At 61.6% G+C, this 54,743-nt stretch carries 59 protein-coding genes and 1 pseudogene (1 of these 60 running past the window's edge); 21 read left to right on the top strand and 39 right to left on the bottom strand.

The genetic code is table 11. From position 1 onward, the window contains the following. The 4 genes from AC1D05_RS00300 to AC1D05_RS00285 all read right to left on the bottom strand — a co-directional run. Positions 1–103, bottom strand: partial view of a Ros/MucR family transcriptional regulator gene (locus tag AC1D05_RS00300; RefSeq protein ID WP_477438106.1) — the 5' end (the start) only. It extends 344 nt beyond the left edge of the window; 103 of the gene's 447 nt are visible here — the first part of the coding sequence; the start codon lies at positions 101–103; its stop codon lies beyond the left edge, outside the window. A 161-nt stretch (positions 104–264) separates the two neighbouring features. Next, positions 265–468: a hypothetical protein gene (locus tag AC1D05_RS00295; RefSeq protein ID WP_475451485.1), complete on the bottom strand. Its 204-nt coding sequence runs from the start codon at positions 466–468 to the stop codon at positions 265–267. Beyond that, positions 461–1,339: a DMT family transporter gene (locus AC1D05_RS00290; RefSeq protein WP_477437168.1), complete on the bottom strand. Its 879-nt coding sequence runs from the start codon at positions 1,337–1,339 to the stop codon at positions 461–463. The genes AC1D05_RS00295 and AC1D05_RS00290 overlap by 8 nt, the downstream gene beginning before the upstream one ends. Next, on the bottom strand, positions 1,333–2,166 hold the full coding sequence (locus tag AC1D05_RS00285) for a hypothetical protein (RefSeq protein ID WP_477437166.1): 834 nt from the start codon (positions 2,164–2,166) through the stop codon (positions 1,333–1,335). The genes AC1D05_RS00290 and AC1D05_RS00285 overlap by 7 nt, the downstream gene beginning before the upstream one ends. Before the next feature lie 112 nt (positions 2,167–2,278). Here AC1D05_RS00285 and AC1D05_RS00280 point away from each other — a divergent pair, with 112 nt between their 5' ends. Further along, positions 2,279–3,238 (top strand): LysR substrate-binding domain-containing protein, encoded by a 960-nt coding sequence (locus AC1D05_RS00280; RefSeq protein ID WP_477437164.1) that lies wholly within the window; start codon positions 2,279–2,281, stop codon positions 3,236–3,238. Positions 3,239–3,321: 83 nt separating this feature from the next. On the opposite strand, the gene AC1D05_RS00275 is transcribed toward AC1D05_RS00280, so the two are convergent. Further along, on the bottom strand, positions 3,322–3,834 hold the full coding sequence (locus tag AC1D05_RS00275) for a DinB family protein (protein ID WP_477437162.1): 513 nt from the start codon (positions 3,832–3,834) through the stop codon (positions 3,322–3,324). A gap of 67 nt (positions 3,835–3,901) precedes the next feature. Between AC1D05_RS00275 and AC1D05_RS00270 the strand changes: the two genes are divergently transcribed. After that, positions 3,902–4,594, top strand: a complete 693-nt coding sequence (locus AC1D05_RS00270; RefSeq protein ID WP_477437160.1) for a glutathione S-transferase family protein — start codon at positions 3,902–3,904, stop codon at positions 4,592–4,594. Between the two features lie 84 nt (positions 4,595–4,678). Here AC1D05_RS00270 and AC1D05_RS00265 read toward each other — a convergent pair whose 3' ends face one another. Further along, on the bottom strand, positions 4,679–4,948 hold the full coding sequence (locus tag AC1D05_RS00265) for a DUF2934 domain-containing protein (protein ID WP_477437158.1): 270 nt from the start codon (positions 4,946–4,948) through the stop codon (positions 4,679–4,681). Positions 4,949–5,241: 293 nt separating this feature from the next. On the opposite strand from AC1D05_RS00265, the gene ndk reads away from it, so the two are divergent. Beyond that, positions 5,242–5,664 carry a nucleoside-diphosphate kinase gene (gene ndk, locus AC1D05_RS00260; RefSeq protein ID WP_010915217.1) on the top strand — a complete coding sequence of 141 codons (423 nt, stop codon included), beginning with the start codon at positions 5,242–5,244 and terminating at the stop codon, positions 5,662–5,664. A 59-nt stretch (positions 5,665–5,723) separates the two neighbouring features. On the opposite strand, the gene AC1D05_RS00255 is transcribed toward ndk, so the two are convergent. The 6 genes from AC1D05_RS00255 to AC1D05_RS00230 all read right to left on the bottom strand — a co-directional run bounded on the left by AC1D05_RS00255 (position 5,724) and on the right by AC1D05_RS00230 (position 10,854). After that, positions 5,724–6,488: a YbaY family lipoprotein gene (locus AC1D05_RS00255; protein WP_477437156.1), complete on the bottom strand. Its 765-nt coding sequence runs from the start codon at positions 6,486–6,488 to the stop codon at positions 5,724–5,726. 96 nt (positions 6,489–6,584) lie between these two features. Further along, complete coding sequence (locus AC1D05_RS00250; RefSeq protein WP_477437154.1) at positions 6,585–7,064, bottom strand: molybdenum cofactor biosynthesis protein MoaE; 480 nt, start codon at positions 7,062–7,064, stop codon at positions 6,585–6,587. 5 nt (positions 7,065–7,069) lie between these two features. Then, the gene (moaD, locus tag AC1D05_RS00245; protein ID WP_477437152.1) at positions 7,070–7,327 is read right to left on the bottom strand and encodes a molybdopterin converting factor subunit 1; all 258 of its coding nucleotides are present in this window, start codon (positions 7,325–7,327) and stop codon (positions 7,070–7,072) included. Position 7,328: 1 nt separating this feature from the next. Continuing rightward, positions 7,329–7,925 carry a CDP-diacylglycerol--glycerol-3-phosphate 3-phosphatidyltransferase gene (gene pgsA / locus AC1D05_RS00240; protein WP_023673449.1) on the bottom strand — a complete coding sequence of 199 codons (597 nt, stop codon included), beginning with the start codon at positions 7,923–7,925 and terminating at the stop codon, positions 7,329–7,331. A 98-nt stretch (positions 7,926–8,023) separates the two neighbouring features. Further along, on the bottom strand, positions 8,024–10,093 hold the full coding sequence (gene uvrC / locus AC1D05_RS00235; protein ID WP_477437150.1) for an excinuclease ABC subunit UvrC: 2,070 nt from the start codon (positions 10,091–10,093) through the stop codon (positions 8,024–8,026). Continuing rightward, positions 10,090–10,854, bottom strand: a complete 765-nt coding sequence (locus AC1D05_RS00230; protein ID WP_477437148.1) for an SDR family oxidoreductase — start codon at positions 10,852–10,854, stop codon at positions 10,090–10,092. Before AC1D05_RS00230 ends, uvrC begins: the two co-directional genes overlap by 4 nt. A gap of 413 nt (positions 10,855–11,267) precedes the next feature. On the opposite strand from AC1D05_RS00230, the gene AC1D05_RS00225 reads away from it, so the two are divergent. Next, the gene (locus AC1D05_RS00225) at positions 11,268–11,924 is read left to right on the top strand and encodes an outer membrane protein (RefSeq protein WP_477437146.1); all 657 of its coding nucleotides are present in this window, start codon (positions 11,268–11,270) and stop codon (positions 11,922–11,924) included. A gap of 63 nt (positions 11,925–11,987) precedes the next feature. Here AC1D05_RS00225 and AC1D05_RS00220 read toward each other — a convergent pair whose 3' ends face one another. Further along, a complete protein-coding gene (locus AC1D05_RS00220; RefSeq protein ID WP_477437144.1) occupies positions 11,988–12,584 on the bottom strand; it encodes a glutathione S-transferase family protein in 597 nt (198 codons plus the stop codon). Positions 12,585–13,005: 421 nt separating this feature from the next. After that, on the bottom strand, positions 13,006–13,470 hold the full coding sequence (locus tag AC1D05_RS00215) for a hypothetical protein (RefSeq protein ID WP_477437142.1): 465 nt from the start codon (positions 13,468–13,470) through the stop codon (positions 13,006–13,008). A gap of 510 nt (positions 13,471–13,980) precedes the next feature. Here AC1D05_RS00215 and AC1D05_RS00210 point away from each other — a divergent pair. After that, positions 13,981–14,292 (top strand): transcriptional regulator, encoded by a 312-nt coding sequence (locus AC1D05_RS00210; protein ID WP_477437140.1) that lies wholly within the window; start codon positions 13,981–13,983, stop codon positions 14,290–14,292. Between the two features lie 15 nt (positions 14,293–14,307). Here AC1D05_RS00210 and AC1D05_RS00205 read toward each other — a convergent pair whose 3' ends face one another. From AC1D05_RS00205 to AC1D05_RS00180, 6 genes are all read right to left on the bottom strand, one after another. Beyond that, complete coding sequence (locus AC1D05_RS00205; protein ID WP_477437138.1) at positions 14,308–14,922, bottom strand: LysE family translocator; 615 nt, start codon at positions 14,920–14,922, stop codon at positions 14,308–14,310. Positions 14,923–14,999: 77 nt separating this feature from the next. Further along, a complete protein-coding gene (locus AC1D05_RS00200) occupies positions 15,000–16,172 on the bottom strand; it encodes an MFS transporter (protein ID WP_477438104.1) in 1,173 nt (390 codons plus the stop codon). Positions 16,173–16,177: 5 nt separating this feature from the next. Next, entirely contained in the window at positions 16,178–17,014 is an 837-nt protein-coding gene (locus AC1D05_RS00195) for an EamA family transporter (RefSeq protein ID WP_477437137.1), read from the bottom strand. Continuing rightward, positions 17,011–17,592 carry a TetR/AcrR family transcriptional regulator gene (locus AC1D05_RS00190; protein ID WP_477437135.1) on the bottom strand — a complete coding sequence of 194 codons (582 nt, stop codon included), beginning with the start codon at positions 17,590–17,592 and terminating at the stop codon, positions 17,011–17,013. Before AC1D05_RS00190 ends, AC1D05_RS00195 begins: the two co-directional genes overlap by 4 nt. A 133-nt stretch (positions 17,593–17,725) precedes the next feature. Further along, on the bottom strand, positions 17,726–18,178 hold the full coding sequence (locus tag AC1D05_RS00185) for a hypothetical protein (protein ID WP_477437133.1): 453 nt from the start codon (positions 18,176–18,178) through the stop codon (positions 17,726–17,728). A 138-nt stretch (positions 18,179–18,316) separates the two neighbouring features. Further along, positions 18,317–18,739, bottom strand: a complete 423-nt coding sequence (locus AC1D05_RS00180) for a VOC family protein (protein ID WP_477437131.1) — start codon at positions 18,737–18,739, stop codon at positions 18,317–18,319. A 185-nt stretch (positions 18,740–18,924) separates the two neighbouring features. On the opposite strand from AC1D05_RS00180, the gene AC1D05_RS00175 reads away from it, so the two are divergent. Continuing rightward, the gene (locus tag AC1D05_RS00175) at positions 18,925–19,692 is read left to right on the top strand and encodes a helix-turn-helix domain-containing protein (RefSeq protein ID WP_477437129.1); all 768 of its coding nucleotides are present in this window, start codon (positions 18,925–18,927) and stop codon (positions 19,690–19,692) included. A gap of 31 nt (positions 19,693–19,723) precedes the next feature. On the opposite strand, the gene AC1D05_RS00170 is transcribed toward AC1D05_RS00175, so the two are convergent. Genes AC1D05_RS00170 through AC1D05_RS00160 form a run of 3 tightly spaced genes read right to left on the bottom strand, consistent with a single transcriptional unit; the run spans position 19,724 to position 21,877 of the window. Further along, complete coding sequence (locus tag AC1D05_RS00170; protein WP_477437127.1) at positions 19,724–20,572, bottom strand: 23S rRNA (adenine(2030)-N(6))-methyltransferase RlmJ; 849 nt, start codon at positions 20,570–20,572, stop codon at positions 19,724–19,726. Beyond that, the gene (locus AC1D05_RS00165) at positions 20,569–21,180 is read right to left on the bottom strand and encodes a hypothetical protein (RefSeq protein WP_477437125.1); all 612 of its coding nucleotides are present in this window, start codon (positions 21,178–21,180) and stop codon (positions 20,569–20,571) included. Before AC1D05_RS00165 ends, AC1D05_RS00170 begins: the two co-directional genes overlap by 4 nt. Before the next feature lie 37 nt (positions 21,181–21,217). After that, entirely contained in the window at positions 21,218–21,877 is a 660-nt protein-coding gene (locus AC1D05_RS00160; protein WP_477437123.1) for a TetR/AcrR family transcriptional regulator, read from the bottom strand. Positions 21,878–21,962: 85 nt separating this feature from the next. On the opposite strand from AC1D05_RS00160, the gene AC1D05_RS00155 reads away from it, so the two are divergent. From AC1D05_RS00155 to galE, 3 genes are all read left to right on the top strand, one after another. Beyond that, positions 21,963–22,433, top strand: a complete 471-nt coding sequence (locus AC1D05_RS00155; protein ID WP_475451532.1) for a carboxymuconolactone decarboxylase family protein — start codon at positions 21,963–21,965, stop codon at positions 22,431–22,433. Positions 22,434–23,515: 1,082 nt separating this feature from the next. Next, positions 23,516–24,556: a UDP-glucuronic acid decarboxylase family protein gene (locus AC1D05_RS00150; protein WP_477437121.1), complete on the top strand. Its 1,041-nt coding sequence runs from the start codon at positions 23,516–23,518 to the stop codon at positions 24,554–24,556. Beyond that, a complete protein-coding gene (gene galE / locus AC1D05_RS00145; RefSeq protein WP_477437119.1) occupies positions 24,553–25,584 on the top strand; it encodes a UDP-glucose 4-epimerase GalE in 1,032 nt (343 codons plus the stop codon). Before AC1D05_RS00150 ends, galE begins: the two co-directional genes overlap by 4 nt. Before the next feature lies 1 nt (position 25,585). On the opposite strand, the gene AC1D05_RS00140 is transcribed toward galE, so the two are convergent. The 3 genes from AC1D05_RS00140 to AC1D05_RS00130 all read right to left on the bottom strand — a co-directional run bounded on the left by AC1D05_RS00140 (position 25,586) and on the right by AC1D05_RS00130 (position 27,722). Continuing rightward, complete coding sequence (locus tag AC1D05_RS00140; protein WP_477437117.1) at positions 25,586–26,011, bottom strand: hypothetical protein; 426 nt, start codon at positions 26,009–26,011, stop codon at positions 25,586–25,588. Positions 26,012–26,427: 416 nt separating this feature from the next. Continuing rightward, on the bottom strand, positions 26,428–27,021 hold the full coding sequence (locus tag AC1D05_RS00135; protein WP_477437115.1) for a DUF995 domain-containing protein: 594 nt from the start codon (positions 27,019–27,021) through the stop codon (positions 26,428–26,430). A gap of 386 nt (positions 27,022–27,407) precedes the next feature. Beyond that, positions 27,408–27,722 carry a hypothetical protein gene (locus tag AC1D05_RS00130; protein WP_477437113.1) on the bottom strand — a complete coding sequence of 105 codons (315 nt, stop codon included), beginning with the start codon at positions 27,720–27,722 and terminating at the stop codon, positions 27,408–27,410. Between AC1D05_RS00130 and AC1D05_RS00125 the strand changes: the two genes are divergently transcribed. Then, on the top strand, positions 27,721–27,897 hold the full coding sequence (locus AC1D05_RS00125; protein ID WP_477437111.1) for a hypothetical protein: 177 nt from the start codon (positions 27,721–27,723) through the stop codon (positions 27,895–27,897). The genes AC1D05_RS00130 and AC1D05_RS00125 overlap by 2 nt on opposite strands. A gap of 257 nt (positions 27,898–28,154) precedes the next feature. On the opposite strand, the gene AC1D05_RS00120 is transcribed toward AC1D05_RS00125, so the two are convergent. Further along, positions 28,155–29,222: an acyltransferase family protein gene (locus AC1D05_RS00120; RefSeq protein ID WP_477437109.1), complete on the bottom strand. Its 1,068-nt coding sequence runs from the start codon at positions 29,220–29,222 to the stop codon at positions 28,155–28,157. Positions 29,223–29,428: 206 nt separating this feature from the next. After that, complete coding sequence (locus AC1D05_RS00115) at positions 29,429–31,315, bottom strand: glycosyltransferase family 2 protein (RefSeq protein WP_477437107.1); 1,887 nt, start codon at positions 31,313–31,315, stop codon at positions 29,429–29,431. 621 nt (positions 31,316–31,936) lie between these two features. Between AC1D05_RS00115 and AC1D05_RS00110 the strand changes: the two genes are divergently transcribed. Continuing rightward, positions 31,937–32,860: a glycoside hydrolase family 26 protein gene (locus AC1D05_RS00110; RefSeq protein ID WP_477437105.1), complete on the top strand. Its 924-nt coding sequence runs from the start codon at positions 31,937–31,939 to the stop codon at positions 32,858–32,860. A gap of 86 nt (positions 32,861–32,946) precedes the next feature. Continuing rightward, positions 32,947–33,465 carry a DUF995 domain-containing protein gene (locus AC1D05_RS00105; protein ID WP_477437103.1) on the top strand — a complete coding sequence of 173 codons (519 nt, stop codon included), beginning with the start codon at positions 32,947–32,949 and terminating at the stop codon, positions 33,463–33,465. Positions 33,466–33,493: 28 nt separating this feature from the next. Here the strand turns inward: AC1D05_RS00105 and AC1D05_RS00100 are convergent, their stop codons facing one another. Both AC1D05_RS00100 and AC1D05_RS00095 read right to left on the bottom strand, forming a co-directional pair. After that, complete coding sequence (locus AC1D05_RS00100) at positions 33,494–33,943, bottom strand: DNA polymerase III subunit chi (protein WP_477219373.1); 450 nt, start codon at positions 33,941–33,943, stop codon at positions 33,494–33,496. A gap of 9 nt (positions 33,944–33,952) precedes the next feature. Next, entirely contained in the window at positions 33,953–35,464 is a 1,512-nt protein-coding gene (locus AC1D05_RS00095; protein WP_477438102.1) for a leucyl aminopeptidase, read from the bottom strand. A 364-nt stretch (positions 35,465–35,828) separates the two neighbouring features. Here AC1D05_RS00095 and lptF point away from each other — a divergent pair, with 364 nt between their 5' ends. From lptF to AC1D05_RS00060, 7 genes are all read left to right on the top strand, one after another. Further along, positions 35,829–37,031: an LPS export ABC transporter permease LptF gene (gene lptF / locus AC1D05_RS00090; protein WP_477437102.1), complete on the top strand. Its 1,203-nt coding sequence runs from the start codon at positions 35,829–35,831 to the stop codon at positions 37,029–37,031. Continuing rightward, positions 37,028–38,113 (top strand): LPS export ABC transporter permease LptG, encoded by a 1,086-nt coding sequence (gene lptG, locus AC1D05_RS00085; RefSeq protein ID WP_477438100.1) that lies wholly within the window; start codon positions 37,028–37,030, stop codon positions 38,111–38,113. The genes lptF and lptG overlap by 4 nt, the downstream gene beginning before the upstream one ends. After that, positions 38,113–40,533 (top strand): LPS-assembly protein LptD, encoded by a 2,421-nt coding sequence (locus AC1D05_RS00080; protein WP_477437101.1) that lies wholly within the window; start codon positions 38,113–38,115, stop codon positions 40,531–40,533. Before lptG ends, AC1D05_RS00080 begins: the two co-directional genes overlap by 1 nt. A gap of 90 nt (positions 40,534–40,623) precedes the next feature. After that, positions 40,624–41,556 (top strand): peptidylprolyl isomerase, encoded by a 933-nt coding sequence (locus tag AC1D05_RS00075; RefSeq protein WP_477437100.1) that lies wholly within the window; start codon positions 40,624–40,626, stop codon positions 41,554–41,556. A gap of 1 nt (position 41,557) precedes the next feature. Then, on the top strand, positions 41,558–42,586 hold the full coding sequence (gene pdxA, locus AC1D05_RS00070) for a 4-hydroxythreonine-4-phosphate dehydrogenase PdxA (RefSeq protein WP_477437098.1): 1,029 nt from the start codon (positions 41,558–41,560) through the stop codon (positions 42,584–42,586). A gap of 25 nt (positions 42,587–42,611) precedes the next feature. Beyond that, the gene (rsmA, locus tag AC1D05_RS00065; RefSeq protein WP_477437097.1) at positions 42,612–43,451 is read left to right on the top strand and encodes a 16S rRNA (adenine(1518)-N(6)/adenine(1519)-N(6))-dimethyltransferase RsmA; all 840 of its coding nucleotides are present in this window, start codon (positions 42,612–42,614) and stop codon (positions 43,449–43,451) included. Positions 43,452–43,518: 67 nt separating this feature from the next. Continuing rightward, a complete protein-coding gene (locus tag AC1D05_RS00060; RefSeq protein WP_477437096.1) occupies positions 43,519–43,812 on the top strand; it encodes a DUF1330 domain-containing protein in 294 nt (97 codons plus the stop codon). A 6-nt stretch (positions 43,813–43,818) separates the two neighbouring features. On the opposite strand, the gene gmk is transcribed toward AC1D05_RS00060, so the two are convergent. From gmk to mltG, 3 genes are all read right to left on the bottom strand, one after another. Then, complete coding sequence (gene gmk / locus AC1D05_RS00055) at positions 43,819–44,475, bottom strand: guanylate kinase (RefSeq protein WP_477438098.1); 657 nt, start codon at positions 44,473–44,475, stop codon at positions 43,819–43,821. Between the two features lie 21 nt (positions 44,476–44,496). After that, positions 44,497–45,387 (bottom strand): YicC/YloC family endoribonuclease, encoded by an 891-nt coding sequence (locus AC1D05_RS00050; protein ID WP_477437095.1) that lies wholly within the window; start codon positions 45,385–45,387, stop codon positions 44,497–44,499. A 158-nt stretch (positions 45,388–45,545) separates the two neighbouring features. Further along, positions 45,546–46,670 (bottom strand): endolytic transglycosylase MltG, encoded by a 1,125-nt coding sequence (gene mltG, locus AC1D05_RS00045; protein ID WP_477437094.1) that lies wholly within the window; start codon positions 46,668–46,670, stop codon positions 45,546–45,548. Here mltG and AC1D05_RS00040 point away from each other — a divergent pair. Then, on the top strand, positions 46,669–46,941 hold the full coding sequence (locus tag AC1D05_RS00040) for a hypothetical protein (RefSeq protein ID WP_477437092.1): 273 nt from the start codon (positions 46,669–46,671) through the stop codon (positions 46,939–46,941). The genes mltG and AC1D05_RS00040 overlap by 2 nt on opposite strands. On the opposite strand, the gene fabF is transcribed toward AC1D05_RS00040, so the two are convergent. The 4 genes from fabF to fabD all read right to left on the bottom strand — a co-directional run bounded on the left by fabF (position 46,929) and on the right by fabD (position 50,406). Then, the gene (gene fabF, locus AC1D05_RS00035) at positions 46,929–48,191 is read right to left on the bottom strand and encodes a beta-ketoacyl-ACP synthase II (RefSeq protein WP_172230506.1); all 1,263 of its coding nucleotides are present in this window, start codon (positions 48,189–48,191) and stop codon (positions 46,929–46,931) included. The genes AC1D05_RS00040 and fabF overlap by 13 nt on opposite strands. 34 nt (positions 48,192–48,225) lie before the next feature. Beyond that, positions 48,226–48,462 carry an acyl carrier protein gene (locus tag AC1D05_RS00030; protein ID WP_006203723.1) on the bottom strand — a complete coding sequence of 79 codons (237 nt, stop codon included), beginning with the start codon at positions 48,460–48,462 and terminating at the stop codon, positions 48,226–48,228. 199 nt (positions 48,463–48,661) lie between these two features. Then, positions 48,662–49,399, bottom strand: a complete 738-nt coding sequence (gene fabG, locus AC1D05_RS00025) for a 3-oxoacyl-[acyl-carrier-protein] reductase (RefSeq protein ID WP_477234942.1) — start codon at positions 49,397–49,399, stop codon at positions 48,662–48,664. 59 nt (positions 49,400–49,458) lie between these two features. Then, positions 49,459–50,406 (bottom strand): ACP S-malonyltransferase, encoded by a 948-nt coding sequence (gene fabD, locus AC1D05_RS00020; protein WP_477437091.1) that lies wholly within the window; start codon positions 50,404–50,406, stop codon positions 49,459–49,461. 278 nt (positions 50,407–50,684) lie between these two features. On the opposite strand from fabD, the gene AC1D05_RS00015 reads away from it, so the two are divergent. Next, positions 50,685–52,613 carry an LTA synthase family protein gene (locus tag AC1D05_RS00015; RefSeq protein ID WP_477437089.1) on the top strand — a complete coding sequence of 643 codons (1,929 nt, stop codon included), beginning with the start codon at positions 50,685–50,687 and terminating at the stop codon, positions 52,611–52,613. A gap of 46 nt (positions 52,614–52,659) precedes the next feature. Here AC1D05_RS00015 and AC1D05_RS00010 read toward each other — a convergent pair whose 3' ends face one another. Beyond that, positions 52,660–54,297: a pilus assembly protein gene (locus AC1D05_RS00010; RefSeq protein ID WP_477437087.1), complete on the bottom strand. Its 1,638-nt coding sequence runs from the start codon at positions 54,295–54,297 to the stop codon at positions 52,660–52,662. Positions 54,298–54,515: 218 nt separating this feature from the next. Further along, a pseudogene (locus tag AC1D05_RS00005) lies at positions 54,516–54,743 on the bottom strand (ISAs1 family transposase); the annotation flags it as partial.

Here is a 54,743-nt window from a genome sequence, read left to right as displayed (position 1 = left end):
TCAGGTCAGGCAGGCCGGAAGCCGGAAGCGGATTGTTGCCTACATAGGCCGAGACAATATCGGCTGTTAGCTCGATAACGGTCTTATCATCGATATTTGACAATTCTTTCACCCTATTTGCGACAAAGTCATCCACCCCGGCGAAGACTTTTGTCGATGTATCTCTTTAACCGCGTCCCCCAGCCGGCCGCCAAGCGCCAAAACGAATCAAGACTTGGCGTCAACTATTTTTATTGGAAAGCGACGACGTGCAAATTAGAAAATCTAATACTTGGACACAGCAGACTTGGTTGTCCGGGCGTCGGCCAATATCTCAAGAATACGCCGCCAGCGGGCACATCGCCCGAAATCCTTCTGTTCAATCGCCTTCTCGGCCTTCATCGCCGCGTAAAGCGGTGCCTCGGCGCCAAATTCCTTGATCAGCCAATCTGCTTCCTGCCTGGCGAGACGTTCATTTTCGTCAAACATAGTCTTGCGCCTCCGAACGTTCCAGGCCGACCGCGATACAACTGCCGATGACGAGGACAGCGCCGGCAATGGCGGTGGCCGTCAGCCGTTCGCCAGACAAGGTCAGCAGCAACGTCGAAGCAATCGGCGTGAGATAGGCGACGACAGCGACCTTGCCGCTGCCTTCGAGCTTCAGGGCGCGCGACCAGAAGTAATAACCGAGCCCCATCGGGCCGGCGCCGAGATAGAGCCCAAGCGCCAGATCCACGCCGGCCGGCCAGGCGACGCCTTGGCCAGCGGACCACAAAAACGTCAAGGCGACGCCGACCAGCGACGAGGGCAACAAGAGCCGCTCCGGCGAAGTTGCAAGCCGTCCCACCATCACCGAATAGAAAGCCATGCACAGCGCGGACCCGAACGCGGCGAAATAGCCGACGAGATCCCCCTGGAACCAGTTGCTCTCACGCCCTCCCGAAATCACCAGCGCGACGCCGATGAACCCAAGGGCCGCGGCAAGGCCGAACAGGGCCGGACGCCGCGGATTTTCGAAGGCGATCACTGCCGCGGCAACAATCAAGGGCCAAGTGTAGGCCACGAGATTGGCTTCGATCACCGGCATCGAGGCGAAGGCGATGTATTGCAGCACCATGGTGCCAACCAGACCGATGAAGCCGACTGCGAGCGATGCCAGTGCCGCTCCGGCCATGACCGGCGCGGCCTTTTCCCGGCTCATCAGCCGGATGGCGGCGAAGACCAGTGCAGCCCCCGCAAATTGCAGGAACTGCACCTGCGACACCGGATGGTTCGCCAAGAGGGATTTGCCGACCAACGCATTGGTCGACCACAAAGCCACCGCGCCGGTGGCAAAGACCAGCGCGGATCTGACTACCATGTGTCCCTCGCTCCGCCTGCAACCGGTGCTTCAACGGCGGCCGGCGTGGGATGCTCCGCCTCGAACCGGCGATAGGCCGGCAACTGGTTGGTCCAAACGTCTTCGGCCAATTCGTTGACCCACTCGCGGTCGTGATCATTGTCGGCGGCGAGGTAGAACATGCGGTTGTCGTCGACATAGGGCTTGGCCACCGAGCGCTGGTTGAGCACCAGGGTGACGCGCTCGCCATAGTGGATCGGCGCCGTGCGATGCAGGACGCCAAGGAACTGTCCGAGCGTCGCGTATTTCATCTTGTGATCGATGCGCATGATGCGATTGCGCGGGATTTCGCGTCCGGATTCGAGGATGGCGCGGCCGGTCTCGGAATCGTCGCAATAAATTTCGAGATGGCCGCCGACCAGCGGATCGCTGATCGACAGCGGAATGAGCTCGGTGACCGGAACGCCGTCGCAATGCCATTCGACGGCGCCGTCCCTGGGATTCATGAAGGTGACGGTCGAGCCGACGATCGACAGCGGATAGGGCTCCAGCTTCGTGCCCATCATGTCGGACAGCCGCTCCAGGCGCAGCTTGTCGTGCAGCAACTCCTTGATTTCGGGGATGAAACGGTCGGCGCCGGTGATGAAGGTCAGGTCGAGGTGCTTGTGCACGGCATGGCTGGCCTTGAGCTTCAGGGCGGCTTCCTCGATTGCGGCAAGCAGTGCCGGGTCATAGCCATGCAGAAACTGCGCAACGCCGAAACTCGACACTTTCCAGGCGGTTTCGTGTCCGATAATGGCCTCGCGGCTCATCGCATAGCGCAGTTCGGGTATGGTATGTGCGTTCATTGTACTTCTCCAAGTGGGGGGCAAACACTTGGTTAACAGTCGATTAAATTAGCCCCCCCTGTAAAATTAGGAATGCTAGTGCTACCGTAAGCCAAGCTTAAGGTCGAACCCAGTGCGTCTGCTCAGTCAGGTCAACCTCAATTCGCTGAAAATCGTGGAGAGTGCTGCGAGGCACGGGAATTTCACGCGTGCCGGCGAAGAGCAGTTCATCACCGCTTCAGCGGTCAGCCAGCGCGTCAAAAGCCTGGAGGACCAGCTGCGCTTCAAGATCTTCCAGCGCGGCGGCAATGCGGTGTCGCTGACGCCGGAGGGCGAGACCTATGTCTCGCGTGTTCGCGAGGCGCTGGAACGGATCGTCGCCGCCAGCATGGAAGCGACCGGGCAATCGCAGGAACATGTGCTGAAGATATCCGTGCTGCCGACCTTTGCCGCGCGCTGGCTGTTTCCGCGCCTGCCGCTGTTCCAACGGCAACATCCCGATATCGTGATGCGGGTTTCGACCTCCTACGCGACGCACGAGTTCGCGACCTCCGATTTCGATCTCGAAATCCGCTATGGCGACGGTCACTTTAACGGGCTGCTATCCGATCTGCTGTTTCGAGAAGACCTGACGCCAGTGTGCAGCCGCAAATTGTTACACGAGGTTCTCGGCGACAGGCCGCTGTCAAAGGTGACACCGGACGACCTCAAGTACTTCACGCTGCTGCATTCCGATACCTGCACCCAGAACTGGCAATCCTGGCTTGGTTTCGCTGGCGCCAGCTTCGTGCTCACCGAGACCAAAAGCATCTATTTCGATTCGTGCATGATGTCCTACGAGGCGGCCAATGCCGGAATGGGCTTTGCAGTGGCCAACCGTGCCTATATGGCCAGTGACATCCGCGCCAAGAGGCTGGTCGCGCCCTTTGCCGTCCATCACCCAAACACGGCCGGTTGGTATTTCGTCTCCCCCCACAAGAGCCTTGCCGCACGCAAGGTGCAGATATTCAAACAATGGGTGATGGCGGAAGCGGCCCAGACACAACACGAATTGGATAGCGACATCAGCTACCTGGCTTCCGAGGCTGTCTGAAATTCCGAGTGGCCTGATGCCGCAGCAAAAAAGCGGCGATAGCCGGCGCGCTCGCCCCCGGATTTAGAACGAAACAATCTCAATCAGGCGAAGGCCCTGCCCTCTTCGGTGCGCTGGAAATGCGCCAGATCGAGCGGCACGGAGGGGCGGCCGAGAACCGTCAGGATCATATGCGCCTGGCCACGATGATGGGTCTGGTGGTTGAAGACATGAGCCAGGGCCGGTGCCAGGCGCTGCGAGACGGTGCGCATGTCCGATACGGTCATATAGGTGAAGCGGCCGGAGAGCGCCTTGTCGTTCATGCCGGCGAGCCAGTCGATGATCCGCCGGTCTTCCGCCTCGCGCGCCGTCCTCAAATTGGGCAAGGCCCGGTGCAGGATGGCATCCAGCGCTGTCGGCGCGTCGCCTTCGCCGGTGAAGCGCTTCATCCAGATGCGATCGGCGGCGAGCAGATGGTTGAGCGTGCCCATCAGCGAGCGGAAGAAGGCGCCGACATCGCGATTGAATTCCTCATCGTCGAGATCGGTGGCGGCATCATAGATGCGGCCATTGGCCCATTGATTGTACGCCGCAAACATCATGAAATGTTGTTTCATCTTTTCTCCCGCCGCGCCTGTTTCGGGGTGTCGGGGCGATACCTAGACCGCAAAGGGACCCGCGCCAATGACCATTCTGCTTTATGATCTCGTCGGGCGCGACGAGAGCCGTCCGTTCAGCCCGCATTGCTGGAAGGCAACGATGGCGCTGGCCCATAAGGGGCTCGACATCTCGACCGCGCCGACGCGTTTTCTCGAGGTCCCCAGCATCGAAGGCGGCGCTTCTAAAACCGTTCCGGTGATCCGCGACGGCGACAAGGTTGTCATCGATTCCTTCGCCATCGCGCTCTATCTCGACGAAGCCTATCCGGATCGGCCGACGCTGTTTGGCGGCGAAGGCGGCAAGGCGACGGCGCGTTTCATCGAGCGCTGGTCGCAATTGACCATCCACCCCTACATCACCACCGCCGCGATCGTCGATCTCCACACCATGCAGGACGAGGAGAACGCCACCTATTTCCGCCGGAGCCGTGAGCAACGCCTGGGCAAGCGGCTGGAAGATGTCGTCGCTGCCCGCGACGCCGGCTTGGCCGCTTTTCGAGCTTCGCTGGAGCCGCTGCGCTCGATGCTGGGCTACCAGCCCTTCATCGGCGGCGCCTCGCCACTGTTTGCGGACTATATCGTCTTCGGCGCGCTGCAATGGGCGCGCATCGCCACGCCCTATCAGCTGCTCGAAAACAGCGACGTCGTGGCGCAATGGTTCGCCCGCTGCCTCGACCTGCATGGCGGGCTGGGACGAAAGGTTCCCGCGGCAGCCTGACGGCCGCGAGCGCCTGCCCTGCCCGCAAGGCAGCTTGGACGCACCGTCATTCCGTGGCGAAAATCAGCGGCGGGATGGCAGGCCTTACTTGGCCGCCTTCTTTGGCTTGCTGGTCTTCGGCTTGCTGGCTTTCGCGGCAGCCTTTTCTTCCTTGGGCTCGGCCTTTGCCTTGTCGGCGCCGGCTGCCTTCTTGGATGGCTTCTTGGCTGACTTGCCAGTGGCATCCTCCCGATCTATGTCGGCTGCCGCCTGGTGCCAATGGCGTTCGTGGTGACCGGCCGGTTGCCCTTCCTCCTGCCAGATCTGATGTGCGCGGTTGCGAATGCGCTCCTGACGATCGTCTGCCATGGTCATGTTGTCTCCATTCGGGCCGACTTCAGCGCGGCGCCGACACGTGACTATAGCAAGCAAAGCGTTGCTGTGCAGCCATCTGATCTCGCCCGCGGGCTCACCTCGTCGACACCAGCTTTGCATAGAAACACGCACCGTTCCGGCCTTTCGCTGCCGCTTCGGGCGTTCGTCGCTCGGAAAGCCAAGCAATTGGCTTCCCGTCCGCTTTGCGGACCGCTCCTCACCCCTTGGCAATGGGCCGGGCGGCTTGTATAGAGCCCGCCACTCTCAATTCCATTCTCAGACAAGGACGACCCATGGCGCTCGAACGCACCTTTTCCATGATCAAGCCGGACGCAACCCGGCGTAACCTCACCGGCGCCATCACCAAGATGCTCGAAGACGCTGGCCTGCGCGTCATCGCTTCGCGCCGCGTCTGGATGAGCCGTCGTGAGGCCGAAGGCTTCTACGCCGTCCACAAGGATCGTCCGTTCTTCGGTGAGCTGGTCGAGTTCATGTCGTCGGCGCCGACGATCGTCCAGGTGCTGGAAGGCGAGAATGCCATTGCCAGGAACCGCGAAGTGATGGGCGCCACCAACCCGGCCAACGCCGCCGAAGGCACCATCCGCAAGGTGCATGCGCTGTCGATCGGCGAGAATTCGGTGCACGGCTCCGACGCGCCGGAAACCGCTGCGCAGGAGATCAAGTACTGGTTCTCGGACACCGAGATCGTCGGCTGAGCCGACACTGCCAAATCTGATGCAAAAGGCCGGCGTTTCGCCGGCCTTTTTCATATCAATCAGCTCGCGGCGCTGAAGCGCAGGATTTCGCGGCCGTCCTTGTCTGATATGGCGAGCTTGCCGGCATCGACCTTGTATGACGCCGCCTTGGCCAACGCATCGAACAAGGCCTTTTCCTCTGCCATCACTTCCGGTGCGCAGGCCTTGTAGGTCGAGCCGATATCGCTGATCGCGATCGCCTGGTCATCGACCTTCGCTGTGGCGAAATAGGTGTTGCAGGGGCCGCTGCCGCCGGCCTTGCCGGCCTCGCTGACCCGGAACGTTGCCTGCGGCGCGGTGATGGCGCCGATGCCGTCGACATAGTCGACCACCCAGAGCTGACCAAAGACGGAAGCCGTCGGCTCGGTGCCTGGCGTGACCATCTTCAGCATGATGGTCTGCGGCGCGTCGGTCAGCGGATCCACTGGATGGCGCACGTCGGAGATGAACATCAGCCTGCCATCGACAGTGATGCGGGCCTGCAGCGCATAGGTCATCTGCGACCGGATCACCGATGGATCGAATTTGATCTCGAAGCTGATCGGCACCTGGCCAGCCGGCTTGACAGTCTGCTCGGCAATGATCTTGGCCGGCGCGTCGGCCAGCGACACATCGGCAAGCTGGACGGAAAGCACGGCGCTGGGCGGCAAGGCGATGCGCTCGCGATAGATCACCTCGCCCGTCACCGTCTTTTCGGCGGCCACGGACAGTTCCGGCACCGCCAGGATGCCGATGACCAGAGGCACGAAACCGAAGACGAAGAACTCCGCGAGCCTGTCCAGCATGACCGCCTCCCTTGCCCCGGACTGCCAATGCCCGGGCTGATCAACCGCGCACAATTGGCCAAAGGATTGCGGTCAATGCATGGCTGCGACGGGGATTTATTCGGACGGCGACTTCCAGCGTCCGGCCGCCCGGGCGTCGGTTTCCTTGGCCTCGACCCAGCCACCCTCGGAACCATCGACGCGATGCTCCTTCTTCCAGAAGGGTGCGCGCGATTTGAGATAATCCATGAGAAAGTTCGCCGCTTCGAACGCCGCCTGGCGATGCGCCGAGGCAGCCACGACCAGCACGATGTTCTCGCCCGGTCGAATCTTGCCATGGCGGTGGATGACGGTAAGGCCTTGCAGCGGCCAGCGCTGAACCGCCTCAGCGGCGATGCGGCCAATCTCGGCCTCCGCCATGCCGGGATAATGCTCGAGTTCGAGTGCCGAGAGTGAACCCTGCTCGTCCCGGCAGAGGCCAGAGAAAGTGACCACCGCGCCAATGTCGGCGCGGCCTTGCGTCAGCCGGGCAATCTCGGCGGCGACGTCGAAATCCTGGCGCTGAATGCGCACGGTCGGCACCAGGATGGCCGACATGAGTGTCAGCCTCCGGTCATCGGCGGGAACAGCGCGATCTCGCGTGCGCCCGCTATCTTCTCGCCGTGATCGACATGCTCCTGGTTGATGGCAACGCGGATCACGTCGGGGTATTGCAGCGCGTGCTCGTAGCCTTCGCCGCGCGATTGCAGCCAGCGCAAGAGGTCGGCGACCGTCTCGATGCCGGCAGGCAATTCGACGTCCTCTTCAGGCATGCCGATCCGTTCACGCACCCAGGCAAAGTAGATGAGGCGGGTTGTCATCTCACTCGTCCATGATGTGCTTGAGGCCGGCGCGGAAATAGTCGTAGCCGGTGTAGAGCGTAACGAGTGCCGCGATCCACAGCAGCACCAGGCCGGTCTGCGTGGTCAGCGGGAAGATCTTGTCGCCGGCCGGCCCCGCCAGCAGGAAGGCGATGGCGACCATCTGGATGGCGGTCTTCCATTTGGCGAGCTGCGTCACCGGCACCGAAACCTTGAGTGCGGCCAGATATTCGCGCAGGCCCGAGACCAGGATTTCGCGGCACAGGATGATGATCGCTGCCCATAGCGACCAGCCGGCGATGCCGGCATGGCGATCGGTGTCGGCGGCCAACAGCAGCAGACAGGTGGCGACCAACAGTTTGTCGGCAATCGGATCGAGCATCTTGCCGATGTTGGAGGTCTGCTGCCAGGCGCGCGCCAGATAGCCGTCCAGGTAATCGGTGATCGAGGCGAGCAGGAAGATGATCAACGCCGACCAGCGGGCGAAGTCGCTCGATTTCAGATGGCCTTCGAGAAAAAAGCACAGCACGACCAGCGGCACCGCGACGATGCGGGCGTAGGTGAGCATGTTGGGCAGGTTGAACGCGCGCTTGGCCATGTCTGGGAGACTCTTTCTGCCTGCGTACTCAAATCAGAAGCTGTTGTAGGGGGTCAACAGGCCAAAATCGATTGGCCAGCCGAAATATCCGGAATCGGTCAGCTCTCGTGGAAATGATTGTAGACCAGTTTGGCGACCTGTTCGGAAATGCCCTCGACCTTCCTCAGATCCTCGATCGCCGCACGGCTGACCGCCTTGGCGGTGCCGAATGCCAGCAGCAGCGCGCGCTTGCGTCCGGGGCCGATGCCGGCGATCTCGTCGAGCGGGCTTTTGACCATTTCCTTTTTGCGGCGGGCCCGGTGCGAGCCGATCGCGAAGCGGTGGACCTCGTCGCGCAGGCGCTGGACGAAATAGAGCACGGGGTCGCGCACCGGCAGCGAAAACGAGTCCTTGCCCCTGACGAAAAAGCGCTCGCGGCCGGCATCGCGGTCCTGGCCCTTGGCGATGCCGATCGCCACGACGCGATCCTCGATGCCGAGATCCGAAAGAATCTTGCGCACCGCTGTCATCTGGCCCTGGCCGCCATCGATCAGGATGACGTCGGGCCAGGCCGGGAAGTTGCCGGAAATATCGTCCTCGATGGCATCGGCGGCCTCGCCTGCTGGCGCGGCGTCGGCCACGGCGACATCGCCATGTTCCTTGAGCAGCCGCGAAAAGCGCCGCTCCATGACCTCGCGCATCATACCGAAATCGTCGCCCGGCGTGATCTCGGTCGAGCGGATGTTGAATTTCCGGTACTGGTTTTTCACGAAACCTTCCGGTCCCGCGACGACCATGGCGCCGACGGCATTGGTGCCCATAATGTGCGAGTTGTCGTACACCTCGATGCGTACCGGCGGTTTGGGCAGACCGAACGTCTCGGCGAAACCGGCAAGCAATCGCCCTTGCGTCGAGGTTTCGGCCAGCCTGCGGCCCAACGCCTCACGGGCGTTCTGCAGGGCGTTGTCGGTCAGGTCTTTCTTCTCGCCACGCTGCGGCATCGAGATCGCCACCTTGCGGCCGGCGCGGGTCGAGAGCGCCTCGGCCAGCAGTTCCTGATCCTCGACGCCGTGCGACAGGAGGATGTTCCGCGGCGTCGGCTTGTCGTCATAAAACTGCGCCAGGAACGAGCCCAATACCTCGGCCGCCTCCAAGGCAGGATCGGCTTTCGGGAAATAGGCGCGGTTGCCCCAGTTCTGGCCGGTGCGGAAGAAGAACACCTGGATGCAGACCTGGCCGCCCTCCTGATGGATGGCGAAGACATCGGCCTCGTCGACGGTCGCCGGGTTGATGCCCTGATGACTCTGCACATGCGACAGGGCCGCCAGCCGGTCGCGATAGATGGCGGCGCGCTCAAAATCGAGGTCTTGCGAGGCCTGCTGCATGGCCGCCGAAATCTCGGTCTTCACCTTCTGGCTGCGGCCGGACAAAAAATCCTTCGCCTCGGCGACCAGCTCGGCATAGCCATCATGTGAGATTTCACCGGTGCAAGGGCCGGCGCAACGCTTGATCTGGTACAGCAGACACGGCCGCGTACGGTTTTCGTAGAACGAGTTGGTGCAGCTCCTGAGCAGGAAGGCGCGCTGCAGCGAATTGATGGTGCGGCCGACGGCACCGGCGGAAGCAAAGGGGCCAAAATAGTCGCCCTTGCGCGACCGCGCGCCGCGATGCTTGTAGATGCCCGGCGAGAGATGGTCGCCGGTCAAAAGGATATAAGGAAACGACTTGTCGTCGCGCATCAGCACATTGAATCGCGGCCGCAAGCGCTTGATAAGATTGGCTTCGAGCAGCAGTGCCTCGATCTCGGTACGGGTGACGACGAACTCCATCGTCGACGTCTCGCGCACCATGCGGCCGATGCGATTGGTGTGGAACCGGCCTTGCGCGTAGCTGGTGACGCGCTTCTTCAGACTGCGCGCCTTGCCGACATAGAGCACGTCGCCGGCGGCGTTCATCATGCGGTAGACGCCGGGCGCGTTGGGCAGCCGCTTGACCAGCGTCTGGATCACCTCGGCGCCGACCATGCCTTCGGCGTCGCCGGCATGCGGCGTCCAATCGATGGCCGTGAAGGCGACATCCGGGCCGGCCGGTTCGACGATCTCTTCCAGCGCCTCGTCCTCGAGGTCGATTTCGGGAGGCAAATCGTCAGCGCCGCCGCGCGCCTTGTTCTTGTGATCCAAAGGACTCATTCCGTCATGCCTGTCACATCGGGCGTCTGCCATGCAAGATGCTGGCCGCCATCGAGCGCGATCATCTGGCCGGTGATCGAGCGCGCCTCCCAGAGATAGCGGATGGTGGCGCCGAATTCCGACAATTCCGGGCCACGCTTCAGAATCAGGCCAGCGAGCTGTGCATCAAAATCGGAATCGTCCTGGCGCGCATTCTTCAGCGTCGGACCCGGTCCTATTGCATTGACACGAATGCGCGGGCCGAGCGCCTGCGCCAACATCTCCGTCTGGGTCCACAAAGCCGACTTCGACAGCGCATAGGAAAAGTAGCGCGGCGTCGGCCGCCAGACGCGCTGGTCGATGATGTTGACGATCAATCCCTCCTGCCCTTCCGGCAAGGAGCGAGCGAAATTCTGCGCCAGCAGCGCCGGCGTTTTGACATGGATGGCAAAGTGGCGGTCCCAGGCCTGCCAGTCGAAATCCTCAATGGAATCATCGACGAAGAGCGAAGCGTTGTTGACCAGCAGCGAGACAGGGCCCAGCGCGGCTTCCGCCTGGCCAATGAGGTCACTGACGGCATCCATGTCGGTCAGGTCGGCGCTTACCACAGCCGCGCGGCCGCCAGACTGGTTGATCCCTGCGGCCAAGGCATCCGCCTTTTCGCGCGAGCGATTGGCGTGGATGGCGACGGCAAATCCATGACCGGCGAGGTCTTCGACAATTGCCTTGCCGATCCGTTTCGCCCCGCCGGTCACCAGCGCCGCGGCAGTGGCTTTGCTCATCTGTTGTCAATCCTCAATTTCGGCCCGAAAACACGACGCCGACGAAATATGGCCCGGCATGCGTTAAATGGCGTTCTCACCTGGGGCAGCATTGTGGCGAAGTGCCCGGTTCGGCATCCCGACTCGTCTTGGAGTCGGAAGCGCTGGAGCGCAATATAGGACGCTGGACTCCTTGCACCAAGCGGTGTGCAGCGCAGCATGAAATGGCTGCTGACATTTCGCTGTTGCGAAGATGCAACGTCAAGGTTCCGCCTCATTCGCGCCGGGGAATGACCTAAGTTCAGGTTCGCTTCAGCCGCATTTTGACACGACATTTGGAACCGACGAACGCCAGATCCGTTTCACCCCCCGGACGGGTTGATGGCGATCGTGAGAAACAAGCCTGTGTCCTGTGGCTTAAGGAGTAAAGAACAATGCAAGCCAATCTTAAATTCGCACGGCCGCTGGTCGTCGCGCTCGGGCTCTTCGCCCTCGGTGGTACTGCCTATGCCGCAGACGTCGTCCAGGAAGAGCCGCCGGCACCCGCTCCGGTTGCCGAACTGCCCGTCGCATCCTGGGCCGGCCCCTACGCCGGTCTGAATGTTGGCTACGGCTTTAGCGGCCGTACCAAGGAAAAGGATTTCGGCGATTCGACCGACACCAAGGGTTTCGTCGGTAGCGTCTTCGGCGGCTATCAGTGGCAGCAGGAGAACTTCGTCTACGGCGGTGAAGCCGAACTCGGCTACAACGGCGTCAAGGGCGACGATAACGGCATCAACTCCAAAGGCGGCTTCGAAGGCTCGCTGCGTGCCCGTCTCGGCTACGCTGTGACCCCGGAAATCCTGCTCTATGGCACCGGCGGTCTCGCCGGCAGAAGCCTGAAGGTCGAGGACTCCGTCCTCAACGCCAGCGACACCGCTACCATGATCGGCTGGACGGCCGGCGTCGGCACCGACATCAAGCTGACCGACAATGTGTTCGGTCGTGTCGAGTACCGCTACACCGACTTCGGCTCGAAGGACTTCAGCGGCATCGGCAAGGTCAAGGCCACCGACAATCGCGTCACCTTCGGCGTCGGTATGAAGTTCTAAGTCGTTCAAGCCACGACACGAAAAAGCCGGGCCTCGCGCCCGGCTTTTTTTGTGGTCAGCGGTTCAGCCTGGGACCGCTGACTTCAGTTCCGGGAACTTCTCGTCAAAACGCGCCGCCCAGCGGGTCAGCCGGCCACGGCCCTTTTCCCATTTGCCGGCGAAGCGCAGCGCGAGATAGCCGAGGCAGGCACGCAGCGCCATTTGACCCACCGTGATCTTCTTCGGCAGTTTGGGCGGGTTGGCATTGAGCAGATCGAGCGCGGCGGTGATCTTCGCCCACTGCCGGTCGAGCCAGGGCTGATGGACCATCTCGTCTGGCCGGGTGCGACGCTCATAGACCATCGACAGCGCGCTATCGCAGATACCGTCAGCCAGCGCCTCCAGCACTTCCGCTTCCAGCCGCTTGTCGGCATTGCGCGGAAATAAAGCGTTCTTCGAAATCCGGTTGAGATGCTGGGTGATGGCGCGGCTGTCGTGTACTGAACGGCCATCATCGAGCACCAGAACCGGGATCTTGCCGAGCGGATTGGCGCCGATCAGTTCGGCCGGTTTGTCCTCGGTCTTGACCGGCACCAGATCAATCACGATCCCGGCATAGGCCGCGGCCATCCTTACCTTGGAGCTGTACGGAGACGTGGATGCGTAGAGCAGCTTCGGCATGATCGGTTTCCTGTTTGCAGGCGTCCAGTGTTGAACGGACAGGCGCTTGCGATCAACCGCCAGAGCGCAAAAAAACAACTGCCAGAAACCGGTTGCGGTTTCCGCCCCAGACATCGCGACAAGCCGACAGATTGATACGCTGGAAAACGCGAGCGAGCGACAAGTGCAGGCCGATGGGATTCAAACCTGCATTCGCATCTCACCAACCCCAGGCATTGCGCCGGGGCCTTCGCCAACCGCGGCAAGGAGACAATCCAAAGAGCGAGCGAGGCAGCCAACCGGCGCCTCGCTTTGCTTGCCCCTCGGTCCCATCCCGATGTTCAGCCCTCAGGGCTGAACCCGCTGCCGGACTTGCTTCGATCCAGTGCGTCAGAGCTTCCTTGCCGAGTCCCGAAGGACACGCGACGCCCCAACGACCGGTCTACTTCTTGGCCGGAGCCTTCGCCTTCGCAGGCGCTGCCTTGGCCTTCGGCGCGGCGGCTTTCTTCACCGCAGGCTTCGTCGCGGCCGCTGCTGCTTTCGCGGCTGGCTTTGCCGCCGGCTTTGCTGCTGCCTTGGCGGCGGGCTTTGCCGCTGCCTTGGCGGGCGCTGCTTTCTTGGCCGCGGGTTTTGCCGCCGCCTTGACCGCAGGCTTCTTCGCCGGCGCTGCCTTGGCTGCAGGCTTTGCCGCTGCCTTGGCGGGCGCTGCCTTCTTCACTGCGGGCTTCGCCACAGCCTTGGCCGCTGCCGGCTTCTTGGCCGGTGCTGCTTTCGCTGCGGGCTTTGCCGCCGCCTTCGCAGGCGCTGCTTTCTTCACTGCCGTTGCGGCCTTCGCCGCGACTGCTTTTGCGGGTGCTTTCTTTGCCGGTGCCTTGGATGCCGGCGCTTTAGATGACTGCTTAGCCATGTCATGCCCCTTCACGTTATGCCGATGGCCGTGAATGACCCCGGCGCGCAATGCATATCTGACTCGCGGCTCGCTAGCCAGCGAAGCAATGGTATGATTTTCTCAGCTTAAATTTTCGTTGAGATCGAGACGCGATCACACTCATCATCGCAAAAATCCGTCGCTGATCTTCTGATATCGCCAGCAATTTGACACCAGCATTCTTGATGCGAGCCCACCATCGAACGCCGAAGACTAGCGAGCAGCTTTACGCATGATCGTCGGTCGTGAATATCATGACCTGTCACCTCATCGAGGCGATCATCTTCCTGCAGACGAACGGCCCATGCGGATCACGAGCGCGACACGACGACCGATCTGAAGATCACCTTGTCAAGCATGCTTCCGCCGACTGCTGACAGGTTGACAGAATACTCTGCATGGCAGAGTATTCTGCATTGGCACTACCGCTGTCCGAGATTGCCGAGCTATATGGCGACGGCCCAAAGCTTGCCGCATTGGAGCGCATCGATGAGCGCCGACGACATCATCCACCAGAGCACACGGCTCAGGATCATGGCCGTCCTGAACACGCTGGAAAGGCGCGAGGCGCTGGAGTTCAGCCAGTTGAAGGCCATGATCGAAGTCACTGATGGAAATCTCGGGGCACACATCGATACGCTGGCCAGAGCAGGCTATGTCGATGTTGAAAAGCTCTTCGTCGGGCGACGGCCGCAGACCCGGATCAAGGCAACAACGATTGGGCGGCGGGCCTTTCGCGGTCACATTGCTTATCTTCGAAAGATCATCGATCAGGCTGGGGCGGTGCAGCGCGGGAAGTAGTACAGCGATCCGCCTTCAACGCGTGGCAACCACGGCGACGCCGGCGCCGATCATCACGCCGCCCGCCGCACGGTTGACCCGGCGCACGATCCTGGGCGTGCGCAACAAATTGCGGGCGCGGCCGGCGAGAACGACATGTCCGCCAATCACCACAATCTCGACAGCCAGGATCACCGCAATGAGAATGCCGAGATGCGCGGATGTGAGCGAGGCTCCGACAACGTTGGGCAACAGCGCTACGTAGAACAGCGGCATTTTCGGATTGCCGAGATTGAGCGCGACACCGGTGGCAAAGATCGTCAGCAGCCCGCGCCGTCCGGAGACGGGTTGCAACTCTGGCACTACGGGCACGGCCGTCCACAGCCTGATGCCCATCCAGATCAGATAGGCTGCTCCGCCATAGCGAAGCACCGTCATGACGATCGCCATCTTGGCGGCGATGATCGACAGGCCGAAGGCGGCGAGCATCAGGAAGATGAGGATGCCGACCACCGTGCCGGCACCATAGGCGATGCCCGACACCGCACCGCTGGAGATCGTGCGGGCGACGATCGTCATGTTGTCGGGGCCAGGGCTGGCGGCGAACACGAAGAAGGCGGCCGCGAAGGCAAGGATGGTGGCAAGGTCCATGAAGGCTCCCGAAAGTGATGCGTTGCTCTCGGGTGAGAGGGTTAGCCGATTTGCCTGCCGGCGATAGCCCGAAAAATTCACGGCCTTCGTGACACCAACAGCGCAGTCGCGGCGGATGCGGCGCCGAACAGGCAGGTGCCGATCCAGCCCCACGCCGAATAGGCAAGCCCTGCGAGACCCGAGCCGCAGGCGCCGCCGAGAATCATGGTCGCCATGAAGATGGTGTTCAGGCGGCTGCGGGCGGTCGGATCGAGAGCATGGATACGCGCCTGGTTGGCGACCTGCGACGACTGCACGGCAAGATCGAGGATCAGCACCGCGACGATCATCGCCGCCAGCGATCCCTGGAACAGGCCAAGGATGGCGAAGGCGGCAACCACCAGACCGGCGCCGATCGAAACGATGACGCCAGGCCCGCGCCGATCGGCGAAGCGGCCGGCGAGCGGTGCCGCAAGCGCGCCGGCGACACCGACCAGTGCCATCAGGCCCACAGCCGTGGCGCCGAAGTGATAGGGAGCGGCGTCGAAGGCAAGAGCGAGCGTCGACCAGAAGCCGATGAAGGCCGCGAAGATCAGCGCCTGCACGACGATCGACTGCCGCAGGATGCGGTGCGTGCGCAGCAGCGTCCACAGCGAGCCGAGCAGCCTGGCATAACTCAGATCGGTGACCGGCTCGACGCGCGGCAGACGCCAAGCGAGTGCCGCGCCGGTAGCAAGCATCAATGCGGCGGCGGCCGCGAAGACGGCCTGCCATCCCCAGATGTCGGAGATGAAGCCGCTGACGGTGCGAGCAAGCAGGATGCCGACGAGGATGCCGCCGGTGACGATGCCAAGCACACGGCCGCGCTCATGCGGCGCCGCCAGATGCACGGCGAGCGGCACGATCTGCTGCGTGACCGTGGCGAAGAGACCGATGCCGATGCCGGCGACGACCAGCCACACAAAACTGGGTGCCAGTGCGGCAGCAACCAGAGCGACGACCAGCGCCGCCGTCGTCGCCAGGATGAGGGAACGCCGCTCGAGCCGATCGCCGAGCGGCGCCAGAAACAGGATGCCGGCGACGTTGCCCAATTGCGTCACGACGGGAAGCACTGACACCGCGCCGGCGGACAGGGCGAACTGATGCGCCAGCAGGCCGAGCATCGCCTGGTTATAGTAGTTGTTGGCGACGGTCAGGCCGGCGGCAATCGCGAGGATGGCAAGCAGGCCATTGTCGATCGCAGTGCCGCGCGTGTTGGCAGGCGTATGCATTTTGGTCACGATTGATAACCGAGGCAGATGGCGCCGAGCGCGACGACTGCGCAGGCACCGACCCGCCGCGGCGTCAGCGTCTCGCCGAGAAACAGCCGGCCGATGAAGGCCGCGAAGACGACGCTGGTCTCGCGGATCGCGGTGATCGGACCGGCAGGCCCGAGCGCGAAGGCCGCCACCACGACACCATAGGCCAGAAGCGCGAACAGGCCGCCGCCCAGTGCCTTCCAAGTCTCCGGCGCCCGCGGGTCGACAGCGAGCCGGCCACGACTGGCGACGAAGGTCGCCGGCAGCAATGCGCCATAGGCGAGCAGGACCCAGCCCGTGTAGGCGCCGACATTGCCAGCCGCACGAACGCCGATTGCATCGACCGTCGCATAGGCGGCGATGATTGCGCCTGTTGCCAGCGCATAAAGGATCGACGTCGTGGCGGCTCTTCCTCGTCCGAGCGAAAGACCCATGATGCCGCCACCGACCAGGGCAACGCCGACGGTCTCCAGAACGGTGATCTGCTGGCCGGCGAGCAGGAAGCCGCCGAGGGTGACGAGCAGAGGCACGCTGCCGCGAACAATCGGGTAGACCTGTCCCAGTTCGCCATATCTGTAGGCGGCTACCAGAAACACGCTGTAGCCGACCTGCAGGCAGGCGGAGAGCCCGACATAGGGCCAGGCCGATGTGGCGGGAAAACCGTTGAAGACGGCAAGGGGAATGGCCAGCGCCGTGCTGGAGAAGCTCATGACGGTGACGGTCCACAATCTGTCGGCGCCGGTTCGCAGGAAGGCGTTCCAGCTTGCGTGCAGGATCGCCGCGAACAGCGCGAGGCCGATGACCAGCGGGCTCATTGCGGCCTGCGCGAGGCGGCGACGATGTCCAGAGCGGCCTTGCGGGCTTCCCGAAGGGCGGTGTCCGCCTGCCCCATCTGCGCCATCAGGGTGGCGCCTTCGATCAGCATCAGCAGGGTCGCCGCCACGTTCTCGGCCCGCCCGCGCGGCATCACCTGCGCGAGGATCGACTGCATGCGCTGCCTCAGGCCATTCTTCTGCCGCGCGACAGCCGCGAACACCGGGTGCCGGGGATCTCCGAACTCGGCCAGCGCATGCGCGAACAGGCAGCCGTGGAAATCCGGACTGCGGAACCAGCGGCCATGCCAGTCGAATATCCTGGCGATCTTCTGCTCCGGCGTGAGGCTCTTCCGGGCAAGCTGGTCGAGCTGATCGTCAAACCGCCCGGCGCGATAGTCGAGCACCGCGACGATCAGCTCGTCCTTGCTGGGGAAATGACGATACATCGTCATCTTGGCCACGTCGGCCTCGGCGATGATCCGGTCGATGCCGGTGGCATGGAAGCCCCCGCGCTTGAACAGCGCATAGGCGGTTTCGACGACATGCTGGCGCTTGTCGGAGGGAGGTGACGGTGTCATGGTGCGCACCAAGTGATGAGACAGGTCTGTCTCATATGCGATGGATCGCACTTGCTGTCAACACGACACGGAAAAACGCCTGTGGCCGATCGAGCCGCAGGCGCTAAAGGAAATCGATAATCGGAAGCTGCGTCTAGCGCAGAACGCGGCAACGGCCGTTATAGACCATCCAGCGATCAAAGCCTGAGACACAGAATTCGACATTGTCGCCGATCGAGGCAAAGCCTTGCCCTTCCTCGATCAGATACCAGATGGTCCGGTCGCGCCCATCGGAGAGACTGACGGTGGCGCCGCAATAGCGGCGGCCGATCGGCCAAGTGTCGTCGGCCGGCAGATAGCGGTGCTGATGGATGCGCCGGAAATCGGTGATCTGCACATCCGGCAGATGCGGCACATGATGCACCTGGTAGGAGAAGCGGCTGGAAATCTTGCTCAGCACCCAGGGCTGGCCGCAGACGCCGCCATCGTCGTCGGAATAGACGCTGAGGTCGGCCGCCTGCACCGCCTGGGTGACGCCAAGAGGCGCGGCAAGCGGGGTGCAGAGCGAAATCAGGGCGGCAAGTGCGGATTTGGCGAAGCGAGTCATGGCAGCCTCTCAAGGTCGATTGCGCGCACTGTGCGGATTCGCTTGGCAGCGGTCAAGCGGTTGCCGAAACAATGGTTTCCAGAAACGAGCTGGAGCATCCACCAACGTCCTTTACCGGCTACGGGTTCCTCTCAAGGATCAGTCCTCGGGAAGAAAGGCGGGGTTGAAGACGACTTCCCAGAGATGGTCATCCGGATCCTGGAAATAGCCGGCATAGCCACCCCAGAACGTATCTTGCGCCGGCTTGACGAGGCGCGCGCCAGCGCTGATGGCCTGTGCCATCGCGGCATCGACCTCGGCCTCGCTCGTGACATTGTGGCCGATGGTGAACTCGGTCGGGCTGCGGCCGGTTTGGGCGATGCCGGCGTCAACAGCGATGTTGGAGCGTTCGAAGATCGCAAACTTCAAGCCACCCTGCAGATCGAAGAAGGCAACGGCACCGTGCTCGAACTCCTTGCCGATGATGCCTTCTGTCGGAAGCCCGAGGCCGTTTCGGTAGAATTCGAGCGACGCTTCCAGATTGTCGACGCCAAGCGTGATGACGCTGATGCGAGCTTTCATTTTGGTTTCTCCTTTCTATATTCACGGCTGCGCGATGTCGGTGACATCGAATGGCACCGAAAGGCTTCGTTCGGTTTGCCATGGCGGGAGCGGCACGCCTTGAAGATTTCGGCCAAAATAGCCGAGGCCAGAGACCGAGCCGGCGATAAGACTGTGGGCCAAGCGGACTGACAAAGGCTTGAGGGATGGAAGCGGTACTGGCGCAGACCACCGGCTTTTTCCAGCAACGGCCTGCCGAGAAGCGGCTGAGTGCCGCTTTCGCATCCGTCTGGGTCCACCGCATGCGGGACCAGGACGCTCCACCCGTCGTGATAACGCCGGATGCGACGATCGACCTGCAGTGGATCGACGGCCGCTTGCGGGTCGCGGGACCGGACCGGGAGCCGCAGATCGAGACACTGCCGTCGGGAGCGACGATCGTCGGGTTCAGATTCCGGCCAGGGGCGGCCGCCGGTTGGCTAGGCGTGCCGGCCAACCGGATCGTGGGAGAACGCCTTGACCTCAGTGACCTCTGGGCCGCTGAGGCGCGCCATCTGGCTGGCCGCATCAAGGCCACGCCCGATCTCGCCAAGCTGGTGGGACAATTGGAGAAGGCAATCGGCGCGCACGCGCAAGACCACCGTGCGCCCGATGCGGTCATGGGCTTTGCCTTTGACGTTATCGACCGAGGTCTGCCAGCCGACAAGCCGCTGGTGCCTTTCCTCTTGCGCTCCCTGCATATGAGCGAGCGAACGCTGCGGCGGCGTTTCGAGGAAAGTTTCGGCTACGGCCCGAAGACGCTTGACCGGATCCTGCGCTTCCACCGCTTCAGGCGCTTGCGGCAGGTCTCTGGCGATACCTCGACCGCGGTCTTAGCGATCGAGGCCGGCTATGCGGACCAGGCCCATCTGATCCGAGAAAGCAGGCGGCTGTCCGGCATCACGCCGGCCGCGCTGGCTGCCACCGGAGCATAGCCTCGGCCGAGGCAGCCGAAGCCATGCCCGCCTATTCACCGGCCAGCCATTCCAGCGTCCAGTGCGCCGGCTTTTCCACGGCGAGCAATTTGTGCAGCGCCGGCAACACGGTTCGCAATTCGCCTTCCAGCGTGAAGGGCGGGTTGATCACCACCATGCCGCTGCCGTCAAGGCTGGGCTCGGAAGAGGCCGGCCTGATCTCGAATTCTATGTCGAGGATTTTCGGGATGCCGGATTGCTTCAGCGCTTTCCTGAAGGCGATGATCGCCCGGCGATCCTTGATAGGATACCACAGCGCATAGATGCCGCCTGGCCAGCGCTTGTGCGCTGTTACGAGCCCGTCGACGAGGCGGTCGAACTCGCCCGCCTCCTCGAAGGGCGGATCGATAAGTACCAGGCCACGCTTTTCCTTCGGCGGCAGATGGGCGCCGAGCGCCAGCCAGCCGTCGAGCTCGATGATGCGGGCCTGAAAATCACCGGCAAAGAGTGTCCTCAGCTTCGCGGCATCCTTGGGATGCAGTTCGATCGCAGACAGCCGGTCCTGCTTGCGCATCAGATGCCGCGCGATCAGTGGCGAGCCCGGATATTTCTGGATGCCGCCCTCGGGATTGAGCGACCGCACCGCCTCCAGATAGGGCGCCAGCAGTGCCGCCACCGGCGCGGCGAACGAGGCGTTAATCAGCCTGCCGATGCCGTCCTGCCACTCGCCGGTCTTCTGCGCCTCGAGTGACGACAGATCGTAGCGGCCAATGCCAGCGTGGGTGTCGACGACGCGAAACGCCTTGTCCTTCTGCTTCAGATACTCGAGCAGGCGCGCCAGCACGACATGCTTGACGACGTCGGCGAAGTTTCCGGCGTGGTAGGCGTGGCGGTAGTTCACTTGGCCCCCCTGCCCCAGCGCGGCGGCGGCGGTTGCGAGTTCGGGTTGTCCGGCCGACCGCCACCGGAACGCAACGAGAGCAGGAAACCGATCAGACCGATCGCCATCAGGGAGAAACCGATCGGCCGCGCACGCCGGTCGGTTTCGCCGACACCGGAGCGCAGGATGAGATCGACCGCCCGCATCGGGATGTCCTCAGCATCGCCTGGACCGACGGTGAAGATGTAAGGACCGGGACTGACGGTCGCGATCACGCCGCCCTCATCGCGAAAAATCTTGTCGGGCAGCTGCGGGCTGACCTGGCGCGGGTTGTCGACATGGTTGAACTGCAACGTCGAGGCAAGCACCGTGCGGCCATTGTTGGCGGCGGTCAGCGTCAACACCGTGCGCTGCTGCGAAACGATGCGTTCGGCCCGCGCAGTGAGGTCGACCAGCACCCGCACCGGTGCGTCGCGGCCGGAGAGCGGCACGGTCAACGGCTTGAAGCGGCCTTGCTCATAGACCCGCCAGGTGCCGATCTCGCGGCCGGAAAAATTGGTCATCGCCCAGGGATAGATGAGGCCGACGCCAGCGCCGGCGAGCAGGATCAGGACAAACAGAAAGCGCATTCAGACAGTCACCTTGTATCGCACCTTGGTGGACAACTTAGCTTGCGTTGGCGCCGTCGCGCAGGCGTTCCATCTCGTCCAGCAGCATGTCTAGGCCAAGCTCGAATGTCTTGTCGAATTCGGCGGTGCTAAAAAAACGCCCGGCGGCCATGACATTTGGAAAATCCCGGACCAGTTGCTCGTCGCTGACCGTGTTCACCGCCGACGGCCCCTTGGCATAGCCTGCGTTCTCGTCCAGCACCGCGCCCATCAGATAGTAACCGACGGCACGAAACAGCCGCGCGCTGAGTTCGGCGTCGAAGCCGCCATCCCTGAACAGGCCGATAACGCCGTTCAACCAGGCAAGGCAGGTCGGCGAGTTCATGCGGTAAGTCACGAAGAAAGTGGCATAGGCCGGATGGTCGCGGCCGATGCGGCGAAAATCCTCAATGGCGATGCGCATCCTCTGCCGCCACGGCAGGCTGGCGTCAGGCATTTCAAGCGCACCGACCAGCCGGTCGACCAGCGCTTCATGCAAATGCGCCACCGAAGGAAAGTGGTGATAAATGCTCATCGCCTCGCAGCCGAGCGCCGCCGCCAGCTTGCGCATCGAAAAGCCCGCGAGCCCCTCCTTCTCGATCACCTCGAAGGCCGCGTCCTCGATCATCTCGCGCGACAGCCGGCCGCGGGTTCTGGTTTTTTTTATCGATGAGTCCATGGCGCCGCTTGACAACTTACACTGTAAGGTTCATTTTCCGCATTACCTTACATCGTAAGGCTAACAAAGACCAGAGGAGAATGTCATGTCTGCCAATCGCATTCTTTCATCCGTGCTTTCGTCAATACGCCACGCTTGCCTGCTTGCTGCTGCCGGCTGTGCGCTGACGCTGGCCGCGGCACCTGTCCATGCCGACGACTATGATGCAACCCTCAAGGACATCCAGTCGACCATGGGCGGCGTGCCGAGCTTTGTGAAGCAGTTTCCCAAAGCCGGTCTGCCCGGTGCCTGGGCCGAGGTCAAGGCCATCGAGCTCAGCGACAAGACGGCGCTGCCGCCAAAGGTCAAGTCGCTGATCTCGCTGGCGGTGGCAGCGCAGATTCCGTGCAACTATTGCATCTGGTCGGACACGCAGGACGCCAAGCGCGCCGGCGCCACCGACGAGGAAATCCAGGAGGCCGTGGCGATGGCCGCGCTGACCCGCCACTGGAGCACCATCTTCAATGGCATGCAGGTCGATTTCGACACATTCAAGAAGGAAATGGGCGGGCAGTAGGCTGTTCGGGCCGAAGCGGGCGACCGCTTCCGGGTCGATCCATGCTTAATCGACGACAGGACAGTGCGACCGCTTTGTTAGCACTCGCCAGGGACGGCCCGCGGATAGCGGAGCGTCCCCTGGTTCAGGCATTTTTTGCCACCGGTTGTGTCGGGGTGCCGTTCCGCGCATACGCGATCGCGCAATGGATGGCGCACTCTACCTATGCGCTCAATGCCATTGCAGAAATGACCGATATTTCGGCATAGAATGGACATGTGGGCGTTTTCCGGCAAAAATGACCGGCGATCCGCGCCACGCGAACGAGAGGCCCTTATGCGAAGAGCCCGCGAACAGTGCGGTGGAATAAAATCGCAATCGAAGCCCGCCTTCACGATGCGGTTTTCCGTTCATCTTTTGGCTCTCGGCACCTTCTCTACTATAGCCGGATGCGATGCATCCTCTTTCCATAAAGAAATATTGGCAAAATATTTACACCCAAACGTTTATGTTTGTAGCCCGAGCGGTTTTGGCCAACAATCTAGTTGCACTTTGAAAATTTGACATCCGCCAGGGATCACCCAGGCCGGTTTTCATTTAAGGATATTTCTTGGGATACAGACCGAGATGCGCAATGGAGTGGCGACCTCCGCATCCCCAGGCGCCAAGCCGCTGGCACTTCGTCAAATGACCGATCCAAATTGTTGATTTGAAAAGAGTATCCTCTTCGAGCCTCACAGTCCGGCGTTGCGGGCCCGACCGACCCGAGGGTTAACCATTCGCAAAATGTTGTAGTTAACCAATTGCTAATTTAGTTGACTATGACTTCCACAGGTATATTTTCAATGTGTTGGGATGTGCAATTTGGGCGAGCAATCGACGATGATGGCACCGAGCGCGTGATCGCGATTTTGGGGCGTGGATACGGGTGTGAGCAGCGGCACGTAAAAGCCGTGTAGCACCAGCGCGGCGAACCCAGAGAACAATTAACGCACATCATGTTGGCGAATCCGCTGATGCGGAGGGTTTGTCACGTTCTGAAGGCGTGGCCGGACTGTTTGTCCCGGCTCGGCGGCAGCGTGCGCGTTGCGTAAGGGGAAAGCATGAGCAAGGTCATCAAGGTTCTAAAACTGGGCTCCGGAAGCGATCAAAGAGAGCCCCACCAAAAGCGACGTCGCGCCCTGGTTGCTGGAGGCGCGGGCTTCCTGGGGTCGCATCTGTGCGAACGGCTGTTGCGGGATGGGTATGACGTCGTCGTGCTGGACAATTTCCACACCGGAAAAAAATACAATCTCAATGCCCTTCTACGCAATCCCAGGTTCACCTGCATCGAGCACGACATTGTCGATCCGCTGCCTGTGGGCCTTGAGTGCGACGAGATTTACAATCTCGCCTGCCCTGCCTCTCCGCCGCACTATCAGGCAGACCCGATCCATACGTTCAAGACGAGCGTGCTCGGGGCGCTGAACCTTCTGGAGCTCGCGCGCCGGAACAACGCCAAGATCTTCCAGGCCTCGACTTCGGAGGTCTATGGCGACCCGATCGTGCACCCGCAGCCCGAGAGCTATTTCGGCAACGTCAACACGCATGGACCGCGGTCCTGCTATGATGAAGGCAAGCGTTCGGCCGAAACCCTGTTCTTCGACTATTCGCGGACATATGGGCTCGACATCCGCGTTGCCCGTATCTTCAACACCTACGGTCGCCGCATGCAGCCCGATGACGGGCGCGTGGTCTCGAACTTCATCGTCCAGGCATTGCGAGGCGAAGACCTGACCGTCTATGGCAGCGGCCTGCAGACCCGCTCCTTCTGTTATGCCGACGACCTGATCGAAGGCTTCATGCGGCTGATGAATACGCCGCATGCGCCTGCCCATCCGGTCAATCTCGGTAATCCCGGCGAATTCACCATCATGGAGCTCGCGACGCTGGTCGTCGGCTACACCAACTCCAGATCGAAGATCATGCATCGGCCGCTGCCGGTCGACGATCCCAGGCAGCGTAAACCGGATATTTCCTTCGCCAGGGACAATCTCGGCTGGGAGCCGAGGATCAACCTGGCCCAGGGGCTCGCGCACACTGTCGATTATTTCGACACCCTGCTCTACGGCGGCCGGATGATCTCGGGGGCAGCGGCTTCATGAGCCGACCGGCGATCCTGGTAACAGGCGGAGCAGGCTTCATCGGCAGTCATACCTGCAAGCTGCTGGCCGCCGCCGGCTATCTGCCCGTGGCTTTCGACAATCTGTGCCGCGGCAACCGGAAATCCGTCGCCTGGGGTCCGCTTGTCGTCGGCGATATCCGCGACCGGGATGCGCTGATATCGGCGATCGGGACGTACCGGCCGACGGCGGTCATCCACTTCGCGGCGCTGGCCTATGTCGGGGAATCCGTTCACGAGCCCGCCGACTACTATTCGACCAATGTGGCTGGCACCATCGCTGTGCTCGACGCGGCGCGCGCGCACGCCATTGAAAACATCATCTTCTCCAGCAGCTGCGCAACCTACGGCGTGCCGGAAGCGTTGCCCATTCGCGAGACCTCCTCGCAAAATCCGATCAGCCCTTACGGGCGCACCAAGCTGATGGGCGAACACATCATTGGCGACTATGCGTCGGCCTATGGGATGAAATTCGCGATCCTGCGCTATTTCAATGCCTGCGGTGCCGATCCCGACGGCGAGCTCGGCGAATGGCATTCACCGGAAACGCATCTGGTTCCCAGGGTGCTGATGGCGGCGTCAGGCATCATTGACGAAATCGAGGTCTTCGGCACGGACTATGATACGCCGGACGGCACCTGCGTGCGCGACTATATCCACGTCAGCGACTTGGCCCGTGCCCACCTGAAAGCGCTCCAACACCTCGAGGGCGGCGGACAAAGCCTGGCGGTCAACCTTGGCACCGGGCGAGGCGTGTCGATCAAGGAGATCGTACAGGCGGTCAGCCGGATAACGTCGAGACCGGTTCCGGCCGTCTTCAGAGCCAGGCGCCCGGGAGATCCGGCCGAGCTCTATGCCGATCCGGGCAAGGCGCGTGCGCAGCTTGGCTTTGTGCCTGAGCTTTCCGACATCGACACTATCGTCAGGACGGCGGCGCCATTCTTCGGACTGCAGACAAAATCGGTGAAACTGCCGCCAAGCGAGGCGGCAGCATCAGTCGCGGCTCGCTAGATCAGAGATAGCGGGGGTGGCAACTTGCGCGCTGGCCAAATCCGCTGGGACTGCAAATATAAGGCGAACCGCCCAGCAACGGACCATCATCGCCAGGATTGAAAGCGACCTTCACAGGCCCCGGCGTGCGAACCTTGATCGGCTGTGGTGATGCAAAAGCGTGGTCACTTTCAGTCGTCTGTACCGCGCTCGTCATCATAATCTGAGGCTCGATTCTGAGCGAATGCACCGTGGACATGGCGTAGACGGGCTGGGCCACGGGTTTGCCGCGCACCGGGTGAACCACAGGCTTGATGAAGACCGAACTGGTTTCGGTCGCATCCATACCCTGGCAGCCTGCAATCGCAGAGGTCATCGCCATAACCGCAACAATAGATACTATATTTTTGCTTGGGCGAAATGCGCCCATTGCGGATTTGTTCATCATGTGTCCCTTGTTATCAAGTATAAGCCAAGGGCGTATTGCGACATACTATGCCTCCGTCGCTTCCACGCCGCGTGGCAATCACTCGCACATCGCGCATGAACATTAGACATCACTAATTATTAAATTTAATGAAACCCCTATGGTAGGCCCACCGTCTCGTCGTCCGTCAGATGCAATTGAATGCGATCAATCGGCGGTTGGCGCGCCGACTGCTCCAGCCGAACCGCTTGATGCTTCACCATATGCGATTCCCAGGTTCCTTGACAGGCGCCGGCAAAGGCAACCCACTGTCAAAGCAGGGACGGATTTGGGGTCTGCTCTGCCGCCGACATGGATCTGGAGCGGCTCGTGCAATGCGGACTGTGTCAACGCTGATGCGCCGCATGCTACTGTCGGCTTAGCGGCCGAGAGACGACCTAATTCTTGGAATCGATCAGCTTGCGGGTCTCTTCGAACTGCGCGCTCTTGGCGTCGCCGGCTACGAATTTCCGGTATTCATCGGAAGGGTCCTCGGGAGTTCGCTTAAAACTGTACCATTCCCCATCCGGATCCTTGCGCTGCTCAATGGTCTCGCCCTTGATGCGGTGGCTGTAGCAGGTGCGCTGCAGCTTGCCCTTGTAGCTCTTGGACCGCCAGGCGACTTCCATGCACATCTGGCCGTCTTTGGTCACCAGCCACCTACCCTCGGCGACGGAGGCTGAATCCTGCCCCGACGTCCACGCCCGGAGGGGTCGGCCGGCCTTTCCGAAATAGGCCGCTCCATCTTTCCATAGCCATGTGCGGTCGGTGTAGAGAAGCTGCAGATCAAAAGCCGTCGGCACGGTGGTGGCTGCTTCCGCAGGCTTCGGCTTCTTTTCGTCGGTCGCGTGAGCCGCTCCGGCAAGCGCCAACTGGCCACAAACGACCAGCAGAGGCACAAGCCATATGCGACTGGCAGACTGGCCGCGTTCTCTGGCTGCGCGAGGCCAGGGCAATCCGGTTGAAACTGTCGGCAAAATCAGCGTTCGCATTTCGGTTTTCGCATCTCGATCCAGCGTTGCGCCGACACAATCATGACCCAAGACGCGCCACCACGGAGCGTTCTCCCCATCGACGCAGCGCCGGGTTTCCCAGGCCGCGCAGTCAGCAGCTGGCTACGAGCATTAACAGCCGGGCAAAGACCGATGTCAACCTTTTGCCCCGTAACGAAGTGCTTCAGGCTGAGGGGTCGACAAGCCCCGCAAACACGGGCCGAGGTGAGACTTCGACGTCAAGCCACGAGGGCCGATCGAAGAGGGATCGAAGGCGTTCGTCGATTGGTATCGGCATGAATGGAAATCCGGGCGCGAGGGGTGGACGCCCGGCCCGCACCGCCTCCCCTCTCGCGCCCGGATTCCAGTCCCCCGCCGAACTCTTGCTAGCGCGCCCGGCAAGTCGCGCGCTGGCCAAATCCGCTCGGACCGCAGATCCAGGGCGAATGACCGAGGAATGGGCCGCCATCGCCGCCCAGCTTGTAGGAAACCCTCACCGGCGCCGGCTTGATGATCCCGGCCCGCTGCGGCCGCACGAAGGCGGCGTAGGCCGTTTCGGTTGTGCGCGTCACGCTGGTCGTCTGCATGAGGCGCTTGCGGCTGAACACATGGGACCGCTTCTTGCCGACGTAATGGATCTTCTTGACGGGCGCTTGCACCGCAGGCTTGCCGGCGAGTGAGCCGGTCGTGGTCGCGTCCATGCTCTGGCAACCGGAAACCATCGAGATCAATGCAACGGCAGCTATAGACCAGGCATTTTTTCTGCCCTTAGCAGCCAAACCCCTCATGAATTTATTCATCACCTATCCCCTGCCGATAAATGCAAGTCGATTGGACGCGGAGATATTTTTCTTTGGTGTCTTCCGCGCAGTGTGAACGGCCAACCGCCTTTCACATCATGTCCGAATATTAGGTGATACTTATTAAAATTCGTCCAAACGGCATGGTCAGCACAGTATTTCGCGCTTCCATCGGATATTATTAAAATGCAACATTGTTTGGCCGTCTCTATTGGCCGATTGAGCGCAAAGCAGGCTCTCGCTGAAGGTTGCGCGGCATGCCATCAAAAAGGAATTCATTCCGACCCGGCTCAGCTTAGTCGCCGTTGAGGACTGTGATTGTTGGCCGGATCATCAATTTGCGGCCGGCACGGTCGCATAGGACAGCCTTGCTTTCAGACGGTTCAACGGTTGCTCCAACAGGAACCATGAGACAGTGGCAACCCCAACCGTGACAAGACTGGCAATGACGAAACGGATCGGGCCAAGCGCAGGAATCTGCAGGTCGTAGTATCCGCAGAACAGGAAAACGGCGGCCAGTGCGGGGAAATGATACAGATAGATCCCGTAACTGATCCGACCCAGATTCCGCACGACGGAGTTCTCCGCCATTCGGCCGATCAGGCCTTTAGCGCCCACACTTGCCCAACTCACGACTGCAACCAGGGGGACGACCGCAAGGAAGTCGCCGACTACAAAGTTGAAATTGGTGAACATGGCTGGCTGCAACGTGAGTGAAACCAGTACTGCAACGGCGACGATGCTCGCTATTGCCAGTCTCCACTGCAGTTCGTTGGTCAGTCGACCGGAGGCCTCAATCGCCGCAAGCAGGCCGCCAGCGCCCAAGGCGTCAAACGCGGCTGGTGTCAAGACGTAACGGGCCGGGCCCTCGGGAAGATAAAACACAATCGCTGCCCGAAAGGCGACCGCAGCGAAGATGATCCCGATCAAAGTCGGGATCATTGTTCGGCCAGGGCTCAGTACGATCAGCAGCGGCCAAAACAAATAGAACTGCTCTTCGACGCTCAAACTCCACAGATGAGCAAGCGGCCAAGGGTCCCAATTGCCGTTGAGCGCAAACAGGACGTTGGAAAGATAGGTGACGTGCCAAGGCAACGATGTCCGAACCTCGGGCAAGAGGGCTGCCGCCAAGGCCAGCATAACGTAGTACGCTGGGAAGATCCTGAGGGCTCGCCGCAGATAGAACACCAGAATGACTTGAAGAGCGCCTTTCGACCGAGCCGCTCCTTTGGACCGGACGAGGATGCCGGTAATCAGGTAACCGCTGATGACAAAAAACAGCCGGACGCCATGATGGCCCCATGGTGAGGTATCGTCCCAAAAGTGCGAGTACATGACGGCGAATACAGCAATGGCCCGCAGCGAGTCGAGCTGTGGCCTGTACTCAGGCTTAGGCGTCATGACGTTGCATTACCTTGCATCTCGTGTAGGGGGAGATATTGCGGCATCAGCCTGGTCTACTTCCCTCGCCGCGGTGGCGTTCGGGCCTCACAAAAACACCGGCGGCGCAACGATCGTCACCCAAAAACAGCGGCAGTCGATCGATAGAATCTCATCATAAAGTTACTCGCTTGAACGACAGCCGTCTCCGGGCATTTCCATTTGACTTATTTGACGGGTCCTTCATCCCAGCCGGGGTCAAAGTGGAATGTCCGGGTTCCGGCCCCACCACGGCCGGCGCCAGAGACGGGATAGGCCACGCTGACGATGCGTAGACTGCCTGCACCCTGCTGCAGCCCATATATGCCTTCGAGGCCGCGATCATAAAAAGCAGCGCCTGGCACGGAGATCGCAACACCGGCGAGCGAAGCCTGCAAGGCGAATTTCGCTACATTGCGACGCAACGAAATTCTGTTTTCTACGAGATGCCGGATAATGATCACAACCACAAGCAAAGCATAGATAGACGCATTGAAGGCAGCAAACCAGTAGAACCCCGTAGCGCTCGAAGCGTGGTCGACAAGAAGAACCGGCAAAGAAGCGCCGATCGCAAGCACCACATAGGGAACGATGACGCGGGCAGGCAGGAGGTTTTTCGGGCCACTGCCTTTGGGGGTAACGCGAAAGTCGACGAACGACTTGGTCAGATAATCACGAATGGACGACAGTGTGCCCGCCAGCACCCACGGCCAACGTGCAAAGAATGAGAACAGCGTACCTTCCCAACTGATCGTCTTGGCGGTGAGCGGACGCGACAGGCCGAAGGCCTTCAGCAGCATCACGAGAAGAACCAAGACTGTCGAATTTGGCGCGTAATAACATAAGAAATCGGTATAAGTCACATTAGCGAAATTCTGCCCCGACAGAAGTGCATAGATCGGCATGACGTACATGAAAAGCGAGAATACGGCGAATAGCGGATACCAGAGCTGGCGAAACAGGAATTGAAACCTCAGCCGCGGTGTCAGCTTCGAAAGATAGATGGGCGAGTATTCGAGCATGATCGTCATCAAGCTCCGCGACCACTGGAATTCTTGCGTGACAAGATCCGCGAAGGTTTGCGGGCCGTCGCCATGAGCGATAGCGTCTGTCGCATGCACGCCGCGCCATCCGGCTGCAATGAACAGCATGGACGTTGAGTGATCTTCGGCCAGTTCCGGGCCAAGGCCGCCGATTTGCTTGAGCGCAGCAGTTCGAACGGCATAATGCGAACCGATGCAAAGCGGCGTTCCGTCGCGCGTGTGACCCGACTGCAAGGGGCCATGGAACATTCCTTCCGGAAACAGCCGGCCGCGCGCTGACCAGCTTTCAGCGGCATTGTTGTCGCAAATACTCGGCGCGGAGACATAGCCGACCGCTGGGTCGGCAAAAGCAACCAGAATTTCCCGGAGATACGTTGGTGTCGGTACGTGGTCGGCATCCATCTGGGCGACGAAATCATACCGCTCATAGCCGTATTGGTCGTAGAAGAACGCCAGGTTGCCTTCCTTGCAGCGGGTGCGGCGCGGCCACACCTTGCGGTGATAGTCTTCCCGTCCGCGCCGCGTCGAAATCATGACGTTATGGGCACCGCACCAGGCGACCGTTTCCTCGGAGGGGTCCTCGTCGGCCAGCCAAGTATCATGCGGATAGTCCTGCGCCAGCATTGCCTCGAGCGTTCTAGCAACCACGAAAAACGGTTCGGACGGAGCCTTGGTCACCACCATGGCGACACGCGAATGTCGCGGGATCATGTGAAGCCCGGACGGCTTTTTCATCGCGTGCACGTTCAGGAGAAAGTACATCGGCATGAACGTGAGCCAAACAAGGGTGAGCGTCGCCAACAGGTATGGAACGACGTGCTCAACGTGCTCCGGCCGCAGCCACCAGACCCAGAAAACCCCGAATGTGGCTGACCAGCAAGCAAGTCCCAACTTCCAGACCCGCCGCTGGTTGGCCGACAGAACCGGTACGAGGAAAGGAGCTTTCTCCGCTGCCTTGGCCAGAGCCGCCCCATGCCGTCGTGTCGGCCTGGCCTTACCCCTGATGGTTCCTACGTCCGCGGAAAAACTCATACAGGTACCGCCGCACTCTGAACGTCAGCCGAACGACGGCCGACAAGCTTCAAACCCCGCCATAGAATCCGCCTGCGCTCTCTTAGAGTCAACTAAATTAAGTATTCGTTAACCAAGCTTCTTGAGAACTGGTTAACCTAACGCCTTGAATCGAAGCGGGAATTCCGTGAGGCGCTCGCCACCGACCTCCTCTGAAACGGCGAGCCGGCGATCTTTTTGCGTTGGAGAATTCTTCGATGGGGCCGCGAAGGTCTGGTGGGTTCTGGCCGGAAAGCAGCGTTAACCATGTTGCGAAGGGCATGGTTAAGCAACCGTTAATTGCACTTGACTCTTGGTCCCGACCGGCTCTTAATTTAGCTTGGGATGATATATCGGGATATTGACGCGAATTTGTGAGTATCGCGGCGAAATCTCTCTCTGTAGCTCCTCGATGTCGGTGCTTTGAGAGATAATTGTTGGGTAGTTCCTGTGCGAAGGTTCGCACGCCCCCATGGTCGCTACGTATCCCACAAATTCCGCCAATAGAGCCGATCGGTCTTGGGCAGTCGCATCGAGTACACATCGATGCGCAGTGGCGACGCTTTGACTTCCGCGGGAAGTTCAGGCGATGGGAGAACAAACATGAAAAACTATGCGGCAAGTGCACTTGCAATCGCGTTGGCTTTGGGCGGAAGCGCAGCGTTCCCGATTTCGGCAGGCGCCGGCTCGGCAGCCACGACGGATCCCGTTCAGACAAGCAGCGCCGCGTCGGCGTTCGGATCCTATGATCCCTACGGCGACTTCAGCGCCGACAAGACCGCCAGCATTGAGGAGTTGTTCCTGCCTTGGGAAGACGTCGATCTGGCGACCCTCCCCTTGGCCGATGCCTATGCCCTTCAGCGGAACCGGTCGCTCTTGATCACCATCGAGCCTTGGACCTGGTCGAAGGACTGGCGCATCACCCCGAACGAACTGCGCGACGGCATATTGAGCGGCAAATATGACGCCAACATGCAGGCAATCTGCAACCTGGTGGGGGCCATGAAGAGCCCCGTCACCATTCGCTGGGCGCAGGAAATGGAGGATAAGAACGGCCGCTTCACATGGGCCAACTGGGCCCCCAAGGATTGGATCGCCGCCTACAAGCGCGAGGTCGATCTCTGCCGCAAGGCTGCTCCGGCCGCCAAATACATGTGGTCACCCAAAGGTGAAGAGGGACTGGAGAAATACTACCCTGGCGACGACTACGTCGACGTCATCGGCCTGTCGGTGTTCGGCCTGCAGACAAAGGACAACAACGAGGCCGGTCGTGACCGTACGTTCGCCGAGACGCTGAAGCCAGGCTATGACCGCGTCGCGGGTTTCAACAAGCCGATCGAAGTGGCGGAACTCGGCTATGTCGGGAAGCAGGAATATGTCTCGCAATGGGCGGCCGATTCCCGCAAGTCCTATTCGGAATTTCCGGCCCTGACGTCGGTCGTCTACTTCAACCAGAAGGAAGTGTGGCCATGGTTGGGTGGCTATGGGCTGCCCGACTGGAGGGTTACCCAGCATGTCCTGCCCTAGACTTACTGCATCAGGTGCAAATGCAAGCGTAAAATTGGGCATAGCGTAAAAAATTGGGCGTAGCGTAACATAGTAGGGGTAGGGTCGTGAAACGAGCTTTGGGGAATTGTATTGGAACGGCATTCGCTTGTTCCGTGGTTTTTTTTGCTTTCCAGCTTCCGGCAACGGCCAAGACGGCGGCGCAAATCGCCGATCAGGCCATGAAGGCCGAGGTAGTGCCCGACGAAGGCATCTACCAAATGTACCAGAACCGTTCGTGGCTCTGGGGTCGAAACGGTGCCGGTTACTTTGCTGTGCAGCGCCGTCAATTCAGCTCCTGGACTTCGGACAAGGGCAAGCTGGGCTATGGTGACGGCATCTGGTTCATTCCCGGAGGCGGCAAACTTTGCTTCCGCGCAAAATGGCATGGAGCAGGAGGCGACGCCAACGCACTCGCCTGCTTCGAACATCGCCAGGCAGGCAGGGTGCTTTACCAGCGCAAGTCACCGGATGGCGTCTGGTACGTCTTCAGGAGTTCGCATCGCAACATGGCGGACGAGTTCTTGAAATTGAAATCCGGCGACTACGTCACCAAGAAAGAAAACCGAATCAAGGCAATGCAGTAGGCATCGCCATTTGCCAGAAGCCGCTGGGCTAAGCCTTGCGCTCCCAACGGCGGTCTGATGTCTGCTGCCAGTAGGTCACGGCATGGCCCGCGTCCTTCATCGTCTTCCAATGTGCCCGGGCCGCCTCGACCTGGGCGGCGTCATGGCCGTCGAACAGGAACACGGCACGCTCGTAGCCGCTGAGCTCAGGCGGCGCCGCGCCGTCGACCAGGAACCTTATCCTGGCCTCGTTGGGATTGCCGTCGCCGGTGGTCAACAGGATAGGCTGTTCGCCGGGATAAGCCTCGCGATCGGTCGCGTGCGCCAGGAACGAATCGTCGCGGAAGGTCCACAGATGCTGGTCGAGCGCGTCACGCCGTTCCTCGGTGCCGGTCTGCACCACCGCGCGCCAGCCACGATCGACGCTGCGCTCGAGCAGGCCGGGCAGCGCCTCCTCCAGCGTCGATTCGGTCAGGTGGTAGAACAGCACGTCGGCCATGGATCAAGGTCAGCTTTCGTAGTGATCGCGCACCAGCCGGTCGAGCAGCCGCACGCCGAAGCCTGAACCCCAGGACTGGTTGATCTCGTTCGATGGCGAACCCATCGCCGTGCCGGCAATGTCGAGATGCGCCCAGGGCGTGTCCTTGACAAAGCGCTGCAGGAACTGCGCGGCGATGATGGCGCCGCCATAGCGGCCGCCGATGTTCTTCATGTCGGCGTTCTTGGAATCGATCAGCTTGTCGTATTCGGCGCCGAGCGGCATGCGCCACAGCCGTTCCTGCGTCGCCTGCCCCGCCGCCGCCAGCCTCTCCGCCAATTCGTCATTGTTGGAGAACAGGCCGGCATAATGCAGGCCGAGCGCAACCATGATGGCGCCGGTCAGCGTCGCCAGATTGACCATGAATTTCGGCTGGAAACGGTCGTTGCAGTACCACAGCGCGTCGGCGAGCACGAGGCGTCCCTCGGCGTCGGTGTTGAGCACCTCGATGGTCTGGCCCGACATCGAGGTGACGATGTCGCCGGGACGCTGGGCGTGGCCGTCGACGGCGTTCTCGACTAGGCCGATGATGCCGACGACATTGGCCTTTGCCTTGCGCGCGGCCAAGGCATGCATCAACCCGGTGACAGCGGCGGCGCCGCCCATGTCACCCTTCATATCCTCCATGCCCGAAGCCGGCTTTATCGAATTGCCGCCGGTGTCGAAGGTGACGCCCTTGCCGACGAAGGCAATCGGGCTGTCCTTGGGCTTGCCGCCGTTCCACTGCATGATCGCCATGCGGGCGCCGCGAGGCGAGCCTTGGGCGACGCCGAGCAGCGAGCCCATGCCGAGCTTCTTCATCTCCTTCTCGGCCAGGATCTCGACCTTGACGCCGAGCGCCTCGAGTTCCTTGGCCTGGGCGGCGAACTCGACCGGTCCCAGCACGTTTGCCGGTTCGTTGACCAGGTCGCGCGCCAGAAGCACGCCGTCGACCACCGCCTCGGTCTCGGCGAAAGCCTTCTTGGCGCCCGCGGGATCGGCGGTGTGGATGGTGACTTTGGCCGGTTTTTTCGGATCGGCCTTTGCGTCATCCTTGTCCTTCCTGGTCTTGTACTTGTCGAAGGAATAGCTGCGCAGGAGAATGCCCGCGGCAAGGTTGGCAGCGTCCTTGCCATCAGCCGAGGCGCCGACCAGGTCGAGCACCACGGCGACGTCGGTTGCCTTGCGCAGCGACGCCGCAATGGTGCCGCCGAGTTTCAGCCAGGCATATTCATCGAGCCCCGCCGCCTTGCCGGCGCCGACCGCGACCAACCTGTCGAGCGACGTTGCGTCCGGCGCCAGAATCTCGACGACGCCGGCGAACTTGCCGGTGAACTCGGCCACCGGAAAGGCCCGTTCCAGCGTCTTGCCGGGATCGTAGGCCCTGGCCGGATCGCTCAGGCCACCGTCATCCGCCGACAGCACGAAGACGGTGCCCTTCCTGTTCGCCGCCGTCTGAGGCGCGGCGAATTTTGCAAAGGCGATCGACGGTCTCGGGTTCATCATGTCCTGCTTTCGGGAATTGCGCGATGGTGCGCGAAGCGCTTTGAAGTGATCCGCGACATTTGGTCGTTTTCCGGCATTTGGCAAGACTTTGCCAAAATGACCACCCATATGACACCTGGAATCGATGGCGATTCGTCGCGGCACGGCCCCGCTTCATGCCGCAACATGTTGTTAACCATCGATGTTTTCCCTTTCTTATCCATTCCCTCCGACACTCCGGTCCATTGCGGCAGGCGACGTGGGACGGGAACCGGATCGCCTGCCTGATCGAGCCCATCGGAGCCAGTTGTGCGGGCGTCGCCGGGCGGCTACCCTTAGCGTGGTGGCATGATGCCGTTCGAGAAAATCGAGTAAAGCCTTCATGAAGGTCGTTGAACGCTACATCATGCGCCGCGCTTTCGTGGTCTTCCTGGCAGCGCTGGTCTGGACGCTGGCCATCGTGTGGACCACGCAGGTGCTGGCCAAGATCGATCTGGTCACCGACAGCGGCCAGTCGTCGCTGACCTTCTTCGAGGTCGCCGCCCTCATTCTTCCGTCGATCATTCCGATTGTCGTGCCTTTCGCGCTGGTGGTGGCGGTCGCCCAGACACTGAGTGTCATGAATTCGGATTCCGAACTCGCCGTCGTCAACGCCGCCGGCGCCTCGCGCTGGACGATCGTGCGGCCAATCATGCTTCTGGCTCTTGCCGCCAGTGTTTTTTCCTTTGCCGTCGACAATGGCATCGACCCTTATGCACGACAGAAGAACCGCGCTTTGGTGGCGGAGTCGCGCGCCGATCTGTTGTCGCTGATCATCCAGGAAGGCACTTTCCGAAAGATCGAAGACGGGCTGTTCCTGCAGATTGGCGAGCGGCTTCCTGACAACAAGCTGGGCGGCATCTTCGTCGCCGATTCGCGCGAGGAAGGCGTCAACCTCGTCTATTACGCGAAAACCGGCAGCGTCGTCGAACGCGGCGGCGAAAAGGTGCTGATGATGAACGACGGCGTCATCCACCGCAAAACGCTGACAGGCGACCTCAGCGTCATCCGGTTCACCTCCTATGCCTTCGACATGTCGGCTTTCATGGCCGCGGCTTCCGAGGTGACGCTGTTGCCGAAGGATCAGACCACCCAGTACCTGCTCAATCCAAGCCCCAACGACAAGAGTTTTCAGCAAAATCCGCAGGAATATCGGGCCGAGATCGACCAACGGTTTTCCGAATGGACCTATTCCATGGTTTTCGCGCTGATCGCGCTCGCGGTCGCCGGCGATGCGCGCTCGCATCGCGAGGCGCGTGTCAATCCTTTGATCACGGCGATCACCATATCCCTGTTCGTGCGCTGGCTGGGTTTCTTTGCCGCCAGCAAGGCCGATGAAGTGCCGCAATACGCGTATATGGTCTATGGCGTGCCCATTGTGGCTTCCGCCGTGGCTATCTGGTTCATCGTGTCGAACCGGACCATGGAACTGCCGGTGGCCTGGGCGGACTGGATGACGAATCTGGCCAGCCGCGTCGGTGACGGCTGGAATGCCCTCAAACTGCGTTGGTCCAGGCGCGGCACTTCAGGTCAGGGGATCGGCTGATGGGCTGGACACTGGGCCGTTATTTCTTCTTCCGCTATGTGACGATCACGATCTGGTTCTTCCTGGGCCTGCTGGCGCTGGTGTTCCTGATCGATTTCACCGAGCTGTCCGGCCGCACCACCGGCCTGCCCGGCTTCACCTACGGAACGGCGGTGGCTATTTCGGGCCTTCGCATGCCGATGATCATGCTGCAGACGGTGCCGTTTGTCGGCCTGTTCTCGGCGATGGCGACACTGGTTTCGCTCAACCGCCGCTACGAGCTGGTCATCGCCCGGTCCGCCGGCGTTTCCGCCTGGCAATTCCTTTTGCCATGCTGCATCGGAGCGTTGCTGTTCGGCTTTGTCTCGGTCGGGCTCATCAACCCGCTCGCCGCGCATGCCTTCTCCTTGTCCGAGCAGATCGAGACCCAGTTGCGCTCCGGCAAATCAAATACGGTTTCGGCCGATGCCGCCCCCTGGATTCGCCAGAAAACCAGTACCGGTGACACCATCATCGGTGCGCGGGCCATCCTCAACCAGGGCCTCGAGATGGCCGATGTCGTCTTCTTCATCCTCGACCCGAAAGGCAACATCGTCGAGCGTAAGGACGCCGCGCGTGCTTACCTGCGAGACGGCTATTGGGACTTGCAGGATGTGAAGACCTTCAGGAACGGCACCATCCAGCCCGCGGCCGGCGATCGTGTGCCGACCGATCTGAAGCCTGAATTCGTGCAGGAGCGGCTGGCGCGCCCGGAGACCATTCCGTTCTACGACCTGCCAGGAAAAATCGAGGTTGCCCGTTCCTTCGGCCTCAAGGCAAATGCCTTCGCCATGCAGTTTGATTCGCTGGTGGCGTTGCCGTTCCTTCTGGTCGCCATGACGCTGATTGCGGCAACAGTTTCAATGCGATTTGCGAGGATGGGGCAATCGGCAACGATGATTCTGGGTGGCGTCGTTGCCGGGTTTCTGCTTTATGTCGTTTCGGTGCTGGTGAAGGCATTCGGCGTGGCGGGATTCGTGCCGACAGCCATAGCCGCCTGGGTGCCGGTCGTGGTAGCTATGTTCTTCGGGGTGACTTTCCTGCTATACAAGGAAGACGGCTAGTGAGGGAGGCGTTTTTGCCCAGCAACAGGCAGGCTAATTTGGCGCGCCTCTATGCGGCGAGCGCTTTGGCGTGCCTGCTTGCCTGCGGCGTGCCGTTGCCTGCCTTCGCTCAGGAAGTCGGCAAAATGACGACCAACGTTCCGGCCGGCTCGCAGATGCTGCTGGCCGCCGATACGCTGGTCTACAACAACGACAACCAGACGGTGACCGCTGTCGGTGGTGTGCAGATCGACTATGGCGGCAACCGCCTCGTCGCCCAGAAGGTCATATACGACCGCAACACCAAGCGGATGGTTGCCACCGGCAATGTCGAAATTGTCAACAGCGACGGCACCAAGATCAATTCGCAGCATATCGATATCACCGACGATTTCGCCGACGGTTTCGTCAACGCGCTCCGCGTTGAAACCATCGACAAGGCCTATTTCGCCGCCGAAAGCGCCGAGCGCATGGGCGGTGTGCTGACCACCTTCCACAATGGCGTCTACACCGCCTGCGAACCGTGCGAGGACAAGCCCGACAAGGCGCCGACCTGGCGCGTGAAAGCCAGGAAGATCATCTGGAACGGCGAGAAGAAAACGGTTCGCTTCGAGAATGCGAATTTCGAATTCTTCGGTTTTCCCCTCGCCTACCTGCCAGCGTTCGAGATCGCCGACCCGACGGTGAAGCGCAAGAGCGGCTTCCTGATCCCCAGCATCAACTACAACAGCCACCTGGGCTACAGCGTCAAGATTCCCTATTATTTCGCACTTTCGCCGACATATGACCTGACGGTGACGGGAAGCGGCTATACCAAGCAGGGTTTCCTCGGAGAGGCCGAGTGGCGCCAGCGTTTCAACAATGGCGAGTACAGTTTCAAGATCGCCGGGATCCAGCAGCAGAACCCCGACGCCTTCATCGACAGCGCCGGGCGCAACATCGATTCGGGCGCGATGGGCGATCCGAACAAGTTCCGCGGCATGATGGGCACGCAGGGGCAGTTCGCCATCAACGAACGCTGGAATTTCGGCTGGGACGTTCTGCTGCAGACCGACAAGGACTTTTCGAGCACCTACAACATCGACAAGTACAATGCGGCCGTCCACCAGTCGACGGTTTATTTGACGGGTCTCAACGGCCGCAACTATTTCGACGTGCGTGCCATGCATTTCGATGTGCAGGAGAACACGCTCAACAGCAATATCTCCGCGCGCAGCAACCAGCAGCCCTGGGTGCTGCCGTCGCTCGACTACGCATACATCCCCGACGTAGCGGTCGCCGGCGGCCAGCTGTCGCTCAATGTCAACGCGCGAGTGCTCCATCGCGATGAGCTGGATGAGACCTACTTTCAACCTTACGTGCCCATTTCGGGTACCCAGCGTGTGCGCGGCATTGAAGGCGAATCCGGCCGTCTGACCGCCGAGGCCGAGTGGAAGCGGTCATTCGTCACCGACGACGGACTGGTGCTGACACCGTTGCTGGCGCTGCAGGGCGACGTCGACTACCTGAATGCATCATCGGCGTCGCTCGCCGCCGTCAACCAGATGGCGACAAATTTGGGCGAGCAGGACGACATGCGTTCGTCATTCGCCCGCTACATGGCAACCGCTGGGCTTGAAATGCGTTGGCCACTGCTGTTTTCCATGGCCAGCGGGTCCAGCCATGTCATCGAGCCGATGGCGCAGGTCTTCATGCGTCCGAACGAACAATATGTCGGCGGCCTCTCCATCCCAAACGAAGACGCCCAGAGCATGGTATTCGACGCGACCACCCTGTTCGAACGCGACAAGTTCTCCGGTTATGACCGCATCGAAGGCGGTTCGCGCGCCAATGTCGGCTTCCGCTATTCCGGCTCCTACATCAATGGCTGGGGCACGAATGCCATCTTCGGCCAATCCTATCAGATTGGCGGCGAGAACTCCTTTGCCGCGCCGGATCTGGTCAATGTCGGCGCCTATTCGGGCCTTCAGACCACCAAGTCCGACTATGTCGGCCTGTTCGGCGTCAACAGCCCGAATGGATTCGCGGCCTCTGTCAGCGGCCGGTTCGACGAACAGACTTTCGAGGTTCGCCGCGCCGAATTCAGGGCCGCCTATTCAGGCCTGCCGGTGTCGTTGAGTGCCAGATACGCCTTCATCCAGGCCCAGCCACTCTACGGTTTCACCACCGACCGTCATGAGGTCACGCTGGGTGCGTCCACGCATCTGGCCCAGAACTGGCGTGTGTTCGGGACAGGAACCTATGATCTGCAGGAAAGCCTGCTGGTCAAGGATGGGGTCGGCTTCGCCTACAACGATTCCTGCTTCACCTATCTGATGACGTACTCGCAGTCGCGTGACCTGAACACCAGGGAAGTGACGCAGAGCATCGGCTTCAACCTGTCGTTCCGCACCCTTGGCGACTTCGGCTCGTCGACCAGCGCAGTCGATACCATCCAGTAGCCGGCGAGACATCGTTTCGCCGCATAGGGCTGGCACGGATTCGCGCACCCGGGAGAGGACGAAATTGGGCGGAACCGGGATAGAATTGGGATGCTAATGATGAGGAAATACCTCTTTTCAGCAGGGTTCGCGCTGCTTGTGGCGGCGACATCCGTGTCGATGACCGTCATGACGCCGCCGGCTTTCGCCAGCGAGATCAAATACGTCGTCAACGACATACCAATCACGTCAGGCGATATCGCGCATCGCGCCGCCTTTTTGAAGCTGCAGCGCAAGAAGGGCGATGCCGCCCAGGAAATGATCGACCAGACGCTGCGTATGGCCGAAGCCAAGCGGCTTGGCATCCGCATCAGCGACGCCCAGGTCGAGGCGGCCTACCAGCGCTTTGCTTCCGGCAACAAGATGCAGCTCAGCCAGCTTGATGGCGTGATGGAAAAATCCGGCGTCGGCAAGGACCATTTCAAGGAGTTCATCCGCGCGCAGATGGCCTGGAACCAGGCCTTGAGCGCGCGTTACCATTCCGGCGAAGGCGGCAGCGTGACCGAACAGGATGCGGTCAGGCGCATGCTCGACAAGGGCGGGGCCAAGCCGAGCGCCACCGAATACATGCTGCAGCAGGTCATCTTCGTCGTGCCGGCCGCCGAACGCAGCGCGACGCTGGCCAAGCGCAAGCGCGAGGCCGATGCCATGCGCGCCCGCTTCAACGGCTGCACCACGACGCGCGAGTTCGCCAAGGGCCTCATCGACGTCACCGTTCGCGATCTTGGCCGGGTGCTGGCGCCGCAATTGCCGCCGGACTGGGCCGAGCAGATCAAGGCGACGAAGGTCGGCGGCGCCACCGTCACGCGCGAGACCGAGCGCGGCGTCGAGTTCATCGGCATCTGCTCATCGCGCGAAGTGTCCGACGACAAAACAGCCCAGATGGTGTTCCAGAGCGAAGGCTCCAGCGACAAGGCCGCCGACGATCTCAGCAAGAAATATGTCGACGAGCTGAAGGCGAAAGCCCGCATCGTCAAGCGCTGACGTGAAGAGCGCGAAGACCGCGCTGGCGCTGAGCGTCGGCGATCCATCCGGTATCGGCCCCGAAATCGCCATCGCTGCCTTTCTGGCGCGCGAGGCAGTTGGCCTGCCCGCCTTCTATCTTTTGGCCGATCCGACGCTGATCGCGTCGCGGGCAAGCCAACTGGGCGTGTCGGTGCCGATCGTTGAGACGATACCGGCGCTAGCGGCGCAGGTTTTCGCCCAAACCTTGCCGATCGTTCCATTGGCGGCCCGGTTCGTCGACAGCCCCGGCCGACCGGATCCGGCCAATGCGGCCGGCACCGTCGAGGCCATCGACCGCGCTGTCGCCGCTTGCCTTGCCGGCGACGCCGCGGCCGTCGTCACCTGCCCGATCGCCAAGAAGCCGCTCTACGACGCCGGGTTCCGCTTTCCCGGCCACACCGAATATCTGGCGCATCTGGCAGCCCGGCACAGTGGTGTCGACGCGATGCCGGTGATGATGCTGGCAGGTCCTGACCTGCGCACGGTTCCCGTCACCATCCACATCGCGCTGGCTGATGTACCGAAGACCCTGACCACCGAGCTGATCATCGCGACCGCGCGCATCACCGCGGCCGACCTCGCCGGCCGCTTCGGCATTGCCAGGCCGAGGCTTGCCATTGCCGGCCTCAATCCGCATGCCGGCGAAGGCGGTTCGATGGGCCTGGAGGACGAGCGTATCGTGCGCCCGGCAGTCGACATCCTGCGCGCCGAAGGCATCGATGCTTTCGGCCCATTGCCAGCCGACACGCTGTTCCATGCCCGGGCGCGGGTAGGCTATGACGTGGTGCTGTGCATGTATCACGATCAGGCCTTGATCCCGGCCAAGACGCTGGCCTTCGACGAGGCGGTCAACGTCACGCTCGGCCTGCCCTTCATCCGCACCTCGCCCGACCACGGCACTGCCTTCGACATCGCCGGCAAGGGTATTGCGCGGCCCGACAGCCTGATCGCGGCGCTAAAGCTCGCCAGAAGGCTCGCCGACACCGACGCAAAGGCCGTGGCCGCATGAGTGCTGCCGTTTCGGGTCCGAACGCATGAGCATCGATGGGTTACCACCGCTGCGCGACGTCATCGAGCGCCATGGGCTGCAGGCGAAAAAGGCGCTCGGCCAGAATTTTCTGCTCGACCTCAATTTGACCGGCAAGATCGCACGCGCTGCTGGCGATCTCACAAACACCACGGTGATCGAGGTCGGACCGGGGCCCGGAGGGCTGACACGGGCGCTGCTTTCCAACGGCGCCCGCCGGGTCGTCGCCATCGAGCGCGATGAACGCTGCCTGGCTGCCCTTGCCGAAGTCTCCGCTCACTATCCCGGCCGGTTGGAGGTGATTTCCGGCGACGCGCTGAAGACCGACTTCGCCGCCCTCGCCTCGGCGGCCGCCGGAGACAGTGGTCAGGTGCGGATCGTGGCCAATCTGCCTTACAACATCGGCACCGAGCTGCTGGTGCGGTGGCTGACGGTTCCTGACTGGCCGCCCTTCTACGTGTCGATGACGCTGATGTTCCAGCGTGAGGTCGCCCAGCGCATCGTCGCCGCGCCCGGCAGCGACGCTTATGGCAGGCTTGGCGTACTGGCCGGCTGGCGCACGCAGGCCAGGATCGCCTTCGATGTGCCGCCCCAGGCCTTCACACCGCCGCCCAAAGTCACCTCTTCGGTGGTGCATCTGGAGCCGCGCACGACACCCCTGCCCACTGACGTGAAGAAACTCGGCCGCGTCACAGAAGCCGCCTTCGGCCAACGCCGGAAGATGCTGCGGCAGAGTGTGAAAAGCCTTGGCGGCGAGGCCTTGCTCGAGCGCGCGGGCATCGATCCGACCCGTCGCGCCGAAACGCTGAGCGTCGAGGAATTTGTGCGACTGACCAATGCTGTTTAGCACCGGCAGCTCTGGAATCGCGACGAAGCAGGCATAGATAGTCTGGCGAGCATGCCGGAGAAACCAAATGCCTGCCTATATTATTTCCGATGTCACGATCCGCAACGAAGAAGCATTGCAGACGTACCGTTCACGTGCAGCAGCTTCCATCGCCCAGTATGGTGGACGCTACCTCGTACGCGGCGGCCAAGTGGAAACGCTGGAAGGTGAGTGGCATCCGACACCGCTGATCGTCGTCGAATTTCCTGACATTGAGCAGGCACGGCGCTGGTACGCATCCGCCGAGTATGCTGCGGCACTGGATGTGCGCGACGCCGCACTCAGCCGCCATCTGATCCTGGCCGACGGCATGGCGCCCTGAAGCTAGTTAGAGGGTTTTCTCGTCCAGCAATCCCGAGACGAAATCAAAAAGCCCGGGCCGGCGGTCCCGCCGCAATCGTTCGGCGACGACGATGCCGCGCACCTCGGCGAAGGCACGGTCGAGATCGTCATTGACGATGACGAAATCATATTCCTTCCAGTGCTCGATCTCGTTGCGGGCGTTCTTCAGCCGCGTCTCGATCACCGCTTCCTGGTCCTCGGCCCGGCGCTTCAACCGCGCCTTCAATTCCTTCATCGACGGCGGCAGGATGAAGATCGAGACGATGTCGGCACGCATCTTCTCCTTCAGCTGCTGTGCGCCCTGCCAGTCGATGTCGAACAGCATGTCGCGGCCTTGCGCCAACGCCAGTTCGGCGGGTTCGCGCGGTGTCGCATAGCAATTGCCGTGCACCTCGGCCCATTCAAGCAGCGCATCGGAATCGCGCAGCCGCTCGAAGTCGCGCATGGTGCGGAAATGGTAGTGAACACCCTCGATCTCTGAACCGCGGCGCGGTCTGGTGGTGACCGAGACCGACAGTTCGAGGCTGGAATCGCTTTCAAGCAGATTGCGCGCGATCGTCGACTTGCCGGCGCCGGATGGCGACGACAGCACGAGCATCAGCCCCCGGCGGCGGATGCGGGACCCCAAATCCCTGGGAACCATCGGTTCCTTGGCAACCATCGGCTACTCCAGATTCTGGACCTGTTCACGAAACTGGTCGACCACGGCCTTTAGCTCCAGTCCGATCGCGGTGACGGCTGCGGCGTTCGACTTCGAGCACAGCGTATTCGATTCGCGGTTAAATTCCTGTGCCAGAAAATCGAGCTTACGGCCGACGGCGCCGCCGCCCTCGAGCAGGGCCCGGCCAGATGCGACATGCGTTTTCAGCCGGTCGATCTCTTCGCGGATGTCAGCCTTGGTGGCGAGGAACGCCGCCTCCATATGCAGCCGGCCCGCATCCAGATTGGCGGACGCGTCCATCAGCAGCTTGACCTGCTCGGCGATGCGTTCACGGATCGCCGTGGTCTCGCGAGACGGATCCGCCTCCGCGCGCAAGGTCAGCGCCTCGATGGCGTCGATGTGGCCGGATAGCAGCAAAGCCAGTGCCGCACCCTCGCCCTGCCGTGCCTGTTCCAGCCCTTTCAGTGCCACGTCGAGCGCAGCCATGATGGCGATGTCGAGCGCGGCGCGCGCCTCTTCGGTTTCCACGGTTTCGGGAATGTCGAGCACGCCACGCAGCGACAGCAACCCGTCAGCCGACGCGGGAGCAACGCCGAATTGTTCCTGCAGCCGCTTGGCGAGACCTGCAAGGTCTTTCAGAAAAGCCTCGTTGACAATGGGTTGCGCCTGCGCGCCGGCGGCCCGGCCGATGGTCAGCGTCGCCTGGAAATTGCCGCGGGCGAAACGCTTCTGCAGCGTTTGCCTGACCGTCGGCTCCAGCCGCTCGAAACCCTGCGGCAGGCGCAGCCGCACCTCGACGCTCTTGCCGTTGACGGACTTGACCTCCCAGGCGATCGAAGTGCCGTTATGCTCGGCGACGGCACGCGCAAATCCGGTCATGCTCTGCAAATTCATGTCGCCTGCACACCCCTGGCGCATCACCCCAAAGCCGGTTTTCCGGACGGGGGCAAGTGCTGCTTAAAAACAACCACGCCGCGGGTACGTCAGAATCGGACGCTTGGCGTTCTTTCAAATGTCAGGCTGTCGCCTTTCGGGCAACGCCTTTCTTCGTCTTACTGGGCGTCACCCGCATCGCCGCCGGCATCGCCATTGTCGCCGCCGGTGCTGTCGCTGCCGTCGGCAGGCTTGTCGGTAGCGGGCTTGTCGTCGGCAGGCTTGTCGGCATTGCCGCTGGTACCAGCGGCAGCGGCCTTGGCCGCGTCATCGGCCTGCTTCTTCTGCAACGCACGATAACGGGCGACGTTCTCATTGTGCTCGTCCAGCGTCGCGGCAAAGACGTGACCGCCTGTGCCGTCGGCGACGAAATAGAGATCGTCGGTCTTCGATGGATTGGCCACGGCCTCAAGCGCTGCACGGCCCGGATTGGCGATGGGCGTCGGCGGCAGGCCGCTGATCACATAGGTGTTGTAAGGCGTCTGCTTCTGGATATCCGACTGGTAGATCGGGCGGTCCGCAGGCTTCCCCTTACCGCCGAACAGACCATAAATGATGGTCGGATCGGATTGCAGGCGCATGCCCTTGGCCAACCGGTTGAGGAAGACGGCCGCGACGCGCGAACGCTCGTCACCCCTGCCGGTTTCCTTCTCGACGATCGAGGCCAGGGTGACGAAGTCCTCGATATTGGCGAGCGGCAGGTCCGGCGCGCGACGCTGCCATACCTCGTCGACCAGCTTCTTCTGATCGGCCACCAGCTTGTCGATCATCTGCTGACGCGTCGCGCCGCGCGTGAAGCGCAGCGTGTCGGTGGCAAGGCTGCCCTCGGGGGGCGTTGTCGACGGCATGTCGCCACTCAAGGCGGGCTCGTCGGCAATACGCTGCAGGGCCTGCTCAACCGTCAGCCCTTCCGGAATGGTCAGCGAGTACATCACCGACTTGCCGCTCTTCAGAAGCTCCATGATGTCGCGCATGGATGCCCGGGGCTTGATCTCGTATTCGCCGGCCTTGAGCGCGGAATCGTTGCCGAAGGCACGCACGCCAAGGCGGAAGACGCGGGCATCGCTGATCAGCCCACGGCGCTCAAGCTGGTCGGCGATGTCGGCGACGCCGGTGTTCGGCTTGACCAGGAAGGTGTCGCCATTGGCCGAGGGGCCGGCTTCGGTGAATTCCTGCTTGCCGAAGTAAAGCGCCGCACCCGCCGCCAGAACCATCAGCATCACCAAGGAGATGACGAAGTTCATGAACACGACGACCTGGCTGCGCGAAGCGCGCGAGCGCTTCGGCGGCGGCGTTCCGGCTTCCGGCCGCAAGGCCTCGCTGGCTGTCTTCGGCACGATCGGCCCGGTATTCGCCGGCCGTTGCCCGAATTCTCCGTTGCCCGCCGGATTTGTGTTCATTTCGCCCTACCGTTTGATCTCTCAACGAATCCCCTGCGGCAGAGTAGGGGCGAATATGGCAAAATTGACAACATGCCGACGCATCGCCCGGCAGCCGGGCGATCAGCCATTGTAGCGCTGGAATACAAGCGAAGCGTTGGTGCCGCCGAAACCGAAGGAATTGGACAGCGCCACGTCGATCTGGCGAGCCCGTGGCTTGTTCGGCACCAGGTCGATCGCGGTTTCGCGCTCAGGGTTGTCGAGGTTGATGGTCGCCGGCGCGACATTGTCTCTGATGGCGAGGATCGAGAAGATGGCTTCGGCGGCACCCGCCGCGCCCAAGAGATGGCCGATCGACGACTTGGTCGACGACATCGAAATTTTCGACGCCGCATTGCCGACCAGCCGCTCGACGGCGCCGAGTTCGATCGTGTCGGCCATGGTCGAGGTGCCGTGCGCGTTGATGTAGTCGACATCGGCGGGCGTCAGCTTGGCCCGGTTCAACGCCGCCGTCATGCAACGGAAAGCGCCGTCGCCGTCTTCAGCCGGAGCGGTGATATGATAGGCATCGCCGGTGAGACCGTAGCCGGTCACCTCGGCATAAATCTTCGCTCCGCGCGCCTTGGCGTGCTCGAGTTCCTCAAGCACCACGACACCGGCGCCCTCGCCCATGACGAAGCCGTCGCGGTCACGATCATAGGGACGCGACGCTGTCTGCGGCGTGTCATTGCGATCGGTCGACAGCGCCCGGCAGGCGGCGAAGCCGGCGATCGACAGCCGCGTCACCGGCGCCTCGGCGCCACCGGCGACCATGACGTCGGCATCGCCCCACATGATCAGCCGGGCAGCATCGCCAATGGCGTGCGCGCCGGTCGAACAGGCCGTGACGACGGCATGGTTCGGGCCTTTCAGCCCGTGCCGGATCGAAACCTGGCCGGAGACGAGATTGATGATCTGGCCCGGGATGAAGAAGGGGCTGATGCGGCGCGGGCCGCGTTCCTTGAGGATCATCGCGTTCTCGGCGATGCCCTCGATGCCGCCAATACCCGAACCGATGAGCACGCCGGTGGCGCATTGCTCCTCGTGGGTCTTGGGTTCCCAGCCAGAATCCTTCAGCGCCTCATCGGCGGCGGCAATCCCGTACAGGATGAAGTCGCCGATCTTGCGCAATTCCTTCGGCTCGAGCACGGCCTCGGGATTGAAGGTGGCATTGCTGCCGTCACCACGCGGAACGACGTGGGCGATCTTGCAAGCAAGATCCTCCACCTCGAACTCGGTGATGCGCTTGGCGGCGCTGCGGCCGGTCAGAAGTTCCTTCCAGCTGTGCTCGAAGCCCATGCCGAACGGCGACAACAACCCTAGGCCCGTGACGACGACACGCCTCATCGCAGGTCCTCCCCGGTGATGACTGCGGAAAGCGTCAGGCCGAAGCCTTGTCGATGTACTTCACCGCATCGCCGACCGTCAGGATGGTCTCGGCTGCGTCGTCGGGAATCTCGACGCCGAATTCTTCTTCGAACGCCATGACGAGTTCGACCGTGTCGAGGCTGTCAGCGCCCAGATCATCGATGAAGCTCGCCTGCTCCGTCACTTTGTCGGCATCGACGCCAAGGTGCTCGATGACGATCTTCTTGACGCGCTCTGCGGTGTCACTCATTTGGGGCATCCTCGTCTTTTGTTTGTCTGTCTTCGTTAGCGGGCAGAATGCCGCTAATCAAGCTGAAAGATGGTCCTGCCGGAAACGCAACGGCCACGGACCGGTTTTTGCCCGAACCGCCGGGTTGCGGGCCGCATTACACGAAAAATGGCTGAGGTCCAAGGCGAAATGGTCTCTTTTCACAGCCCCGCTGTATCCGTCAAATCATCGCCATGCCGCCGTTGACATGGATGGTCTGGCCGGTGACGTAGGCGGCTTCGTTGGAGGCGAGGTAGGCGACGGCGGACGCCACTTCAACACTCGTGCCCATGCGGCGCGTTGGAATCGCCGCCATGATCGCCTCTTTCTGCTTGTCGTTGAGCTTGTCGGTCATTGCCGATTCGATGAAGCCTGGGGCAACGCAGTTGACGGTAATGTTGCGGGTGGCGATCTCCTGCGCCAGCGATTTGGAGAAGCCGATCATGCCGGCCTTGGAGGCGCAGTAATTGGTCTGGCCGGGATTGCCGGTGACGCCAACCACCGAGGTGATGTTGATGATACGGCCATGGCGGCGGCGCATCATCGGATGGGTAAGTTCGCGGGTCAGCCGGAAAACGGCGGTCAGATTGACTTCGAGCACGCTATCCCAATCGGCGTCCGACATACGCACGAACAGGCCGTCCTTGGTGATACCGGCATTGTTGACCAGGATATCAACGCCTTCGAGTTCGGCCTCCGCCTTCTGGCCAAGCGCCTTGACCTCGTCGCGGTTCGACAGATTGGCCGGGAACAGTTTGACCCGGTCGCCGAGTTCGCCGGCCAAGGTCTCCAGTTTCTCGATGCGGGTGCCGTGCAGGCCGACAATGGCGCCTTGCGCATGCAGCACGCGGGCAATCGCCTCGCCGATGCCTCCCGATGCTCCGGTGACGAGTGCCTTGCGGCCGGTCAGTTCGAACATTTTTGTCTCCTGATCTGAGAGAACAGCCTTCACACGGAAGGGGTCAAATCGCCAGTGGATTATGCAAGTGCGGCCAGCGCGGCCTCGACATCGGCCGATGTGCCGACCGACGCGGTAGCGATATCGCGGTTGATGCGCCGTGCCAGGCCCGACAGCACCTTGCCGGCACCGATCTCGTAAAGCGCTGCAACGCCGTTGGCGCCGAACCATTCCACCGTTTCGCGCCAGCGCACACGGCCGGTTATCTGCTCGACCAGGCGCCGCGCGATCTCGTCGGGATCACTGGTCGGGGTCACGGTGACGTTGGACAGCACGGGCACCGCCGGCGCATGTTTCGTTACCCCGGCGAGCGCGTCGCGCATGACATTGGCCGCCGGCGCCATCAGCGCCGAATGGAAGGGCGCCGAGACCTGCAGCATCAGCGCCCGTTTAGCGCCCTTTTCAGTGCACAGTTTCGCCGCCAGTTCGACCGCGGCCTTGGCACCGGAAATCACCAGCTGGCCGCCGCCATTGTCGTTGGCGATCTGGCAGACCTTGCCGGCCCCTTGCGCGGCCTCGGTGCAAGCGGCTTCGACATCCGCCTGCTCCAGCCCGATGATCGCCGCCATCGCGCCCTCGCCGGCCGGCACCGCCGCCTGCATGGCGTTGCCGCGGATGCGCAGCAGCCGGGCGGCATCGGCAACGGAAACAAAACCCGCGGCGGCAAGGGCCGAATATTCGCCCAGCGAATGGCCGGCGACATAGGCGACCTTGTCCTTCAGCGAGAGACCGCGCGCTTCCAGCGCCCTGATCGCCGCCAGTGACACCGCCATCAGCCCCGGCTGCGCATTGGCCGTCATAGTCAGCGTCTCTTCCGGACCTTCCCAGATCAGCTTTGACAGGTTTTCGCCGAGCGCGTCGTCGACTTCCTGAAAGACCCTGCGCGCCTCGGGAAAGGCATCGGCGAGATCCTTGCCCATGCCGACAGCCTGGCTGCCTTGTCCCGGAAAGGTGAATGCAATGGCCATGCGAGGGCTCTCCAAGACTGGTTTGCTTGCCTGATAACACGAGTTTTTCCTGCCTGTGGCGCAAGGCAGGCCGCCAAGTCAAGCCCGGTTCAGCCCAGCCCCAAGTCGCAACCATGCGCCGAGTGCCTGTTCCGAAAGGGCTTTTTGGCGATCACTCCTGATGAAAACCGCTCACGAATCGTTTGCTGGCTCTTCTTATTTCCGCCACAGGCGCTAGCTTTGCGTGACAATTATATGACAATCGAGTGACTTGGGTTGTCGCTGGGTGGGAAGTTAAAGTGGCAAAGAGTTCGAAACGCGCAGGTAAAGCCGCGCCTCAGTTCCTGGAAGACGATCCGTCGACCGGCTACCTGCCGGGCCGGAGATGGCCTGTCGTCCGTTACGGATTGATCAGTCTGGCGATCTCAACCATCCTGGTGTTTGCCATCGAACTGATCGTACGCGGCGACTTTGCCGGCACGGTCTCCTTCTTCCTGCAGCCGCTCAAGCCGGGCTGGACGACCATCGTCGTGTTCGCGCTGATCCTGATCGGCGTCGACGCCGTGCTCGGCCGGAGTCATCAAAGCCTGATGATCGTCGCTCCATTGACCCTGTCGCTGGCCTTTGTCGGCCACCAGAAATCGCATTATCTCGGCGATCCGCTCTACCCGACGGATTTCCTCTATGCCCGCCAGATCGTCGCCCTGCTGCCACTCCTGGTGCGTGACCGGCCGATGACCGCGCTCGCCATGGTCGTCGGCATCGTCGCCGGCCTGTCGCTGCTCGTCTATGGCTGGCGGCTGTGGCGCCGCAAGGTTCCCGCGCTCAGCCGCAAAGGCCGCCTTGCCCGGCTGACGCTGGCCGTGCCGCTGCTCGCCTTCTTCGTCTCGATAATGGACTATGCCACTTTCTCCTGGACAAGGGATCGGCTGCAGATCATTCCGATCATGTGGGACCAGAAGGAAAACTACGCCTCAAACGGCTTTGCGCTTGCCTTCGCGCTCAACGTACCGATGGCGCATGTCTCGGCACCTTCAGGCTATTCGGACAAGGCGATCGCGGCGATCGACCGGCCGCAGGTGACGGCCTCGGTGCCCGACGAAAAGCCCGACATCATCGTCGTCATGAGCGAATCCTTCTGGGATCCGACCAAGCTGCCCGGCGTCTCCATCACACCGGATCCCATTCCCACCGTGCGGGCGTTGCGTTCCGGTTCGATGTTCTCGCCTGAATTCGGCGGCATGACCGCAAACATCGAATTCGAGGCGCTGACCGGTTTTTCCAACGCCTTCCTGCCGGCTGGCAGCATTCCCTACCAGCAATATGTGCGCACGCCGACGCCTTCGATGGCGACCTTCCTGAAGAGCGAGGGCTATCGGGCGCGCGCCATCCATCCCGGCACCAACTGGTTCTGGAACCGCGGCGCGGTCTATGCCGATTTCGGCTTCAACGATTTCAAGTCGGAAGAGACGCTGCCGCCGATGGAAAAGCGCGGACCGCTGGCATCGGACGCGGCGATGACGGATGAGATCATCCGTGAAGCCGACGCCAGCGAAGACCCGGTGTTCTTCTTCGCGGTCAGCCTGCAGAACCATGGTCCTTATGAACCGAACCGCTACTACAACCCGACCCACGCGGTGCAGGCGCCGATCAGCCAATGGGCGCGCGACTCGTTGCTGAGCTATGCGGAGGGTTCAGCCGACGCGGACCGCGGCCTTGAACGGCTGATCGAATGGGCCAAGAAGCGCTCCCGCCCCACCGTCATCGCCTTTTTCGGCGACCATCTACCGCCGCTGGGGCCGGTCTATGTCGAAACCGGTTTCCTGAAGGACAATGTCGCGCCACGTAAGGAAGCAACGCCGCAAGACGCATTGGAGCATCATCAGACACCACTGGTCATCTGGTCGAACCGCTCCGGTTCGGTGGAGAACCTTGGCGCCGTGAGCCCGGCCTTCCTGCCCTATCATATCCTCACCACCGCGGGGATTACCCATCCCTATTACACGGGTTTTCTGGGCGAGATGCGTCAACACTACCGCGTCGTCGACCGCAACCTGCTGCTGACCCCGGCCGGCGAGGCCACGCCCGACTGGTCGCGTCAGAAGGAGATCGACCCGGCGATCCGCGATTTCCGGCTCATCCAGTACGACATGATGTTCGGCAAGCGCAGCGCTGCGCCCGACTTCTTCCCCGAGACGGTCGACAAGGTTGTCGCCCATACGAGTTGAATGGTTCCGATCCCTTCAGATGTAGCGGCCTCTTGAGATTGAGCGCTCAATTCGTCAATTGCAGCTTCGAGAACTTGTTGGCGATTTGCCGAAAAACGTTCGGCAGTTTTGCTGGATCGTTGACGGGATAATAACCGCTCGGGTCGGAAGCGCAGGCGCTGTAGAGCGTGCGGTTGGCGGCGGTATCCGACTGCAGCACCATTGTGTAGATTTGCACGCCCTCGTTCTTCAACTGCGTGCAGACGCTCTTGGTCCAGCCGTCGACATTGCGCGCCGCCGTCGTCTGGTTGTCCGAGCCGAAGCGGCCACCCGCCAGATAGCCATAGGACGTATAGTCGGACTTGGTCGGCTGATTGCTGGCGCCATAGACGACATTCTCGCCATCGGTAAGCAGCATGACGATCTTGCTGACGCCTGGCGTCTTGAATGGCACCCCGTCGGTATAGGGCGCGCCGGGTGACAGCACCCGCATACCCCACGACAGACCCTCCGAGACGTTGGTGCCGGAACCGTTCCACTCCGTCATCTGGCTCGCCGCCTTGCGCAATTTGTCGAAATCGTCGGTCAGGGGAACCACGGGGGTCGGGCAGGAGCGGTTGGGACCAACGGTGATCGCGCTGCCGGTCTCGGTGACGATCTTGTTCGTCGACGCGACATATTTGGCGACCTTTTCCAGGTCCGCGCCCAACAGTGCGTCGACCACGCCGCCAAGCAGGCCGCTGAGGTCGATGCCCAGTATGTTGACGCCCGGCTCGGCGAGTTTGACCTTGTCGATGGTGTCGTCGAGGTACGAATTGTTGTAGCCGGTCGCCGAGTTGCCGTAGGAACCTGACGGCTTGGTGGCAGGCTCTGGATCGCCGGGAGCGAAGTAAGGCACGAACAGCGTGTCGGGTTTGGCCGGATCCGGCGGCGTATCAGAAATGTTGTAGGTGCCGGGGCGAGCCTCGACGCAGCCTTTCCATCCGGTATCTTTCCATCCGCCATTCAGCCCCAATTGCTTGAACAGCGCCATATGGTTCGGCCGCTTGCCGTTGATGACGGGGAAATTGATGCCGTTGGTCGAGGATTTGCCATCCATGTCGATCCAGGACGGGTCGAACCCGTCGCCATTGACATTGACCGCCGTGACGAAGGGAACCAGCGAGGCACGCACCTGGCGCGTCGGCGATTTTGTCGCTTCGAGCGTGTCCAGCAGTGACTTCGTCGCCGTTCTCAACGCCGTCATGCGGGCGCCGGCCATCGAGCCGGTATTGTCAAGCACCAGCACGACTTCGAGCTGATTGTTCGATTCGACGGCCGAGGCATCGACGACGATGTGTTTGTTCTGACCGAACAGGAAGGCGAAGTTCAAATTGACGTCCGCCGAGGCGACAGCTTTCGTCTTGATGTAGTTGACGCCTTTGTCGACGGTCAGCGTCGCCTGCGCGTCGGCCAGTTCACTATTGCCGGCGATATTGGCCTGAAAATAGCGATCGAAGGCATCTTTGCGGGTGATGTCGAGATCGCCGAGATGCGAGGAGGCAAGGTTTGCGGAGTCGAGCGCATTCTGCAGGTTGCTCTTGGCTCGCATGATGGTGGACACGTCGACCGCGAAGGCCACAGCCGACAGGATGGCCGGCAGGCCGAGCCCCATCAGAAGCGCGAAATTGCCGCTCTTCGAGCGCCAGAATCTGTTGAGAAGCATCCTTACCCCCGGAAATGCTTACCGCTTGATCTGCGCGGGTTGCCCGGGCTTTTGCGCCTTCCATGATGAATCGACCGTTGACGGCGAGGGCGCAACCCTGCACAACCTTACATTGTGGTTAAGAGCCGATAGCCGGGAAATCGTCGCCTTCTGGCGCCGCCGCTTGATTTTCAGGGCCCCTGCGACATCGGGCACGCCAGGGGAATCGGGTGAGTTAATTATCGTGTGATGAGGGTTGCCAGAAAGTCATCGTCCCATGCGGCGACCTTTCGTTTCAGCCGCAAGGAATCCTTTCCGGGGGCTTTTCGTATCAGGTTGAGAGCGATGTGCTTTATGGTTGTGAAGTTTGCGGGAGCATGATCGGTACGCAGGCGGCATTCATCGTCTCGGAAGACCATGTCCAGCACCCAATGGAGGCTGTTCTCGACGGCCCAATGGTCGCGGAT

This window comes from Mesorhizobium sp. P2_E9 (genome assembly GCF_056403815.1).
This window is presented reverse-complemented; position numbering and strand designations above follow the sequence as displayed.

Coding starts and splice junctions, on each gene's coding strand:
- AC1D05_RS00195 (WP_477437137.1), bottom strand. CDS start 17,014: ATGAGCCCGCTGGTCATCGGCCTCGCGCTGTTCGCGGCGATCCTGCAC.
- AC1D05_RS00115 (WP_477437107.1), bottom strand. CDS start 31,315: ATGAGTTTTTCCGCGGACGTAGGAACCATCAGGGGTAAGGCCAGGCCG.
- AC1D05_RS00010 (WP_477437087.1), bottom strand. CDS start 54,297: ATGCTTCTCAACAGATTCTGGCGCTCGAAGAGCGGCAATTTCGCGCTT.
- rsmA (WP_477437097.1), top strand. CDS start 42,612: ATGAGCATCGATGGGTTACCACCGCTGCGCGACGTCATCGAGCGCCAT.
- fabG (WP_477234942.1), bottom strand. CDS start 49,399: ATGTTCGAACTGACCGGCCGCAAGGCACTCGTCACCGGAGCATCGGGA.
- AC1D05_RS00050 (WP_477437095.1), bottom strand. CDS start 45,387: ATGAATTTGCAGAGCATGACCGGATTTGCGCGTGCCGTCGCCGAGCAT.
- AC1D05_RS00295 (WP_475451485.1), bottom strand. CDS start 468: ATGTTTGACGAAAATGAACGTCTCGCCAGGCAGGAAGCAGATTGGCTG.
- uvrC (WP_477437150.1), bottom strand. CDS start 10,093: ATGAGTCCTTTGGATCACAAGAACAAGGCGCGCGGCGGCGCTGACGAT.
- AC1D05_RS00275 (WP_477437162.1), bottom strand. CDS start 3,834: ATGAAACAACATTTCATGATGTTTGCGGCGTACAATCAATGGGCCAAT.
- AC1D05_RS00130 (WP_477437113.1), bottom strand. CDS start 27,722: ATGGACGCGACCACGACCGGCTCACTCGCCGGCAAGCCTGCGGTGCAA.
- pgsA (WP_023673449.1), bottom strand. CDS start 7,925: ATGGCCAAGCGCGCGTTCAACCTGCCCAACATGCTCACCTACGCCCGC.
- moaD (WP_477437152.1), bottom strand. CDS start 7,327: ATGACAACCCGCCTCATCTACTTTGCCTGGGTGCGTGAACGGATCGGC.
- AC1D05_RS00160 (WP_477437123.1), bottom strand. CDS start 21,877: ATGGACTCATCGATAAAAAAAACCAGAACCCGCGGCCGGCTGTCGCGC.
- AC1D05_RS00220 (WP_477437144.1), bottom strand. CDS start 12,584: ATGCCGAAGCTGCTCTACGCATCCACGTCTCCGTACAGCTCCAAGGTA.
- AC1D05_RS00230 (WP_477437148.1), bottom strand. CDS start 10,854: ATGAGCAAAGCCACTGCCGCGGCGCTGGTGACCGGCGGGGCGAAACGG.
- AC1D05_RS00120 (WP_477437109.1), bottom strand. CDS start 29,222: ATGACGCCTAAGCCTGAGTACAGGCCACAGCTCGACTCGCTGCGGGCC.
- AC1D05_RS00135 (WP_477437115.1), bottom strand. CDS start 27,021: ATGCGAACGCTGATTTTGCCGACAGTTTCAACCGGATTGCCCTGGCCT.
- AC1D05_RS00060 (WP_477437096.1), top strand. CDS start 43,519: ATGCCTGCCTATATTATTTCCGATGTCACGATCCGCAACGAAGAAGCA.
- AC1D05_RS00255 (WP_477437156.1), bottom strand. CDS start 6,488: ATGCTGGACAGGCTCGCGGAGTTCTTCGTCTTCGGTTTCGTGCCTCTG.
- AC1D05_RS00210 (WP_477437140.1), top strand. CDS start 13,981: ATGAGCGCCGACGACATCATCCACCAGAGCACACGGCTCAGGATCATG.
- AC1D05_RS00180 (WP_477437131.1), bottom strand. CDS start 18,739: ATGAAAGCTCGCATCAGCGTCATCACGCTTGGCGTCGACAATCTGGAA.
- ndk (WP_010915217.1), top strand. CDS start 5,242: ATGGCGCTCGAACGCACCTTTTCCATGATCAAGCCGGACGCAACCCGG.
- AC1D05_RS00075 (WP_477437100.1), top strand. CDS start 40,624: ATGCTAATGATGAGGAAATACCTCTTTTCAGCAGGGTTCGCGCTGCTT.
- gmk (WP_477438098.1), bottom strand. CDS start 44,475: ATGGTTCCCAGGGATTTGGGGTCCCGCATCCGCCGCCGGGGGCTGATG.
- AC1D05_RS00225 (WP_477437146.1), top strand. CDS start 11,268: ATGCAAGCCAATCTTAAATTCGCACGGCCGCTGGTCGTCGCGCTCGGG.
- AC1D05_RS00030 (WP_006203723.1), bottom strand. CDS start 48,462: ATGAGTGACACCGCAGAGCGCGTCAAGAAGATCGTCATCGAGCACCTT.
- AC1D05_RS00150 (WP_477437121.1), top strand. CDS start 23,516: ATGAGCAAGGTCATCAAGGTTCTAAAACTGGGCTCCGGAAGCGATCAA.
- AC1D05_RS00155 (WP_475451532.1), top strand. CDS start 21,963: ATGTCTGCCAATCGCATTCTTTCATCCGTGCTTTCGTCAATACGCCAC.
- AC1D05_RS00110 (WP_477437105.1), top strand. CDS start 31,937: ATGAAAAACTATGCGGCAAGTGCACTTGCAATCGCGTTGGCTTTGGGC.
- AC1D05_RS00190 (WP_477437135.1), bottom strand. CDS start 17,592: ATGACACCGTCACCTCCCTCCGACAAGCGCCAGCATGTCGTCGAAACC.
- AC1D05_RS00215 (WP_477437142.1), bottom strand. CDS start 13,470: ATGGCTAAGCAGTCATCTAAAGCGCCGGCATCCAAGGCACCGGCAAAG.
- AC1D05_RS00100 (WP_477219373.1), bottom strand. CDS start 33,943: ATGGCCGACGTGCTGTTCTACCACCTGACCGAATCGACGCTGGAGGAG.
- AC1D05_RS00205 (WP_477437138.1), bottom strand. CDS start 14,922: ATGGACCTTGCCACCATCCTTGCCTTCGCGGCCGCCTTCTTCGTGTTC.
- mltG (WP_477437094.1), bottom strand. CDS start 46,670: ATGAACTTCGTCATCTCCTTGGTGATGCTGATGGTTCTGGCGGCGGGT.
- lptF (WP_477437102.1), top strand. CDS start 35,829: ATGAAGGTCGTTGAACGCTACATCATGCGCCGCGCTTTCGTGGTCTTC.
- AC1D05_RS00175 (WP_477437129.1), top strand. CDS start 18,925: ATGGAAGCGGTACTGGCGCAGACCACCGGCTTTTTCCAGCAACGGCCT.
- AC1D05_RS00250 (WP_477437154.1), bottom strand. CDS start 7,064: ATGTCGGCCATCCTGGTGCCGACCGTGCGCATTCAGCGCCAGGATTTC.
- AC1D05_RS00140 (WP_477437117.1), bottom strand. CDS start 26,011: ATGATGAACAAATCCGCAATGGGCGCATTTCGCCCAAGCAAAAATATA.
- AC1D05_RS00290 (WP_477437168.1), bottom strand. CDS start 1,339: ATGGTAGTCAGATCCGCGCTGGTCTTTGCCACCGGCGCGGTGGCTTTG.
- AC1D05_RS00095 (WP_477438102.1), bottom strand. CDS start 35,464: ATGAACCCGAGACCGTCGATCGCCTTTGCAAAATTCGCCGCGCCTCAG.
- AC1D05_RS00165 (WP_477437125.1), bottom strand. CDS start 21,180: ATGCGCTTTCTGTTTGTCCTGATCCTGCTCGCCGGCGCTGGCGTCGGC.
- AC1D05_RS00285 (WP_477437166.1), bottom strand. CDS start 2,166: ATGAACGCACATACCATACCCGAACTGCGCTATGCGATGAGCCGCGAG.
- AC1D05_RS00270 (WP_477437160.1), top strand. CDS start 3,902: ATGACCATTCTGCTTTATGATCTCGTCGGGCGCGACGAGAGCCGTCCG.
- AC1D05_RS00200 (WP_477438104.1), bottom strand. CDS start 16,172: ATGCATACGCCTGCCAACACGCGCGGCACTGCGATCGACAATGGCCTG.
- AC1D05_RS00265 (WP_477437158.1), bottom strand. CDS start 4,948: ATGACCATGGCAGACGATCGTCAGGAGCGCATTCGCAACCGCGCACAT.
- galE (WP_477437119.1), top strand. CDS start 24,553: ATGAGCCGACCGGCGATCCTGGTAACAGGCGGAGCAGGCTTCATCGGC.
- AC1D05_RS00185 (WP_477437133.1), bottom strand. CDS start 18,178: ATGACTCGCTTCGCCAAATCCGCACTTGCCGCCCTGATTTCGCTCTGC.
- fabD (WP_477437091.1), bottom strand. CDS start 50,406: ATGGCCATTGCATTCACCTTTCCGGGACAAGGCAGCCAGGCTGTCGGC.
- fabF (WP_172230506.1), bottom strand. CDS start 48,191: ATGAGGCGTGTCGTCGTCACGGGCCTAGGGTTGTTGTCGCCGTTCGGC.
- AC1D05_RS00040 (WP_477437092.1), top strand. CDS start 46,669: ATGAACACGACGACCTGGCTGCGCGAAGCGCGCGAGCGCTTCGGCGGC.
- AC1D05_RS00125 (WP_477437111.1), top strand. CDS start 27,721: ATGCTCTGGCAACCGGAAACCATCGAGATCAATGCAACGGCAGCTATA.